This is a genomic window from Bryobacter aggregatus MPL3, assembly GCF_000702445.1.
In the GTDB taxonomy this organism is placed as follows: domain Bacteria; phylum Acidobacteriota; class Terriglobia; order Bryobacterales; family Bryobacteraceae; genus Bryobacter; species Bryobacter aggregatus.
Window position 1 is genome coordinate 1 of the sequence record NZ_JNIF01000002.1, and the last position, 48121, is coordinate 48121.

Here is a 48121-nt window from a genome sequence, read left to right on the forward strand (position 1 = left end):
GCTCCAGGGTTGTCAGAGCTTCTCTTCCCTGATGGATTTGAATGGATATCATGCGTTGCGTACGAGCGAACTCTTTCCATCATAACGGCTGACCGAATCCTAGTGACTCTACACAGTCTCCACAGATTGCTGAGTCTGCGCAGACTGCTTAGACTAAGAAAATCCATGAAAATTGCACTGCTTGCAAAAAAGGGTGGCGTCGGCAAGTCGACGGTCTCTCTGCTTCTCTGGATGGCGCTGCGACAGGCGGGCCGCGATGCCGTTCTCCTCGATTGGGATGCCCAGGGCACCAGCACCAAAGCGCTCGAACTGCTCGGCGGCCAGAACGCCAAGCAAGGCAGTCCCACCCTCTACGACACCCCGCCCAACCTCGAACACGCCGCCACCGGCACCGCCGTCCGGAGCGCCGACCTCTGCCTCATCGTCACCACCCCCTCGCTTGCCGACATCTGGGAAGCCGCCGACGCCGTCCAGTTTGTCGAAAGCCGCAATCCCGGCTCGGCCCGCGTCGTCTTCAATAAGGTCCGCAAGGGCACCGTACTCGGCAAGCTGCTCGACGAATCCGCCCGGCTCATCCCCGCCCCCGCTCTCGGCGTCAACTTGAGCGAACGCGAGTGCTACAAACACGCCATCGCCCAGGGCTGGAAGTCCCTCGACGGCAGCGCCCGCGAGGAAGCCCTCGAACTCGCCCTCGCCGTGCTCAGCCTGGGCAGCCTCAAACAGAAATAGTCTGCATAGACTACATAGACTATTGACACTGTTGAGACTAAGCCGTAGCATCGAGCTATGAAAGACAAGAAGATGGAGGGACTGCTCGCCGCCCTGCGTCGCGAGGGCAACCCGGAGACGGCGCCAGAAACCGAAGTCCCCAGCCTCCCCGCCCCCCCACCCCGTGCAAAAAAACCGGAAGCCCCCGCCAAGACCGAAAAACGTGGCGCCGCAGTGCAGTTCTGGTTGCGCGATGAGGACCGGCAGGTGATTCGCGAACTCTCCGCTTATCTCGCCGCCCAAGGCCGTCGCTCCACCGACAGTCTCGTCATCCGGGCCGCCTTACACCTGGCCAAGGCCGACGCGAATCTGATCCGCGCCTTCGAGCAAGCCCAATCCCTCGACGGCCGCCGGCGCAGCAAGACTCCCTAACCAGGCAGCCTGGAGGCGGATTCGAAACTTCGCGAGCGGAAGCCGGCTAGGGAGAAGCTGGGGCGGCCGTCCTTTTTGACTTCAGCCTGCCCGCAAACGGTGAATCGATCCCCAAAATTCCTGGTTGGTTTTCTACACAGACATTACTGAGACTTCCACTGTCATCGCCTTGGGCGCCCTCGAGCCCCCTCAGTTCAATTTCCTGCAAGGCTTCACGGAAACAGGAACTTTTAGCTCCCTAAACCTAGGGACCATGCTCGCCAGTTATCCCTGGCCGACATTGGTCTGGTGGGCCGCCGCCTGGCGGAAACGCCAACTCTCTCCACAGTCTCACTAGACAATGGAGAGATGAAGAAGCCTGCCCCAAACGAGCTCCTTTACCTTCGGCAAGGACCAATTAATAACATTTATCTTTAATAAGATTAAGATATTTATATAATTCTAGGTGTACTTTTTATTCCGCTCTAGGGCTTGGTACTATACCTATCGGTACTATATAACCCTATGCGTTTCTTCTCGTCCTTCAGCCTTCTCCTCACCCTATCCCTGGGCCTCAGCGCTGTAAAACCAGCTGAAGCTGCGGTCCTCTACGAATTCAGTCTTCCCGCCAACGGCGATATTGGACCAGTTCAGGTTCAGTTCACTTTTGCCAATTTTTCCGCTACTCCCAACTTGGTCATCGTTCCTGCCAACACATCCTCTCTGACCTTTCTTGCCGATCCGCTTGTCTCTGCCGGGAATTCTGTACTCGGTCTCATGATAGAGTCCACCACCACCTATTTCGGCATAGATTTGAAGACATCATCCAATCAATCAGTGTTGTACACTCCGGCCTACCCCACTGACTTCTTCACCTTTACCCGAGGTGTTGCGGAAACAGGAACTTTTACCGCTACAGGCTATGTCACGAGTCACTTCGGCCTCGACATCGCCTTCCCCACCGCAACCCTCACCGTTTCTGAAATCAGCGATGTTCCGGAACCGGCGACTCTGTCCTTGGTCGGTATCTGCCTCGTAGGCGCTGCCGCCTGGCGGAAACGCAAGCACACCACACAGACTCAACAGTCTCGCTAGTCTATGGAGACATCCATGAGGTCTAAGGGGTTCCGCCCCCAGACCTCATGGACGTCCTTCGCACTCCCGACTTTCCTGCTGCATCTCGGAGAAACAGACGCGACAGCCAGCTCGGGCGAATCCATCTCCCTTTTCCCCTCCGCCAACTCCCCTCTGATTTTGCCGCCCAAGCGCCGCGCCCCGATAGTCTTGGCCCGCCGCAAGACCACCTGAATGACTTCGCAGAAGCGCGGCTTCCCTTTTCCAATCAAAATAAGATTGCAAGGTACTGTACTTACTGATATCTATATGAGGTGCGCTTTTCCCACTCTCTCGCCTTTTGGACTGCCCGCATTCTTGGGCTCGGCAATATGCGCAGCCATTCTCTTTGACTCAACTTGCCCACCAACGGCTCCGTCGATGCCGTTCGAATTCAATTCACCTTCGACAGCTTTGCCCGCATTCCCCTGAGCTGACCTTGTTTCAGGGTGCTTCGAGTATCAACTCCTCCGACATGGGAACTGCGATCGGCATCAATCTGTGTGGCGTTGCCAACTAGCGCAAGCGCCGTCTCCCCCCAGATTTCTCTCAACCGACTTCCCTTAGTTTCCAGCAGTAAAAATAGTATCCATTTCTGATCCAAGGACCAACATGAAATTCTTTGCCCTATGCGCCCTCCTGCTCAGCCTGAGCTTCGCCAGACCTGCCGAGGCTGCCATTCTTTACGAGTTCAGTCTGCCCGCCACGGGTTCGTATATCCCTGCCTTCACGATTCAGGTCGAACTCGACTCCTTTGTCACTTCGAGCACGGCACCTTGGCTGAATCTCGAATCCTCCTCCATCACCATGATCGGCAGCATCCCGTTTCTGTCCCTGTCTGACTCCAGGATCAGGATCGTGGCCGATGGCGCCAATACGACAGTCCACTTACAACTCTGCGAGGAGGGCTGCGCCCTCCTGCTCACCACCGGCGCTAACGAAGCCTACCCCTTTGTTTTCACCCGCGGCGAAAGCGAAACCGGAAGCTTTAGCGCGGCAGCCGTCGTATATTCGGACTCCCAACTTTTCACCCCGAACGTAACCGGAACCCTCCAGGTCACCGACACCGCTCCTGTCCCCGAACCGGCCACGCTGTCCCTGGTCGGCGCCGGTCTCGTCGGCGCTGCTGTCTGGCGCAAACGCCAGCGCTAGTCGATCGAGAGATTAAGAGGCCTGCCAGTCGAGAGTTCCAGCGACCCAGGCCTCATTGACATCCTTGGCCCCTCCCAACTGCTCCGCACTCAAAAAGCTCACCTTCCGCCCGCGCAGCCGGAGTTCTCGCGCCAGCACCCCCAGCGCCTTCCGGCCCGCCTCATCATTGTCCAGCGCAAAGACATATTCCTCGGCCAGATTCCAATCGTGACGCCAGCCCTGCACCCCGAAGATCGCGACAGCCGCCGGCGCTCCCGCCGCCAAGAGACTCAGCGCATCAAGCGGCCCCTCGCACACATAGAGCTTCGGCGAGGCAGGGAAGTCGCCCGCTCCAAAATAGCCCTTCGCCCCCGACAAGTGATCGTGCCGGATCTCCTTTGGGGCATGGCCCACCGCCCGGCTGTACAGATTCACCAGTTGCCCGCCGGGCGTTGTGTGCGGTACAACCAGCCGTCCAAAAGGCCAGCTTGACGCCGCCCGGCGCTGCGGCCAGGTCCCGGGCGGGGCAAAGCCGAGCCGGTGGCGTTGGGCCAGCTCGAGCGGAATCCGCCGGTCTTCAAGATACAAAGCGGCCGGAGAAGCAGGGAGCAGGGAAGTCCAGCGATCGAGCAAAGCCTGTACTTCCAATGGTTTCCGGATTTTCTCAACAGACTGTGGAATATATTTAGTCTGTGTAGACTGTGTAGTCTGTTTGGTATGCCGTGCCGAATCAAGATAGCCCCACACCTGGCAGGCAAAGCACTGGAAGCGTCCCGACTCCGTATCGACGCTTAAGCTCCGCTGCGCATCCCCACCATGGAAGGGGCAGAAGGCCCGCACATAGCGGCCCTGGCGGATCGGCCGGCACTCCCCGAGTGCCGCATCGCTCAGACTCTCGCCCCGTTCGGCCATCCCAAAAGCCTCTAGGCTTCCTCGCGGAAGATGCCGTGGTCGGCGCGGAAAATCAGGTTCACTTTGCCCAGCGGCCCAAAGCGATTCTTCAGAATCGACAACTCCATCGGACGCGCCTCGGCACTGGCCAGGCTCGACTCCCGCGGATGCAGCACCAGCACCGAATCGGCTCCGTACTCGAGATCGCCGCTCTCCTTCAGGCTGTCGAGCGACGGCTTGCCTCCGCGCCCGTATTCGCCTTGCGAGCGGTTTTGCGACGAGATCGCAATCAGCGGGCAAACCAGGCGATTGGCCATCTCGCGCATCTCGGCTGACATCGCGCTGACGTTGTGCCGCAGTTGCTCGTAGCCCAGGCCATGGGCGGCCCGCTGCAGGTAATCGAAAATCACCAGCGGCACGCCGTCGCCCTGGTCCATCAGGCCGAAAACGGTCTGCTGGATCGAGGCGAGCGTCGTGCGCCGCGTGCCTTCGAGCAGGTGCAAGCGCCGCAGCGCCACCGACAAGGCGGCCCCGGCGCTCTCGAGCGCCTCGATGTTCGCAAAGCCGCGCTCGATCTGGGTCGGCGACTGCTGCGAGCGGCTGGCCAGCAGCTTCAGCGTCAAGTTCGCCGGCGAATTCTCATAGCTCACATACAAGACCGGATGCCCGTTCTCGGCCGCATGGATTGCCCATTGCAGGCACAGCGTCGTTTTGCCCGCGCCCGGCCCGGCGGCCAGCACATGCAGGCCCGGCGCAAAGCCATTCAGCAGGCTGTCGAACTTGCCCAGCCCCGAGGGCACGCCCTGGATCGACTTGCCCGTCCGCTTGCGTTCCTCAAAACGGCGGATCGCATTGCGAGTGACCTCGACGGCCAGCGAAGCAGCCGAGACGGCGCCTTCGCCTTCAGGAGCCATCACCCGGCGCACATTGTTCAGCCCCGTCTCGAGCGCAGCGAGGATCCTGGCCGGGTCCTTTTCACCGCCAAATAACTGGCTGGCGGCCATCTCCTGGAAGCGGGCGAGAAAGCGCAATTGCGCCAATCGCGACAGCTCGGCAGCAACGGATTCGATGGTTTCGCCAGAAATGCCCGCTGACGCATCGATTGCTTCTTTTAGCCCTGCGACACCATCCAGTGGCTTTCGGGCCAACAGCAGGCCCTCTATGGCCTCAAAAATCGATTCGTAGCGAACGAACTGGTTCAACGCAAAGGGTTCTACCGCACTTCGATTGCCTTCCACCAGGAAGCGCAAAGCCAGCGACTCCAGTTGTGGATTTTGAAATTCATCTTCGAGGTGGTAAGCAGGCATGCGAAAAAGACCTTGGCCGTCAGGCCGGTTTTGGATGGCAGGCCAGCCGTATAGCAAGGAGGCTGGCTTATTTATATATACTTAAAATCCTTAGGATTATAACAACATAGAAAACAAAGGACTTAAGTGGCATTTTAGGAGGAGATAACGTCTACGTAAGGGGTAGATAGCGTCTACTCCCCCCCTAGATAGCGTCTACTTTATAGCAAGATCAGGCCTCGCCATTCTGTCTCCATTGGGACACACCAACGGAATATAGCAAACCCATAAATATATCTGTCCACTGAAAACAAAGGACTTAACTGCCACAAAAAACGGCGATAACGTCTACGGGGTGGGCCAGTTATAGCATGAGGCTCCAAGCCTCCCGCCGGGTCGCTTTGCAAGTGATTGAAAACAGGACAGAAATAAAGATGATTTTCGTGTGACTGGCTTTTTGGGTTCATGCCAGCGATTCGATCCAATCCTCGATGCGGCGCAACAGTTCCTGGCTCGGCACCCGTTTTCCGCTTTCCACCTGCGAATAGTAAGCCTGTGTGATCCCGAGGACGGCGGCGAGCTGCCCCTGGGTCTGTGCGGAGTTCTTTCTTGCCGTCAACAAGCGTTCATGGATCGGGCCGGGCGCCGCACTGAGGAGCGGAATCTGCTTTTGTGCGGCGTGTTCAGAATCGGGAGTTGGCAACAGATTCGAATAGTGGCTGCGAATGAACTCCGGCTGCTCGATTTCGATATTGCCCTGGTGCCAGAACTCATTTAGAAAACGGCGCACGGCATGCGGATTGGTCGGCTGGATCCAGGACCAGCGGGCAATGATGCAGTCGGCCGCCAGGCGATGCAGCGCCTTCTCGAGACGATCCTTGAGCGTCTTGTTTTCCTCCTGCGTCCACTTTTCGCCGACGGCATCGAGCAGGGTCTGGGCGCGGAAGGTGCGGATGGGGCTTTGTACCACCGAGGCCTCAATGCGCCATTGCCAGCTCAGATAGCGGGCCAGGCGTTTTTCCCAGTTCTGGCGATAGGGATCGTATTGCACGGCTTTGCGGCTCAAGAGCGCCGTCTGGCGGCCCACTCCAAACAGGAAGTTCGCAAAGACCATGCCGGGGCGGAACAGAAATTCTTCGATCTCAAGCGGCGCGTCGGAGCCGCGCTGATTGCCGGCAATGTCGGTGATGATGAAGGCGCGGCTGGCGATGTTCTGGATCTTGGTGCGTCGCGTGCGGCGGTCCGATTCGGGGGTCAGCGAATCCATCTCCCACATGCGGACCCAGAGATTGTTCAGATGGTGCAGTGAGCGAAAGAGCCGTTCGCGCTGTTCCTTGCGAAAGCCGCTCGGACGGCCGCCCTCGCCGGTCTTCGGCTTCAGGCCGCGCAGCCGCAACAGATCATCGATGCGGGCCCGGGCCGTCGAATCGGTATTGCGCGCCTGTTCGAGCCAGATGGCGCTCATCATGTCGAGGACGTCGGCGTCGAGGTCGCTCAGCTCGGCGCGCTGCTCCCACATGCGGTCGATGAGGTTCTTCTGGTGCTCGGGGTCCATGTAAGGCTGGAGTTCCGCCTCGATCGGGAAGAGCTGAGCCTGTCCACGGGCGGTGCCGCGCTCAATCGGCGCGGTGGGCCAGGGGGAGTCGGAAGCAGGCTGGAACTTGTTCATCGCCAGGGCCTCGCGCACCGCATGATAGGGCGCATTCGACATGACGCTGAGAAAGTCTTCCTGCCCCACCAGTTCGGTGAGAGAAACGCTATCGCCAAACAGTGTCGGGGCGAGCCCATCGTGCGTATTCTCATAAGGAATATTGAGTTCGCGATACAACAGAAACGCTGCGTAGGCGTGATTCAGATGCAGCAGGGCGCGTAGGAAGACTTTTACCTTCGGGAGATTGCGGAAGAAGGAATCAAGCGACGGGAGCAGGGAGTCGGCGAGGGCGCTGGCGCGGGTGAGCGAAGCGATTTCAAGGGCGAGAGCCTGGCGCACATGGCGGCGGCCGAGCAGTTCCTTGATCGTTTCGAGACCGGCCGAGGCGAGGCGCGGATCCTCTGTCTGGACGGTGAGGGTGAGTGAGGCGCCGAGATCGGAAATGATACGGTCAATCTTCTCGGCAAATTCAAAGTTCTCGCGGGACGGCTGCGAAGCCTGAGCCAGGCAGATGCGGGCGCGGGTGATGGTGTCTTCGCACGAAATGGAAGTATCGCGGACGAGAATGACACGATCGGGCTTGTTGTCGGCAGGGATGGCGACAACAAAGTAGCGGATTTGCTCAGCCATGGGCGGGACGATTGTAACCTTACAAGGAAGTTAGCAAATGACAGTGGGAGAAGAGAAAAAGAAGCTGCGCGTGCTGGTGTTATCGCCGCGCCCCGCCAATCCGCCCAATACAGGAGCCAAGCTGCGCGAATACCATTTGCTGCGGCAGATGTCGCGTTGGGCGGATTTGAAAGTGCTGTCTTTCCGCACCACGGAGGCTTATCGCGATCTGAGCTTTGCCAGTGTTGAGCATTTTGAACGGCCCCAGGGCTATACGCCGCTCAAAGTGCTCAAGGGGCTGCTGGGCGGCCAGGCGCTGAGCATTTTGAACTATCGCAGCGAGGCGATGGCCAAGCGCTTACGGGAACTGTTGCAGACCAACACTTACGATGTCATTCTGCTTGAGGCCTTGCACATGGCGGCCTATGAGAAAGAACTCGACGCCTATGCCGGCGCGGCGCTGCGCCTTTGGGACTGGCACAACATCGAAAGCGAATTGATGGAGCGCTACTCGCAGCGCGCTCCGTCCTTCCTGCACGGTCTTTACGCCCGCGAGACCGCCCGCCGCTTGAAGCAACTCGAGCTGCGGCTGCTGGCGAGCAACAACGTCCATCTGGTGTGCAGCGAGCGGGAAGCGGAGCGGCTCCACGGTTGGGTTGGCGATTCCCGGGTGGCGGTGGTGCCCAATGGGGTCGATTGCCAGGTCTTTGGGGCCGCGCAGGGCCAGCCGCGGAAAGGCGGCTTGTTGTTTGTCGGCTCGCTCGACTACCACCCGAATATCGAAGGTCTGCGCTTTCTCACCCGCGAAGTCTGGCCGGAGCTGCGCCGCCGCCGCAAGACCTTGCACTTGCGCATTGTGGGCTCGCGGCCCACGCCGGAGGTGCGGGAGATGGGCGACCTGGCTGGGGTGGAAGTAGTAGGATCGGTGCCGAAGGTAGAACCTTACTATGCCGAGGCGTCGGCCGCGATTGTGCCGTTATTCAGCGGGGGGGGAACCCGGCTGAAGGTGCTCGAAGCCTTTGCCGCGGGGGTGCCTGTGGTATCGACCGCGCTGGGTGTTGAAGGCATTGAGGCCCAAGCGGGCGAGCACTATCTGGCGGCAGAGACGGCCGGGGAGTGGGTGGAAGCAGTCCTGCAAGCAGTGGAGGGCCGGCCGGAACTGGGGGAGAATGCGCGGCGCCTGGCGGAGCAACGCTACGACTGGGAAGTGGTGGGCCGGGATCTGGGCGAAGCAGTCCGCAACTGGCGGAATTAGGATCGGCCTAGCGGGCGCCGATGCGCAGCAGAACTGCTTTGACCGTATGGAAGAGGGTCAGGATGTCGAGGGCAGGGCTCATGTTCTTGATGTAGTACAGGTCGTACTCGAGCTTGCGCGCCGTGCTGGCGATGGAATCCTCCGGCTCATGGTGGATCTGCGCCCAACCTGTGATGCCGGGCTTGATGCGATGCCGCTGGGTGTAGAGCGGCAGATCGACGAGCAGACGCTTTTCGAGTTCTGGCATTTCCGGACGCGGGCCGACCAGGGTCATTTCTCCCCGTAAAACATTGATCAGTTGCGGCAGTTCGTCGAGGCGCGTGAGGCGGATCCAGCGGCCGACACGCGTGATGCGCGGGTCGTTTTCCTGAGCCCGTACCGGTCCGCTGCGGGCATCGGCATCGACATACATCGAACGGAATTTCAGAAAGGGGAAGGGAATTCCGCCCTGTCCGAGGCGGGTCTGGCGCAGAATGGCCGGGCCCGGGGAATCGAGGCGCACCGCAATCGCGGTGAGGATCATAAAAGGCCAGGCGAGCAGGAGTCCGGCGATGGCAAACACACGGCCATAAATCGCCTGCCAGGCCACCACCCAGAAGCGGGGGCGGAAGGCGGGGGAGAAGATGAGCTGCTTGGTGGAAAGCGTTTCCAGCGAGACGCGGTGGAGGAGGTCTTCGTAGAGGTCGCCGGTGCTCTTGACGGCCATGCCTTTCATGCTGCATTGCAGCAGATCTTGCATGAAGTCCGGGTTGGCTTCAAGATCGGGCGCGACGGCGATTAAGTCGGGAGTGAGTTCCTGGATTTTGCTCAGGAAGCTCTCATCGGGGATCGAAACGGTACAACCGGGAAACTCCGCAACAGGAGTGGGATGAAAGACGGCGGCGATGTGAAAACCGCATTCCGGGCGATCGAGGATGAAGCGGGCCAAGACGCGCACAATGGGCGAGTCGCCAATGAAGATGATGCGCTGGCGGCCGAAGGCCTGGAGGATGAGGGAACTGTAGAACTTGCGCCAGTAGAGAAGCCCAAAGATCGCAACGACACTGCCGCCCAACATCAGATAACGGGACAGGACCAAGGGGATGCGGGCATAACTGATGAAGGCCTGCAGCAAGAAGGTGATGCCAAAAACGAGGGTCAGATCTTCGAGGAGAGGCCGCCGGCTGGAAATACGGACTTTCTCATAACGATCGAGGAAATAGAGTCCGAGTACGACCGAGGTGGTGACGAAAGTAATGCCGGCCAGGCTGTTTTCTTCGGTGAGAAAAAACCAGAAGTCGATGCCCCAGATGCCGCCCCACGCTGTGATTGCCCAGGCAACGAGCAGGTAGGAAGCAAACAAGATGGTGATGTCACCCGCCAGAAGCAGGAGGGTCCGGATGCGAGGCATGGAGAAGGAGGATCGCTAAAATACTAGCTTCTTGAACTTAACATGAGCAGCGGGGATGGGCTTTGGAAGTTTGAAACAGCAACCTTGTTTAGAGAATCCCATCAATCAGGTCTCTGTGTATCCCTGGAGTTCTATGCTTTCTTCACAGCCTTACAACCCTTTAGTCGTTGGTGTTTCTACCTTTCCTCAGCCAGAGAACCTGGCTGAGGTTTACCTGGATCTCATGAAAAAAATTCTGACCCGGGCACTCGTCGCACACGGTATGGAGCGGCATACCATTCACTCGCGCAGTGCCAAGTCAAAGCTGGTGGCGTCGCTCAACCAGCGTCTGGCTCAGGCGCGGCTGGAACTCGTCCGTCTGCTTCCTTCAACTCCCGATGACTACCTCGAGTCTGGACACGAAGCCACAAATCGTGTGGAAGATGCAGAATCAATGCTTGGTACCCGGCAGTTCGATCGGATGCAGCGCTGCATTGTCGATGTGCTGGAAAAGCAGGTACCCGGAGATCTGCTGGAGGCGGGGGTCTGGCGCGGGGGCATGACCATCTTCATGCGTGCCGTGCTCAAGGCCTATGCATGCCGCGATCGCAAGGTCTGGGTGGTGGATTCCTTTGCGGGTCTTCCGCCGATTGATGGACAAAAGGAGTCGTTTGACTGGAAGCTTGGCGATATGGCGGTTTCTCTCGAGACGGTGCGGGGGAATTTTGCCCGTTACTCGCTGCTCGATGAACAGGTGGAGTTCCTAAAAGGCTACTTCAACGAGAGTTTGCCCAAATCCTCGATCGGGCCGCTGGCGATCCTGCGCATTGACGCGGATCTCTATACTTCTACCCTCGACGCTCTGGAGCATCTGTATCCCAGGCTCTCTCCTGGCGGCTATGCCGTCTTTGATGACTATCAGAATCTCCCGGACTGCCAGCGGGCCATTGACGAATATCGCAAGAAGCACGGCATCACCGAAGAGATCCATAAGATCGATACGCGTGCGGTCTACTGGCAGCGAAGCCACTAGTCTAGAAGAAGCTACTTGCTATCATTCTCGAAGGATTGCCGCCCGTAACCCGTGGCGTGCTCTCGTACGCAGTGGCCAAAAAACGAATCCTTTATCTCCACCCGAATCTGGGCCTTCCTCCGAAGAATAAGAAGTTGGACCGGTTCTTCGCTATCTCCACTGATGTAGAGGGTGATGTTCTACATGCGTTGCAGTGGTCGAAACCCGAGGAAGTCGAAGCGGTTCTAGGGCCTGGCAGCTATCCGGTTTACCAGTGCGGGACTTTTCGCTATCACTGGTTCCTCGCCGGACAGTATAGTGGCGTCGCCCGGCGATTGCATGCCTTTCGTTTTTTTATTCGCAAAGGTCTCGAACTGCTCAAGGAGCAGCGTTACGACTGCATTATGGCCTATTCGCACATGACCAACGGCCTGTTGGGCGTGCTGCTCAAGCTATTGACGGCTCGGCCGCTAGTGATCGAAATTGCGACCTCGCCGAACCTGGTCTACATTACCGAGCGGCCCCGGCCGACCTTTGGCGACTACCTGCGAAAGCTGTATTCGGATCTCTGTCTGCACATCTCGGTGCTGAGTGCGAACAACGTTCATTTGCTGTACCCGGCGGCGCTTCAACCCTATCCATTGCTGCACAAGGCAGCAACGACGGTCTTTCATGAGTTTGTACCGGTCAATGAAGTCCCACCTCGTTCCCCCAGTGCCGAGCGCTTTGTGTTGATGGTAGGTGCGCCCTGGTATTTGAAGGGTATCGACTCGCTGATTCTGGCCTTCCATAAGATTGCCGATCAGTTTCCGGATGTCCGGCTGAAGATTCAGGGCTATTATCCCGACCGTACGGAGATAGATGCGCTGGTGGCGAATCATCCGCGGATCGAGATTCTGCCTGCCTTGCCATATCACCAGACTCTTGAGCGCATGAGCCAGGCGGAACTTCTGGTGTTGCCATCCCGCTGCGAGGGAATGGGGCGGGTACTGATTGAGGCGATGGCCTTGGGATTGCCGGTGGTGGGCTCCGATGTGGGCGGCATTCCGCACATGATTCACAATGACGTGAATGGCTTTATTTTTGCGGCGGGAGACAGCGATAGTTTGGCGCAACGGCTGACCCAATTGCTCTCCGATGCGGACCTGCGCCAAAGATTAGGTGAGCGTGGTTTCCAAATGGCGCACCAGCAATGGGATGAGAAGGCCTACCGGGAGGCTTTTCTTTTGATGATCAACCGGGCTATTGGCAAGGCTTGATGTCTACGGAACTGCACGAACGCAAGTCGCGGCTGGATACGGCGTTTATTCATGGCATGGGTTGGACAGCAGGCGCCAAATGGCTGACGCAGGGTTTGACCTGGGTGTCGGTGATCGTTGTGGCGCGACTCCTGTCGCCCTCGGATTTTGGGATTTCCGATATGGCTGGTCTGGTCACGGTGATGATGACTTTTCTGGCGGAATTCGGTATTGGAACAGCCGTTTTGCAGATTCGGGAGATGGACCGGCGTACTCTCGCGCAGCTCAACACCCTTTCGCTGCTCTTAGGATTAGCCGCCATTCTGTTATCCGTATTGGTGGCCCCGTTGGGGGCCTGGTTCTTTCATCTGCCTGCCCTGGCACCCTTGATTGCGTGGAACAGCCTAGGATTTTTACCTACTGCGATCCAAGCCATCCCCTCCGGTCTGCTCCAGAAAGACTTGGATTATCGCCGCCTCTCGATCATTGAGGCGGCCCAGGCAGTCGTCCAAGCCGTGGTGATTATGCTCTGCGCGTTCCTCGGATTTGCCTACTGGTCGTTTGTTATCTCTGCGACAACGGGCCGGTGTGTGGCTGCTGGATTGTCCTATTACTGGAGACCGGTTTCCTTTAGTTGGCCTCGACGAAGCGAGATCGGTGCAGCCATGCGTTTTGGAATCGAGGTTGCAGTGCAACGCATTGCTACGACGATCAGCGCTTCTAGCGACACCATTATTGTGGGGCGCATTCTGGGGAGCGCTCCTCTTGGCGCCTACCGCTTGGCGATTAACCTATCGAGCGCCCCGGTGGACAAACTGGCAATGCTCATCATGAGGGTGACCGGGCCGCTGTTTGCCAGTTTGCAGGATGACAAGCCGTTGATGCGCCGCTACTTTTTGATCTTTAGCGATCTGCTGGCATTGGTGCTCTGCCCTTTGATGTCGGGCTTCATTATTACGGCGCCAGATGTGATTGCGCTGACCTTGGGGCCGAAATGGGATGCTGTTGTGGGTCCGTCACAATGGCTGGCTGCCTATATCGGTATACGCAGTCTGGGAATTCTGATGAACCAGATTCTGACCTCGTTGCACAGGACCGGCTTTTTGATGCGCCTCTCCATTGTCGGTTTTGCCGTCATGCCCGTGGTTTTCTATTTCGCCTCGCCCTATGGAACGTCAGCGGTGGCGGCAGGCTGGGTCTTAACTGCGCCGATCACCTTGTTCCCGATGATTCCTCAGGTACTCCGAGCACTCGATTGCAGCGTGTGGACCTATTTGAGAGTTTTACTCCCGTCCTTTGCCGCAATGTCTGTAATGACGCTGGCAGTATTGGCTGTGCAGATGAAAATTCCGGGCGACTGGCCACCGCTTTGGCGGCTCATCGCGGCAGTGGCTAGCGGTGCTGTTGTTTATGTCAGCGTGATTTTTGCGATCCACCACACTCGAATCTGGCAGTATATTCAGTTCCTGAAGCAATTGCGCTCAAGAAATTCGGCAAGTATAGTGCGGGCTTAGGGATGGGTGCAGCGGGGTAATGGCTGCGCGGCTATGATCAAGGGATGGGAAGAATGCTGTCTCTGAAACAGCCCAACACAGCAACGGGGATTGGAATGCCGTTTCCGGCCATGGCGCAGTCCAAGACTTCCGCTGTGAGTGTGCCACCACCTCAGGCTCTGCCTCCCTTGCCGGAAGAAGCAAATGGTTTTCGGAGATTAGCCTTCTATTTCTGTTTGGCATGTATTTTTATTCGGTTCAGCTTTATCTCAGAAGCACTTGCCTCCGGAATCGGTGTGAACACGTACATGCTGTATTTCACAGCCCCGGTCGCCATTGTTGGAACCTTGGCTACTGGGGGACTCGCTCGTACTTTTCGAAGCAAGGCAGCGGTATTTCTGATGTTGTTCTTTGCTTGTATGGTGGTTGCGACAGTGTTCAGTAGTTGGCGTGGAGGATCTCTTCCTGTTGTAAAAGCTTATGCTCAGACCTCTATCTTTCTGTTGTTTGCGGTTGCAGGCCTAGTTTTAAACTGGCATGAAATCCGTCTGGTATTTCATACGATGGCGTTTAGCGGTCTGGCGGTCCTGGTCATATCCAAATTGTTTCTGAGAGCAGATCAGGGAAGGTTTTCACTCAGCTTTGGTGGCACGATCGCAAATTCAAATGATCTGGCAACGCACGTTCTGTTGATGATCCCGTTCATGCTTTTTGTCTTGATGGACAAAAGGGCGATGTATATCATGCGTCTTCTGTACTTTGCGGCGATTCCTTATTCTCTCTATGTAGTTTTGGGAACGGCATCCCGTGGTTGCTTGGTGGCATTGGTGGCAGGGTGTCTTTTCTGGTTCTTCAAAGCCTCAATGAGGCAGAAAATGTTGGCTTTTCTCCTGCTGCCAGTGCTCATCGCACCTGCGATTGCATTGTTGCCGCAGGAGACCTTCAATCGGCTCAGTACGTTGAGTGGAGAGAAGAACCAGGAAGCCGACGAATCTGCAGATTCTCGCCGTTATCTGTTCTGGAAGGGGGTCGAATTTTCAATCAAGCACCCGCTGTTGGGAGTTGGACCAGAACAGTTTATGAATGTTGAAGGCGCTAGTGCCGTTGCAGCCGGTGGTAGGGGCAACTGGCACCAGACCCATTGCACCTGGGTACAGATCTCGAGTGAATGTGGCATCCCGGCAATGATCTTCTTTATCGCTGCATTGGGTGGAGCATATGTTCTGGTGAACCGTTGTTACAAGCAGGCGCAAAAGTTGAAGCTTGAGGAGATCGCCTCGGCCTGCTTCTGTTATATGCTGGCCTGCGTCTTTTTCTACGTTTCTACTAGCTTTTTGTCGAACGGATACACTTTCCGGCAGCCCTTCCTAGTTGGTTTGGCGATTGCAATGTTCTTTGCTATGCAGCGGACGGTGATGGCAATGCAAGTGGCGAAGGTTCCAGCATAGCTAGCTGCCGGAATCGGTAGAGTGAAGAAGGCCTGGCAAAAAGCTAGGCCTTCTTCATTTCAAGGCGTTTATTCCGATGTCGATGCGTCGCTGAACAACAGTTGAGGCTTATTGCTTAACAGAATTTCATCAGAAGCTGATAGATATTCGATCTTGAGCCAGTGGTCGCCCTGACGGCGGTCGAGATCAACTTGGCAAGGCGAATCCGCACAGGTATAAACAATGGTGCGGCCAGACGGCTCGGTGACTGTGAGACGGGCTTTGGCGGCGCCATTGATCCCGGCTTTATCAAAATTGATGGAAGCTTGTTCGACTTGGACAGGGCGGACCCCGCCAATCCGGACAGCTGGCCACTGGTGAGCCATCCCGATGCCAAACTGGAAGCCATACCATTTGCCATAACTGAGACTCATGTCGGCGGCAAAATCATTGCTAATGCCGCTTTCAGCGAGAGCGAAGCCCTGTTGCGTAAATTGATCTCTACCCCAGAGATTCGCATAGAACTGGTCTCCCAATTCAAGAAAGTGTTGCGAGGGATTGGCTTCATAGGCGATGCGGACTGCGGACTGCGCTTCTGCCAGTAGGGCTCTGGCTGTTGCTTTTGCCCAGGAGGCTGTCCCGTTACTGCAAAAAACATTGCGGTATTCAAAACTAGGCTGACTGGCCTTGAGTACGGGCTCGCAATTTGCGAAGCCTCGACCATAAAACAAGCCCCCGGTATCAGGATCAAATCCATCGGTCAGAACCCATGACGAGATTTTATTCGCCAGATCGGAGTAGTTGGCAGCGAGTGTGCCGTCAGCGCCAAGGCTGGCGTACTTCATCTGGAGCGCCTTGATACCTGCCATGAACGGCTGCATCCCGATCCCAGGTAGTCCGCCACGAGTCATATAAGCATTGCCAGTTGGGCCTGGCCAAGGCCGGATTAAGGTGAGAGATGTAGGGGAATTATAGGTGCAAGTCATGGAGTAAACAGAAGAGTCAAACGACACCTTTGGTGTGCTCGCCATCGCCATCGAGTCCAGATCATTTTCTACCTGCCAAGTCACCGATCCGGTGTCGCCCAGCCAAAGAGCACTCAATGTGGTGCTCGACCCGAGGCCTGAAAACTGGAGTGACGGAGTGTAGGGTTGACCACCCCGAGTCCCTGCTAAAACGATCTTGAGCCCATTGACTAGAGTTCCGGAGGTGATCGTCAGAATTCCGCTTCCTTGTACTACGTTTCCGGTGCCACCTGCTACACGTGGACACAGGTTGGGCCTAAATCCACTGCCGGTGACTTCCGTACTTCCATTTTTCACTCCCATGGTTGGATACTCATTGCCGTAAAAGTAAAATGGGCTCGAGAAGGAGTTATCGGGTCCTTTACAGCTAAGGTCCCGAGCATAGGATTTCGCGAGTTTTGCCTTCCAATAGGACCGCTGATTTGGGGTATCGGGATTGCCTGTATCCACTGGATCGAACATGGCGGCGAAGGCGAGCCACATCATCTCGTAGGCACTCTCACGGGGATCATCAAAGCAACTATTACGTTCCGCAGTCACGACGCCTCTTTCGGCAAGCTTTCGCAGCGCGTACCAACTCTGCACACGGCCATCGAGAACAGCACCAGCAACCACGCCTGCCGCGCTCATATTGCGAGGGGCAGGAAACACCCACCCATCATTGATATCGGGCTGGCTCAGCCAGTAGTCTCCCACGGCGCGTGCGGCATCGAGGGCTGGTTTCAGGCCACTTCTAAAATACTGGGCATAATTTGCGAGAACTTCATCGTAAAAATTGATGCCACCCCCGCCATTGTTGGTGACCCAGCGATGGTCGATGTAGGAGTATGTTTTGTCCTTCTGCACCCCGCGGATGGCCTCATACCCGCCCTCCCAATAGAGACGGGTGTCGCTCAGGCATGCGGTTACGTTCATGGTGCCATAGCCCTCCGTGCCATCGGTACGAGTCCAGGCTGGGGAAAAACCTCGGCTGTCGTTCCGGATGATCTGATAGGACAGCCCAGTGGCGGCATCGGCATCGGCCGGCCAGGGGCGAGTCATCTTAATTGTTGTTGGGGTGTTGCCGACTTCAATGGCTGCAAAAAATACAAATGGCACGCCCCCATGAGTACCTTCGATACGGATGGAATTGAGTTCCAGACTCAACGGCCAGTTCGTTCCGATGCCCACAAGATTGGTGCTATTGGGTTCTACAGTGACCGTACCTGCGGATGCAAGGATCTCACCATCAAGCCCAACACCACCAGGACAGAAATCCCGTAAGAACTTGGTTCCGGCGCCATAGACCTTATTTTGGTAGATCTCTCGTCCAGCCGGCCAACTGAGCGGAGCGCCCGAACCGTTTCTTCCAGTGTTGCCATAACCGCGACCGTCATAGCAGGGAATCAGATTCAGGCCCGAAGCGGAGCAGATCAGGACGAACTCTCCACCATTGCCATGCGTTGCAATCGCGATGATTGTTGGGAACTCGGTCAGATCCAGTTTGGCGACACTCACCACAGGGATGGATGTCGATGAGGCGGTGACGGGCGCGCTCAAATTCGTTGCGACCGAAGTATAGTCGCCGGTTGCGTTGTAGCTGATGGTGCCATCCAAAGGCTTTGTCCATTCGGGGGGGGAACTAAACTTGGTTACGTAATCCTTCGCCCGGATCTGGACTCCTCGCATTGCTGCATCGTCCGCATACGCCCAGGGATTTTTCCCGAAGGCGATCATGGGCCCAAAGATCTTGTCGGCGTCAGGATTGGCATGGATCACCACTCCGTTGTTGTCTGTGGCAACAGCGCCCAGATCGACAGTCTTGCTTCCCCGCACTCCTAACGCGTCAATGACAGTGAGTCTTAGCTTGTAACTCCCGAAAACAGCTCCTCGAATCGTCGGGGTTGGGCTGGTTTCATCATCCCAGATTAGTTGCGATGGGCCTTCCATCTGACGCCAGCGGTAGGAGACGACAGAGCCATTATCAGCCTGCGAATAGCTGCTCAAGCCATTGAGCTTGGCAGGATGGCCAGCGCGGATACTCACGAGATCAGACCAGAATCGAGTGTCGTTATTTTTGATGGTGACAGAGGGGATCGTCTGAATCGGAGTGGTGATGTAGCTGAGTGTTCCACCCGCGAGGTTCTGCGCGGGGAAAGCACCGGCGGAATCCGTTAGATTGCCATCAAACTTCCATTCGAGGATGCGGTTACTGTCGTCTCGAGTGATCGGAGGACGGGAGTTCAGTGGGAGCAATGTACTACAAATTCGGAAAAAACCGATGTAGCGGTCTTTGGCGAGCAGGCCCTCGTTTCCGACCCATACGGTATTATAAATTAGGGCGGTCTCCCCTTTATATGTGACAGCCTTGTTCCCGATCCGGTTCCCGTTCATATCCCAAGCTTCACAGTAGATTTTCTTGGCGCCGGAGTCCTTTTGCAGGCGGAGGTAAACTCGCTTTGCCGACAGGGTCTGCACATCAATGTCGCAATCCCCAGTTGCCCCAGTCAAATTGGACACCTCAGGACGCAAGATCATACGCGACCCTGCCGTGGTGAGCCCAATATCAGCGCCGTAGGCATTGGCCTGAGCCAGCTTGCCTCCAAAATCGTCCCAATCATGGAAGTACATTTCGATGCGCCAAGAGGTGCCGTTTGGTGCAATGGGGACGTTCGTGTTTCCGACTATGCGGCCATTCAGATTCAACGATTGCCCGGCAACGGCGAACTGCGCCAGCAACATCAACAAAGTCATGATCCGGATCATGTAGATATCTCCAAAATTCAATTCCGCTGCGGAGTTCCCGCAAATTGACGCTCAGCCGGGCTAGTAGAGCGTTTGCCAACCATAGGTATCACTACTGTCTTTGGCGCACACCGCAACGGTGTCCTTTTCTCCCGTTCCAGCAAACTGATGCCAGATCTTGCCGCGGTAGGTCACGCTGCAGGCCGGCCGGGCACCTGATCCCGCAAGGACATTGGGGGCAGGCGCCAGGAGCCGAAATACGGTGCCGTCATACCAGACCTGCTGCAGCCGTCCGGCGAGCAGAGTCCCAGGAAGCGGATTCGTGGAACCATCGTTCAACTTGATACTCTTCGCACCCAAACCATCAATTTCCAGCGTGGTTGCTCCCCCACTTCCATCGACATCGGGCCGCAAGTTCACTACCATTCCCGTTGCATAGGCGGTCAAAACTGGACTCATCTCACAGGTATAGCTCACTGCGGATCCGCTTGTGGGGATACAGGCCAGATCGGCGCCTGTCTGGAGGGCGGTCCTGGAAACAATTTTGCTGGTATCGATCAAATATTGCACGGTGAGTTTTGTTGCCGTGTTCGTCAGAGCACTTGTCAGGCCAAATCCCGGCAGAAAGTTCACCACTCCTTTGTTCCCCACCGGTGTTCCGTTGCTCTCGAAGCTAATCGTTCCGGGAGCCCCGTTCAAAGTCTGTGCCTTCCAGCTTGAACCATCCCATTGTAGAATCTGTCCGTTCAGTGGAGCAGTGGCAGACACTGGGTAGGATTGCAACTGCTGGACCTTCAAAGAGCTGGGAGGACCCGTGACATCTCCATTCAGGCTTTGCCACTTCATCGCGCCAGAATTGAGGGTGAGAAATGAGCCTTCCGCGGCTCCCACCGTCGAAAGAATTCCTTGCTGGGTCCAGCTATTGTCCTGCGAACAGACATATACGTTCATTCCGCTGCTGGCACTCGTCAAAAAAAATACTTCACCCATGCCACAAGTTCCCGGAAGTCCAGAACCGCTTTTGAAAGGATATGTATTGCTGGCAGAGCGGAAATCGACATTCTTCCCCTGGCCACGCAAGTCTACCTTTGTCTGCGAAAAGGAAGGTACTGCGAAAACGATCAAAAACCCAGCTAAATATAATCTTATTTTCACTTAAATCACCTCTGTTTAATTGTATATATTCGATATATACAATCGAGCGTTTTCCGTGATTTATTTCGCTCTTGATCGAAATTGAAATGAGCTTGCCTGGCATGCCAAGATTGAGCAGATCCCTTTGCGCACTCTTCTCAAACAGTCTGTTCTTGCAGTGTCGTTGGCGCTTGTTTTCCCCTTTGCTTTGCTTTCGGCCTTTGGACGCCTGGAAGGCATCTACATTCTGTTTGCGCAGATCTTTGCCCAAATGCCTGGTTTGCCTGGGGATTATCTGCGGATTGCCTATTACCACCTCACTCTGACAGAGGCCTCCTTGTCCGCCCGCATTCAATTCGGTTCGTTTTTTGCGCATCCGCAGGCTCGGATGCAAGCGCATGTTTATGTGGGCTCCTACTGCATCCTCGGACACACTGATATTGGAGAACGGACACACATTGCTTCGGGCGTGCAGATCCCGAGTGGGCGACGCCAGCACTCTCGAGGTGAGGATGGACACATTCAGGGCTCTGAGCAAGGTAGTTTTTCGATGGTCACAATCGGCAAGGATTGCTGGATCGGCGCCGGAGCGATTGTGATGGCCGATGTCGGTGCTGCTTCGACTATTGGAGCGGGTTCTGTCGTAACGAAGCCAATTCCAGCCGGGTGTGTCGCGGTGGGGTCTCCGGCGCGGGTTCTCGACCCGGCCTCTTCGAAAACCTGATTCGGGTTTGAACGGCTAAGATGGAAGGCACAGGAGTTCTGCCGATCCACCCTCAAACCGCTCAATCCGGCTGGCCTCCCGTACTGGTTGCCGGGGGATTTTTTACCGGCGTCGTGCTGATGCGCGAGTTGTCCCGGCACGGTCTCGCCGTCTATTGCATTGATCCGAACCCGACGCAGCCCTGCTTTCGCACCCGCTATGGCCAGAGCTTCGTTTGCCCGAATCCGGACCAGCAGCCTCAGGACTGGGTGGATTTCATGCTCGGACTGGAAAGCCGCATCGGTAAAGGTCCGCTGGTGGTCATCGCCAGTTCCGACATGTTTGTGACGGCGCTGGCCGATCACGCCGCTGCGCTCAGCGATCGCTTTCTCTTCGGGAAAACTTCGATCGGCATGCAGGGCTTGCTGGCGACCAAGAAGCGTCAGTACGATATTGCTGCTGAGCATGGATTGCCCACGCCGCTCACTCGATTTGTCACCAACGAAGCCGAAGTGGAAGCCTTTGGGAAGCAGGCTGTTTTTCCGGCGCTGTTGAAGCCGCTGCACTTTCGCGAATGGCGCACCCTTGACCCCGAGCATCCGCTCTTTGAACAGAAGCTGATCACCAGCAACAGCCCGGCCGAACTGCTGGCCAGCTATCGACTGGCGGCCAGGATCAACCCGGAATGCGTTGTCCAGGAAATCATCGAAGGTCCGGATACGGCAAAGCTCTGCTATCTGTCCTGCTACAGCCAGAAGAGCGAGCGTCTGGGCTGGGGGGTGGTGCGGCAGATGCGAACGGACCCGATTGGCTTTGGTTCGGCGAGCATTGTCGAACCGGTACATGACCCCGAAACCGCGGAGGTCTGCGACCGCTTTCTGCGCAGCATCGGCTATACCGGCATCTGCGAGATTGAACTGAAGCGCGACACCCGAGACGGCGTCGTGAAGCTGATCGAAGCGAATCCACGCTACAGCCTCACCTCGGACGCGGCGCCCTACATGGGCGTCGAGATTGGCTGGCTGCATTATCTCGATCTGATCGGCCAGCCGGTGAGGCCGGTGGAACCGCAGCGGAACGATTTCCGCCACATTGCGCTGTTTCGCGACTTCGCCTGTGTTCCCAGCTACTTCCGCGCCGGCTTGCTCGATTGGAAGGGTCTCTTCCACAGCTATCGACAGCCACGCTATTTCTTTGATTTCGATCGCGAAGACCCGAAGCTGAGCTATGCGCACGGCATCCGGCTCTTACGGATTCTGGCCGGGGCGATGGTGCGGCAGGTGTTGCCGAAGAAGAAGCGGCGGAGCTAGCGGCATGGCTTCCATTACTGGCTTTGGCGGCGCGTTTCTCCGGGCGAAGGATCCGGACGCTTTGTATCAATGGTACGAGCGACATCTCGGTCTGATCCGATCAGAAGGCGGTTTCGCGTTTCCCGCCCCGACACAACACCCTCAGATTGTCTTTGCCTTCTTCAGGGAGGAAGAAGAATACTTTCCTCCGGCACAGAAAGCGATGATCAACCTCCAGGTGGATGATCTCGATGGAGTGCTGGACCGCTTGATAGCGGCAGGCGTCACGGTGGACCCCAAACGCGACCGCTATGACTTTGGGATTTTCGGTTGGGTGATCGACCCGGAAGGGAATCGCATTGAGCTCTGGCAGCCTATGGGCTAGAAGCCTCGTCCGCTCAACAGATTGCGAGCTCCGCTGGCCAGAAAGTGGAACTGCGACTGCGGCCAGTGGCCTTGCACGATGATGCGGCTGAGGGCGTAGGGCCGCGCCGTCTTGGGCTTCTGGAACGCTTCGTCGACAGCAAAGGCGGTGCGATAGCCGCAGGACTTCGCCATCTCGACCACCTGGGGTGAATAGTCGGCCGCGCCGCCGTTCGGATAGGCGAGGCTCGTCACCGGACGCCCCAATTCGGCTTCGAGTTTGTCCTTGCTGTTCTGCAGTTCCTGCCGCAATTCGTCCTCGTCCAGGCGCGACAGAATCGGGTGCTCGCAGGTATGCGAGCCGATCTCGAAACCCAGTGCGGCCAGTTGCCGCGCTTCGTCCCAACTGAGGAAGTCGTGGAGTTCGTGGTCGATCTGGCTGGGGTCAAAGTGCGTTGCGGCGCGGAAGCGTTCGAGTGCAGCCAGGCGTTCCGCATTCGGGAGCTTCTTATAGATCTGCCGCAACTCAAAGGCGAGCGCGGCTCGACTGCGCGGCTCGGCCGGGATGCGCCGTTGCTGCTCGCCCACTGGGATGGCAAGACCGGGGGATTGCTCAAGGCGCACATCCATTTCGAGCGGCCAGAGGAGTCGATTGCCGCCGATGTAGTGGGTGCTCAGGAAGAAGATCGCAGGCGCCCCGTAGCGGCGCAGGATCGGCGCGGCGAGAGTCAGGTTGTTGCGATAGCCGTCATCGAAACTGATCAGCACCGGAGGCTTTCCGCCGCTCGGGTTCTCAATCCAGTAGAGCGCCCCGGCCAGATCGACAAAGCGGTAATGGCGACCCAGCCACTCGAGATGTTGGGCAAATTCGTCGCAAGAGACGGTGATCTCATAGCCTTCGCGGGCCGTTGGCCGGGCCTCGGAGACGACGCCGTGGTAGCAGGGGATCAGCAGGCGCGGCTCCCCGAGACGCGGCAGCAGCGAATGGATTCCAAAGGCTTCGAGGCCCCCAATCAGACCGCGTTTGAGGGCTGCCTTCATGTGCGCTCTGTCGTTGCGATGGCGAAGAGTTCTTCGTAGCGCTCGGCAATCTTCTCGCTTGAATAGTTGTCGACAATCCGCTGCCGGCCGGCGACTCCCATCGCGGCGCGCTGCTCCGGATTCTCGATCAGTCGCAGCAGGGCCGCTGCAAGCTCGGGCGCATTGCGCACGCCGCCGCTCCAGCCGTGCACGCCGTCCTCGACCAGTTGCTCATTGGCTGGGATGCGGCTCACCAGCGAGGCAAGGCCCGTCGACATTGCTTCAATCAGGGAACACGGAAAGCCTTCAAGGCGCGAGACCAGCGTAAAGACATCGGCCAGCTGTAAGTATTCGAGAACGCGGTTCATCGGCTGCCGCCCGACAAATTGCACAAACGAAGCCAATTGCAGGCGCTCGCTTGCCGCTTCGAGAGTGGCTCGCTCCGGGCCATCGCCCACCAGAATCAGACGCGCCGCAGGCGCTTGAGCCTGGACCAGGGCAAAGGCTTCGAGCAGACTGCCGAGTTCTTTTTCAGGCGCCAGACGCCCGACATAGACCGCCACCGGGGCGTCTTCCGCAATGCCGGCGGCAGCACGCAGGCGCTTCCGCTCAGCGAGCGAAACAGGTGCGAATTCATCGACATCGACCGGGTTCGGCATCCAGAACAATTGCTGGCGATCGAAGCCAGCGTTGACCGCCTCTTGCGCGATGCCGTCGTTCAAGACCATCACCCGCTTGGCCCAGCGCTGCAGCCAACCGAGTTCGAGACGCCCGAGGAAACTCTTCTGCATGAACTCGACAATGCCGCTACCAGAGATCTTCATCACGATCGGCAGACCCAGCCAGCGGCAGATCGGCAGGCCGGGCACCAGGTGCAGGCCCTGCATCAGAAAGTAGACAACATCCACTTCTTTGCGCAGCCGCCATAACTCTCTGGCCACGCCCACGGCAAAGAGCCGATCGAGCTGGGGACTTTGCGCGCCGTGCCCGATGCTGCGTACAGGGGTTCCGTAGGGGTCCACCCAATCGGTGGCGGCTGGCATTTCCGGATGTCCGGCACATAAGACTAAGACCCTGTGCCCACGCTCCCGCAGCGCCCGGCAAACCCGCTGGGCTTCAATCTCAGAGCCGCCCAGAACTGGCGGATAGCTGAAGCAGATCAGCAGACAAGAGTACTTCTTCGCAGCCAGCATTCTTATCTACTGTCTCAGATCCGATCTCGAGCGAAACGAGATAATAAATGTCATGTGTGGGATTGTCGGCTACTTAACATCGCAGGAAAACGCAGACTCTGTTCTCAACCCGATGTTGGCCGCCATTGCCCGGCGGGGTCCTGATTCGGAAGGCCGCGCCTCCTGGCCGGGGGTGCATCTCGGCCATCGCCGCCTCGCCATTCTCGACCTCAGTCCTGCCGGCCATCAGCCGATGCTCAGCGAAGACGGGCAAGTGGGATTGGTCTTCAACGGCTGTATCTATAACTTCCTCGAACTCCGCGCCGAGCTCGAATCTCGCGGCCATCGCTTCCATTCGCAGTGCGATACCGAAGTCCTGCTGCGCGGCTATCTCGAATGGGGCGCCGAAGCTCTCGCGCCGCGCCTGCACGGCATGTACGCTTTTGCGATCTGGGACCAGCGTAGCCGCCGTCTGTATCTGGTGCGCGATCGCATGGGCGTCAAGCCGCTGCTCTTTGCCAGGCGAGGACGGGACTTTGCTTTCGGCTCGACCCTGGGCGCCCTGCGCGCTGCTGGATTTGGGAATCAGATCGATCCGGTGGCGGTGCTCGAATACCTTGAATACGGCTACATCACCGACAAGCGTTCGATTTATGAGGGGATCGAGAAGCTGCTCCCCGGTCATCTGCTCGAGTGGCACGAAGGAAGGATCACCCAGAAGCGCTACTGGAGCCTGCCGGAGACACAAGAGAACAGCAAGATCAGCTTCGAGGAAGCGGTGGAGGAAACCGAAAGACTGCTGGTGGAATCGGTGCGCCTGCGTCTGCAGGCCGATGTTCCCATCGCGGCGCTGTTGAGCGGCGGCATGGATTCGGCGCTGGTCTGCTGGGCCATGAAAAAGCTGAATGCGAATGTCACCGCCTTTACGGTGGGCTCGCCCGGAAGCCTCGAAGACGAAAGCGCAGACGCCCGCTTTACGGCGCAGACCCTCGGCATTCCCCACGAACTGGTGACTCTATCGGGCCGCGACCGCCTTGATCTTGAGACCTATCTCGACGCCTTTCATGAGCCTTTCAGTTGCCAGTCGGCCTTCGGCATCCTCAGCGTTTCCCGCGCCATCAAGCCGCACGGCACCGTGCTGCTGACCGGAGACGGGGCCGACGATGTCTATCTCGGCTACCCGCATTTTCTGAACGCCTGGCGCGCCCAGAATGCGGCGCAGATGCTGCCTGCCTTTGCCACATCGGCCTGGAAGGGCCTGCGGCAGGCGGTGCCAGCCACTCCGTTGCTGGAGCGCGGAGTGAGCTTTCTCGATTACGCAACCGGCGGCCTGGGCCCCTACGTCCGGCGTCGCAACGGCTTGTCCTATCTGACCGACAATCAGATTCTCGGGCCCCAACTGCGCCACCAGGAAACACCTTGGCGGAATATCCCAGCCTCTGCTGAGGCGGCTCGCCACCTATTCCGCGACGCCTTCCAATACCACTGGGACACGCACTTCACCGCCGAATTCATGCCGAAGGTGGATGGCGGCACCATGCACTATGCGCTCGAGGCGCGGGCCCCTTTCCTCGACCAGAAGCTCTGGGAATTTGCCGCCGCCCTGCCGGTTGGCTTGCGTCTCCAGAACGGGCAACTGAAGGCGATCCTGCGGGCGATTGTCGATCGTCGCATCTCGCCTGAAATCGGGGCCCGGCCCAAGCGCGGCTTCGATGTTCCGATCTCCACCTGGATGGCTCGCGAGATGAAGCAGTTGTGGGAGCCCTTGCGCGGCGACAGCCAAGTGGCGGCCCGTGGCTGGGTGGATCAGGAAGCGCTGCGCCAGACCATCGACCAGGCTCTCCAACGCGAACGCATCGCGCCTTCGCTGTGGAATCTCTTCATGCTGGAGCACTGGCTCTTACGCCACAAGGCTGCGCTCCCTGCGCTCAGCTAGCGCGGCGCTCTCGATCAACTTGCGTCGTCAGCCACATCCGTTGCGGGTCCACAAAGAAGACTTTCAGACTGAGGATCGCCGCGAAGTTCATCACCAGGAAGGTCCGCGCCCAGGACGAGTAACGGCGTAGGGCGGACTTCTCTCCGAGCAGCGGAAAGACAGCGGCTAACAGGAGCAACGCCGCTTCGTTCCAGAGCAGAAAGGTCTTGGGCCAGCCGGCCGGCAAGAGCAGCGTTGTGATCGCGATCCCGAGCAGGCACCAGGGCAGCAGCAGGCGTCCGAACTTGTGCGAAACAAAATGCAGCCACATCGGATGGGGTAGAAACAGCAAGCGTGGATGCCGCGCAAACACTTGCCACATACCGCCGAGAGTCCGCATGCGACGGCTCCATTCGGTACCCTGCGCCGTCGGAAAGTCGTAGGCCAGGCTGGTGGGATCAAAGAGAATCCGGTAGCCGGCCAGATAAGCCTGCAGCGGCAATTCTGCATCATCGATCAGAGTATGCGGCGGCAGAGCTTTCGTCAGCGAGCGGCGCATCGCATAGAGGCAACCCGTCGTATTGAATAGCGAGTACTGTGCCGATTGCTTGCTGCGCGCCCACAATTCATAGCGCCAATACAGATCCATTGCCGCCTGCTCGCCCTCAACGCCGCCCAGTGGTGTGATGCGCAGCTCGCCGGTGACGGCGCCCACTTTGGAGTCTGCAAAATTAGCGACCAATTGGCGCAGGGCCTGCGGGTGCAGCTTCTGGCGGACATCCGTAAAGAAGAAGATGTCGCCGGTTGCGCGGTTCATGCCGTAATTGAGAGCGGCCGCCTTACCGCCTCGCGGCAGGCTGTGCAAGATCACGCCGCGGTCGGCATAGCGCAGGGCGATCGCTTCGGTCTGGTCGCTGGAGGCGTCCGAAAGGACATGAATCTCCAGCTTGTCCGGTGGATAGTCGAGAGCAAGCAGACTATTCAGCTTCTCTTCGAGAAAGTCCGCGCCATTATGCACGGCCATCAGGACACTCACCGAGGGGAGATAAGACAGATCCTTCGCCACAGCAAGGCGAGGGAAGGGCCACTTCCACAACAACAGCGGATAGCCCACCATCAGGTAGAAAGCAAGGGCGAAAAAGAACAACAACAAAGCCCAGGCCCAGCACGGAGAGATCATGCAGGCGAGCTAGCCACGCGGAAGATCATCTCTCAATCATATAAGCTCGCTCTCCGCTTTTCGGGCTTCCACCGGATCGGAAGAGGAAGGAGAAGCGTCACCCCACTTGTCCAACACCTGGGACAACTGCGACAAATCGCCGCTTAATGAAGGAGGAGCTGCAGGCGCAAGCGGTTCTGTGGGCAAAAATTTTCTGTCGCCCACAATCTGCCGCAGAAGGATCACCGAAGCTAAAAACAAAAGGAACACCACCGACCATCTCCTGCTGTTTCTTATCGGTGCCAGGACAGCGGCGAATAGCGCTTTCCTGGAAGGCCTGTGGGAAAATAAAGCCCTAAGGAAAGCTTCTCCCGTCCTGTGACTCTCAATCAGGCCCTTACGGTCATCAACTCCAGAAAAGGCCAAGGTCCCAAGAAGATTCACTTTCTGGCTTGCGGCTTTGAACCGCTCCACCTCTCGAATCTGCTGCGCGCTCATCTCTTCGAACGCCTGTCCGGCACCGATGTCGAACTGCGACACGGAGTCTATGGTGACCTGCGGGGCAATCTCGATCTGGCTACCCAATCGGAAGCCATCGCCGCTGCCGCTGTCCTCGAATGGAGTGATCTCGACCCGCGTCTCGGCCTGCGTGCCAGCGGTGGCTGGTCTGCTGCCGCAAAGGCTGATATTCTCGCTTCCCTCCCGGCCCGCATAGCCCAGCTCGAAGCCGCACTCACCCCGCTCGGAGCCCGTATGCCGGTCGCCATCGCGCCGCCGTCGCTGCCCCTGCCACCACTTGGCAATACGATCGATACCCAGAACAGCGGCTTTGAACTGGAACTCGAAGCACAGCTCGCCACCTTTCTTGCTCGCCTGGCTCAGATTCCTGGTCTGCGCATCGCCCGCTGCACCAGCAGTGAGCCGCGCCTCGATGCGCGCATGGAGCTGATGGCCGGCTTCCCCTATAAGCTGTCCTTTGCCTCGGCTCTTGCCGCGACCCTCGCTCAGGTGCTCTGGCAGACTCCACCGAAGAAGGGCCTCATCACCGATCTTGACCATACCCTCTGGGCCGGCATCGTCGGCGAAGTGGGCGCCGACGGCGTAAGCTGGCAGCAGGATAGCCATACCCAACTGCACGGTTTGTACCAGCAGATGCTGGGTCATTTGGCGAGCATGGGCGTGCTGCTCGCGGTCGCCTCAAAGAATGAGCAGAGTACTGCGGAGGCAGCTCTTGCCCGTCCCGACCTCTTTCTCGATGCGAGATCGCTATACCCGGTGATCGCCAACTGGGGGCCGAAGTCGGCCTCGATCGCCAAGATCCTCAAGACCTGGAATATCGCTCCCGATGCTGTCGTCTTTCTCGATGACAGCCCGATGGAGCTCGAAGAAGTGCAGCAGGCTTTTCCGGAAATCACTTGCCTGCCCTTCCCGGCCAAGGATCCTGACAAGGTGCTGCGTCTTCTCTCCGAGCTGCGCAATCATTTTGGCAAACCGCTCTTGCTCGAAGAAGATCTGTTGCGCCAGAACAGCATCCGGGCTGCGGCTCAACTCCAGAATCTGGGCGATGCGGCCCACGCTCCCGAATTCTTAAGTTCGCTCCAAGGCACCGTGAGTTTTGATTGGCGCCGCGACCCGGGCGGCGGTCGCGCTCTCGAGCTGATCAACAAAACCAATCAGTTCAATCTGAACGGCAAGCGGATCTCAGAAGGCGAATGGCAGCGCTACATGGAAGAGGAGAGTACAGTCTGTACGGTTGTCTCTTATCAGGACAAGTTCGGCTCACTCGGCCGGGTTGCGGTGCTGCTCGGTTCTCGCAATGGAGAAGAGCTTCGCGTTTCGCACTGGGTGATGAGTTGCCGCGCCTTCTCCCGCAAGATCGAACACCACACGTTGCAAGGGCTCTTTGCGCAAAGCGGCATCGAGCGCATTGCCTTTGATCTCGAAGTGACGCCGCGCAATCAGCCATTGCTGGAAACGCTCGCCCCGCTGGGGCTCAGTGCCAACCAAGTCACGCTCACCCGCAACGACTTCCTCGCCCGCTGCGGTGCCCTGCCGCATCAGAATAGTTTAGGCGACTGAGACAAAGGCCGCGTACATCAGCGGCAGCTTCAGCTTCATCGCCACGGCATCCGGCACATCGATCGCAAAGCGCGTGCTCTCTTTCTCGATGCGGAAGCCGCATTCCTCAAGCATCTGGCGAATCTCGTCCGCATTGTGGAAGAGGTAGATGTGATCGGGCATCGGCGCATTGGCTGGCGTCGTGATGTAAGCCTTGCCGCCAGGCCGCAGCAAGAGCCGCAGCTTGTTCAGCAACCGCTTTGGCTCCTCGACATGCTCGAGCACCTCCCCCATCGTGATGAAGTCAAAGGCAGGAACGTCGGAGAAATCGAAGATATCCATCAGGTGGAAGTCGATTTCGTCGCTGGCCGCAAAGCTCTGGGCCATCGCCATCGAGGTCTCGCTGATATCCACCACCTCGATGGAGGCATGGCTGCCGATGCTGCGCTGCGCCTCGCACAGATACAGCGCATGGCCGCCGCCGACCTCCAGATAGGCGCTGGCATGAGCGGCGTATGCGGGCAGATGGTCGGAAAAGAAGGCAAAGCGCTGGTACTGATCGGGCCAGAGGAACTGCGCAAAGACGAGGCCATGCATGTGATGGCGCATCAGTTCCGGATTGGAGTAAAAGCTCTGGTTCACCGCATCGAATGAGGTGTTCGGATAGCGGCCGGTCGCCAGAAACTTCTTCCGCTCGCCTTCGACAATGTGCTGTAAGCGGATGAAGCTCTCTACCCCTTCTGCGAAACTAAGCCCCTGGCTATCGAGAAAGCGGGCATAACGAGACAGGAAGGCCTCACCCCGGCGCCGATACAGCTCGTCTTGCTTCTCAACAAAGGCTTTCGCTCGCAGGCCCATCTTCGGCTCCCGCTGTTCGAGAATTTCAAGAGTTTTCGGAAGGAAGGTCGATGAAGGAGCAAGCTGCATGGGGATAAAAAACAGATTCCCTAGGGAATCTCTCGATAATACAACTATGGGAAGTGACAACGCCGTCGTGCTGCACCACATCGGCTACGCCGTCAAAAGTATTGAAACCGAAGCACCCCGATTTGCCAAACTGCTGGATGCCACCTGGGATGGGGTTATTTATCACGACCCGCTCCAACAGGCTCGCGTCACTTTCCTCAGCGCCAACCAGGCTCTCGCCGGTACGCCGAAGTTTGAGCTGGTGGAAGGCGACGGCGAAGATACTCCGCTCAGCCGCTTTGTCGCCAAGGGCGGCGGATTGCATCATATCTGCTACCAGGTGGATGATCTCGCCGCACACGTGACCGAGATGAAAGCGAATGGGGCGCTACTGATCAAAGCCGCGCAACCGGCCATTGCATTTGCCGGAAAACCGGTGGTCTGGATGTTCGCCCGGCCCCAGTTGCTGCTCGAATACATCGAGAGCTAGCACCGTGGAAACAGCGATTTTGTGCTTCATACTAGAGGGAAAACAATGAACGATCTCAAGCCACGTCTCGCGACCTGTTTCACCAATATCTTTCCCGATCTCAAGCCGGAAGAGATCCCGCAGGCCAGCGCCAATACCCTCGCCACCTGGGATTCTGTCGCTCAAGTGACCTTGCTTGCCTCGATCGCCGAAGAGTTTGGCATCGAACTCGAAATGGCTGATTTCGATGAGCTGGTTTCCTATCCGCTGATTCTCGAGTACCTCGAACAGCGCGTGCAGTAAGACGCTTCTCCGCAAACCGTCACAGGATCCACGCAGCAGAAGGGAACATTCGAATTTATGGCGGAGATGAGAGAATTTCGCCCCGAGGACAGCGCAGAAGTAGCATCGCTGTACTTGAAGGTGATGCGTGGCAGGCCTGCTTCCACCAACTCAAAACTAGCCTCTTACTTTGAGCATATTTTCCTGGAGAACCCGTGGCGAGGCAACGGAATTGAATCTCTTGTTTACATCGAAAATACTCGAATCGTCGGATTCCTAGCTGCGATGAGCAGACCCATGATCTTTAATGGCCGCGAGATCACCGTTTGCGTCGGGTCGCAATTTTTCATTGATCGCGAAGCTCACCGTGGCATGGGCGCTTTTGCTCTCTTGCGAAAACTATTCTCGGGCCCGCAGGATCTCACGCTGACTGATGGTGCCGCCGAGGCTTCCGCCAAGGTCTGGGAACCTGCCGGAGGAGATATTGCACGCCTTTATGCCTTCAACTGGATTCGAGCCCTAAAGCCCTTCGCTACCATTCAGGAACACAGCATTCGCCGCAAGTCGGGGACATCTTGGGACGCTCTCAATGGGGTCATCGGATTTTTCGGCAGCGCCGTTGACGTGCTGGCCCAGCGCGCTTTCCCTGGTGGCTTTTCCCCAAGCAGTCCTTTTCAAACTCTCGATGTCGATGCAAACGGCTTATTCGACACCATCACAGAAATCGGCTGGAAAGAGAAGCTCAAGCCAAAGTATGAGCGCGAGTCTTTCACCTGGCTGCTCCAGGAAGCTGCCGCAGCGCCCTCGGGGGAACTGCGGAAAAAAGTAGTCTACGATCAGACGGGAAAAGCCTGCGGATGGTTTGTCTACTATCTGAATCCAGGCGGTGTCTGCTCGGTTCTTCAGATTTATTCCAGGCGTACCGACCAGTTTCGCGGAGTACTCCGCGCTCTGTTTGCAGATGCAGCCCAAGGCGGTGGCGCCTGTGTCAAAGGCCAGAGCCAACCCAAGCAACTGGTCGATCTGACCGAAGAACATTGCCTCTTTCGCCAGCCTAACTCGTCGGTGCTGGTTCAAAGCCGCGATACGGCCATCACCGCAGCCATCCATCGCGGTGATGCAGCGCTGTCCCGTCTGGACGGAGAATGCTGGCTTCGCTTTGCGCCTGAAAAGTGGTGAAGCGAAGATCGGTCTCTTCTCTCCCCACCCAAGCTACAAAAAATAGACAAGACCAGTACTCTGAGTAGATATGCCAACTCTTCCATTTGAGCGTTTAGCCGTTAGGCTAGATGCCGTGTTGAATCGCAACAAGTACCTCTATCTGGCGGCAATGAGCTTTTTATGTGCGTTGACGAGCATCGGATACTCACACTCAAAAGCGGCCTGGATTGATGAGATCCTGCAGATTCACATTGCACGCCTGCCCACCGCCGCTCAGGTGTGGGAGAACATCCGCGGCGGTTCTGTGCAGATGGACCCGCCTTTGCTACATATGCTCGACCACTTTCTGATCCAGACCTTTGGGGACAGTTTGCTTGCTGTCCGTATGGCCTCTATTGTGGGCTTCATTTTGATGTGCGTTTGCATCTCACTCTTGCTCTGGCGTTATGTACCAGCCATCTATGCAGCAGCAGCTTTCTTTTTGCCTTACGCAACCGTGTTGCGCACACGAGTGCCCGATGTCCGGCCTTACGGAATGATGCTTGGCTTCTCTGCTCTTGCCCTATTGTGCTGGGACTCTCTCAACAATCCTGAAACCACCGGACGACGGCGGGCCTGGTGGCGCATTGGCTTACTTTTGAGCTTGGCCGCAATGTTTTCAACGCACTTCTACAGCATCCTGTTTCTTGCTGGTTTTGGTGTCGCCGAACTTGTCCGCCTGCTGCAACGCAAACGCCCGGACTGGCCTCTGTACGGTACTGTTGCGCTGGCATTCATCCCCTATCTGATCTGGCTTCCGACTCTGCTCGCAGCAAAACGGATTTACATGCAGCACTACTTTTTTCCAGTCAACTTCAATAACTTCTACAGTTTCTATTCCTTTGCAGTACAGAGTCTGCCCTTAGCTGGATTGCTGCTCTTCCTGCTCCTAATTCTCGCCCTGGCCCCTCGGCTGGAGTATCGCGAACCGGTACCGCCTTCTGATTCCCAACGAACTCTGCTGCTGGCTTGTTTGGGATTCCTGATTGTACCCCTGGCTGGGTATCTCGTCGGTTTGCTGGCGACGGGTATTTTTGTGAATTACTACCACATTATTGCCACTTTTGGCTTGATTGTAGGACTCCCATTGGTTCTCTCCTACTTGTCAGGCGGACAGCGTGCCATTGGGCTAGCATTGTTCGCCGCGATTGTCGGACATGGCATGCTTGTCACCGTACGGGGTATTTCTGGGTTCCGACGTACAGATACCTTCTATCCCAGCTTGGCCGCGGTGCGTGCCATTATTCCCGAGCCTCGGCCAGACATCGTTCTTCCTTCTCCCCTGCACTTTCTTTCTTTTCAGGAAGCCAATCGAACAGACCCCGAAAACAATCTGGTCTATCTCTACGACGCCAAGAAGGCTTTGGACGCACTCGGGACAGATACGGCCGATCTTTGCCACTACTATCTGAAGCAGATCACCAATTCGGTTCGTATCGAGGCATTCGATCCATGGCTAGCACAGCATCCGCACTTCTATATCGCTGTCCTCGGCGAAAGTATCGGTGTGCAAGAGTGGCAATATGACTATCTCTTGCGCCAGGCAAGAGCAAAGATGACCTGGCTCGGAAAAGTAGGCAGCTTCCAGATTTATCGCGTTGACCAGAACACAACCGCAACGGTGGCTCCTCAGTGATTCGAGCCATCGTTTTTGATATGGATGGAGTCTTAGTCGATTCGACAACAAGCCATGCCTTGGCATTTCAAGAAGTTCTGCAGGGGATCGGTGTGGGGGGCTTCGACTATAGCCAATACGCCGGAGAGCGCACTCCCGATGTATTTCGGAAAATCCGTGCGGAACGTGGTTTAAAACTCAGCGAAACAGAAATCAACGTGCTGGCGGATACAAAGAGCGCCAGGGCGCGACAGTTGCTCTCCGAAAATGACTGCTTCATGCCGGATTACAAACTCGTTCTAGAAAGATTGGCAGAACACTTTGTGTTGGCGCTGGCCAGTTCCGGGTCGCGCAGCAGCGTTGATGACTTTCTCGATCGCGGTGGGGCCCGCAAGCTGTTTCGCAGTGTTCTTTCCGGTTCCGACGTAGAGAATGCGAAACCTGACCCGGAGATCTATCTCCGCAGCTTTTTGCAATTGGAGTGCCAGCCGGAAGAGTGCGCCGTAGTTGAGGACGCCTTGTCCGGTGTCCTTGCCGCAAAGAGAGCTGGCGCGGGTAGAATCATTGGCTTCCACCCAAAACGGGATGGCGGTAGCGAGTTATTGACGGCTGGGGCAGCACCTGTAATCGGGATGCTGCGAGAATTGCTGGAGCTGTTTGCCGTGCCACCCGGAGGAGTGAAGATATCATGCCAGCCTGGCCTATTTTAAATCGTGAGAACTGGATTGAATCTGCGGCAGCTGATGCAAATCCGGACGACTATAGTGTTGTCATCGCTGCTGCAGGGCGTGGCACGCGCCTTGATTTCAATAAGCCCAAGATCCTTTTCCCTCTGCTAGGGAAGCCCATCCTCGAATGGTTGATCGAGCTGTTTGCCCCACGCGTATCGCGTTTGGTAATCGTACTCTCCCCCGAGGGAATCTCTTTTGTGAAACCAGAGCTCGACCGGCTCATTCCGGGCCGATACGATATTGTGGAACAGCCGATCCCGATCGGAATGGGAGACGCCGTGGCTCGCGGTCTCCAGGCCGTAAAGACGCCTTCGGTCGCCATTGTCTGGGGAGATCAGGCTGCACTCCAAACAACCACCATCGATGCGGTTCTGCGGCTGCACGCAGGTCCGCTCCATCCTTTTGCGACCCTTCCGACCGTAAAAACCAGACCTCCCTACATTCACTTCCTGCGCAACCTGGAAGGTAGAATCGATGGATTGCTGCAGGCCCGAGAAGGCGATTCCATGCCTGAGGAAGGAGAAAGCGATGTCGGTTTCTTTTGTTTTCACACGCAGCCTCTTCTTGCGCTGTTAGACCAGATGCGGCAATCCGGCACAGCAAGAGGTGCAGCCACAGGAGAGTTCAACTTCTTGCCTGTCATTCCTCTTGCGTCCCAACAGGGTAAGATTCTGCTCACCCCTCAAATCACAAATCCGAGTGAGGCCATGGGCATTAACTCCCGCGCCGATGCCAGCCGTCTAGAATCCCTTCTAGGAAGTGAGAAGCAGGATGTCTAACTCTGAGAAAAGCTCCCCCAAGCTGAACATCACCATGTTTTCTGGTGGAAGTGGAACTCATTCGATTACTGCCGCGCTTTGGCGTCACCCGCAAATCTCCCTGAAGATTCTCATCAATGCCTATGACGATGGACACTCCACGGGCCGTCTGCGGCGTTTTTTACCCGGCATGTTGGGCCCCAGCGATGTGCGGAAGAATCTCAACCGGCTCATGCCAGAGCGCGAACAGTGTCACCGGAGTCTTAAGAAAATCTCCGATCATCGCCTCCCTGTCGGAATCCCCGCAGCAGAAGCCTTAGCCCTCATGGATATGATTCTGGCCGGACGCTGTACAAAATTGCCCGCACCCTTAGCTGACAGCTTTGCCCAGCTCAACGTCGCGCAGTATCACCGAATCCAGTCCTTCCTCTCCACTTTTCGGCGCTACTACGATGAACAGTTTGAGAAGAACAATGTCTTCAACTTTACCGATTGCGCCTTAGGCAACCTCTTCTTTGCGGGTTGCTATTTGGAAGAAGGACAGGATTTTAACCGCACCATCGCCGCCTTCAGTGTCTTTCATGATGTTGATCCTTCCATCCTGTTGAACGTGACCCAGGGAGAGAACCTCTTTCTTGCTGCAATGAAGGAGGACGGCCAACTGGTTGCCAACGAGGCCGATATCGTAGCGGCACAAAGCAGCAACGCCAAAATCTCGCACCTCTATCTTTTGTCAGGCGATACCTACCTCGACAAGATGGAGCGCCAGGGCATCCTTCCTGAAGAGGGTTGGGAACACTTTCTCACCGCACAGCACGTCACCCCCGAGATTTCTCCGGCTGCAGCCGCAGCCATCGCCGAAGCTGACGTTATCATTTACGGACCCGGCACACAACACTCCTCCCTTCTCCCTTCTTACCTGACTCGCGGCGTTGGCGAAGCCGTGGCTTCAAACCGGCAGGCAGACAAAATTTTTGTGGCGAATATTCATCGGGACCTCGATATTCCAACCGACGATATCAACGACCTGGCCCGGAAATTTGTGGCGGCCATACAACGCCCTGGCCCCAAGATCAATGTGGAATGGGAAGATGCAGTCACTCATTTCTTTGTTCAGGACGATCACCTGCGGACGGACAGCGCCAAGTACATCCCCTTTGATCCTGCTCAGTTCTGCTACTCCTTGAAAACGGTTCGGGTTCGGGATTGGGAATCCCAGGAAGGACGCCATTCTGGTGGCTTTGTTCTCGATGAAGTGCGGCAGATTGTTCAGGAGCGGATTGATATCCGAATTGAGCGGACCTCGCATATGGTCTCGATCCTCATCCCAATCTTGAATGAAGAACGAACAATCGAAGAAGTTCTCAAAAGCGTCGTAGCGCTCGATTTTCAGGCGCTCGGTTTGAGCAAAGAAGTTTTAGTGATCGATGGGGCGTCAACAGACCGGAGCTACGAATTAGCGCAGAAAGTACGTTCCGTGAAAGTCTTGCGGCTGGATCAACAACAAGGGCGCGGAGCCGCTCTCCGTATGGGCATTGATGCGGCACGGGGTAATCTGATTGTGTTCTTCCCAGGGGATAAGGAATACAGCACGGGCGATCTCTATTCGCTCGTCAGCTCGCTCGTGAATTCGCGTTTCCGCACCGTCTTCGGGAGCCGGGCCGTAAAGTGCATCAACCTAAGTGGGGAACTGCGCTCCATCTACCAGAACAATCTGAGTCTCTATCTGGCCAGCAAATACGGCGGCATGCTACTCAGTATCCTGACTCTTCTGATCTACAACCGCTATGTGACAGATGCACTTTCAAGCGTTAAGGCTTTTGACGCTGAATTCCTGCGCTCTTTGCGCCTGCAATGTGATGGCCGGGATCTGGACACCGAGATTGTCGCCAAACTGGCTCGCCGGGAGGAATATGTTCTCGAACTGCCCGTCGACTATACTCCCCGCAGCCGCTCTGCTGGCAAGAAGATCACTGTCTTTGATGGCTTAGCCTGCATCTGGACCTTGATTCGAGAGCGCTTTTCTTAAGGACTTCTTTGTACCCATGCGTACTCTATCCATCGTGATTCCCGCTTATAACGAAGAAGTGTTTCTAGGCGCTCTGTTAGAGCGGATTCTCAGTGTTCCTGTCGAGCAGCTTGGGTTTCGGAAAGAGCTGCTTGTCATCGATGATGGCTCAAAGGATAAGACTCGTGAAATCGCACTTGCCTATGCTGCCAAACATGATTCCATCCAGGTCTTCACGCAAGTGCCGAATCAAGGCAAGGGGAAGGCAGTGCAGCGCGGAATTCGGGAGTCTACTGGGGAGTTTGTCCTGATTCAGGATGCGGACCTCGAATATGATCCGGATGATTATCCGGCTCTACTGGCTGCCTTATCGCGAGCAGATGTTGTATACGGCAGCCGCACCCTCGGACAGTTCCAGCAGCAGGGCTGGACTCTTTTCCCTGGACGGCATGCCTCTCAGAAGTTCGGTCCCTGGCTAGCTGGGGTACTACTGACACTTTGGACTTTCCTGCTCTATGGCCGCTGGATCACCGATACACTGACTGCCTATAAGTTGTACCCAGGGCCAGTGATCCGTCAAATGCGCATTGAGACCAAAGGATTTGAAACCGATCACGAGATCACCGCAAAACTGATTCGACAAGGATTGCAATTGACCGAAGTCCCGATTGCGTATCATCCGCGAGGCGCCGAAGAAGGCAAGAAAATCAAACCCATTGATGGCTTGATTGCCGTATATACTCTGCTTCGATTCCGCTTTGGACGGTTGTAGCTCAGCCCTACTCAGAACGTCTTGACGTTGTTCCGCAACCAAGGCACGAGTTTGTCAAAGCTGAAAATCCCGAGACGAAGGCGTAAGTATCTTCCGCATCAGCTGTCGCGAACCCCTTGCGCCCCACCATAACGCTCAATCTGATCCTCGTGCATCGCAGGGACTTCCGTCAGCGTGAGGTAGTCGGTCATTTCGCAAGCTTTTGTAGAGCTCGCTGTACTTTTCATGGCTGCCAAAATAGGCGACCATCACATGCGCACGTGGCCGGGTGTTCTTTCGCTTCTCGATCAGGTCAGCCAGCGCCTCATCCATGAGTGCCTGGAGCTGCCGCCCCTCTTGTTGCACAAGATTGCGGACAGGAGTTTTCTATGAATGGTAAAGGACGTTATCATTCATCAAGGACAATCACTCTCTCGCAAACGAAATGGTCAACCCGAATCAGATTACTCTTGACCTTTCGATCATTGAGATTGCAAGAAGCTTGATTCGCTATTTCCTCTTAGCCAGAGCCACCGCATCGGCTCCCGCCGGAAATCGAAGCTGTCCCGTCTGGTCGTTGGCGGCACGCCACACCGTCTCGGCGACATCAGCCTCCGTCGTCACCGCAGCCGGTTTCGCAAAGGCTGCGAAGATCGGCGCCGCAAAAGACGCGTACGCCTCCGGAATCAGCCCTTCCATCCGCTTTCCTCCATTGCTCGCAAAGCGCGTCGTCGGGCCGTAGCCTGGCTCCACCAGCTTCACCTTCACATGGAAAGCCTCGAGTTCAAACGCAAGCGACCCTGTAAATCCTTCGATCGCCGTCTTGCTCGCCGTATAGGCAGCTGCCAGGGGCATCGGCGCCAGCGTCACGCTTGAGGTCACGTTCACCACAACTCCCGATCTCCTCTCCCGAAAATGGGGCAACAGCGCCTGCGTCATCGCCATCACACCAAAGGTGTTGGTCTCGAACACCTCGCGAACCGTGCTCATCGGCGTAGCCTCAAACGCGCCCACCACCCCGATGCCCGCATTGTTGACCAGCACATCGATCGCCCCAAACGCGGCAATCGCTCCGGCAACAGCACTGTCAATACTGTCGGCGCTGGTAACATCGAGCGGCAGCACCTTCAGCCGATCGCTCGCCGCGCTGAAAATCTCCGCATTCGGTTGCCGCATCGTTGCGACTACATTCCAGCCATGCTCGAGAAAGAAGTCTGCTGTCGCCTTGCCATAACCGGACGAGGCGCCCGTGATGAGGACTGTTTGAGGGATTGATTTTTCCATTGTGTGATTCCTGTCTGTTCTCAGAATAGACAGGCTTCTTTGGACTATCTATAATCAGAACACCTACTTTTGTTATCAATCCTCCAGAATGGATCCGCTCACTGACATCATCGCACTGCTTCGTCCGCACGCAGCCTTCTCCAAACCGATCAGCGGCCGAGGACGCTGGGGCGTGCGATATGCCGCCTATGAACAGCCCAGCTTCTGCATCGTGCTCGAGGGGCAATGCTGGCTCACCCTCGAAGGCGACGCGCCTCTGATGCTGGAACGTGGCGACTATCTGCTTCTCCCCGCTACACCTGCCTTTACGATGACCAGTGAAGTAGGCGCCGATTGCACCCTGGGGAACCCTTCCATGACAGGCGTGCGACACGGCGAGCCCGATGGCGAGCCGGACTTTCGCATGATCGGCGGAGCCTTTCAAATCGATCCGGGAAACGCGGCGCTACTCGGAGTGGTGTTCGAGAAGATTCACATTCGCTCTGCGGAAAGCGATACCAGCCGGCTCACACGAGTGATCGATCTGATTCTGGACGAGTACGCAGCCGAGCGACCAGGTCGCGACATGATCCTCCAACGCTTCCTGGAAGTGATGCTCGTCGAATGCCTCCGCTGGCAGAGCCTGCACCAGGAATCCACAACCGCAGGTCTGCTCGCCGGAATGCGCGATACACCGATCGCGGATGCTCTGCGCGCCATGCACTCCGATGTGCGACATGGATGGACCGTAGCCGAACTGGCCCAACATGCCTACATGTCACGTTCAGCTTTTGCCACTCGTTTTACGACGACAATCGGATGTGCCCCGATGGAATATCTGGCGCGGTGGCGAATGAGTTTGGCCCAGGATGCGTTGAGCCGTGGGGGAACCTCGCTCGATCGTCTTGCTGAAGAGATCGGTTATGAATCCGCCAGTGCCTTCAGCACCGCGTTCCGCCGGCGCTTGGGCTGTGCACCGGGAGCCTTTGCACGCTCCCGCCGGGGAAGTTCGAAAGGAAGAGTGTACGCATCATGAGCAAAAGTCTTGTTGTTACAGCACAAGCATCTTCCAGTCCGGTTCTTGCACGCTCCACGCTATTTGCCGCTGACCCGGCCACCGCCAAGCGTGTCTTTGAATTCTTTACCGCGAACATCCACAATCCAAACACCCGCCGCGCCTACGCGAAGGCGACAGCCCTCTTTGCGGCATGGTGCGAGAACTATGCTATCGGCCAGCTCCGGGAAGTACAGCCCATCCACATCGCCGCCTACATCGAGCAGCTTGGAAAGAAGACTTCAAAGCCCACCGTCAAGCAGCACCTTGCCGCGCTGCGCATGCTCTTTGATTGGCTGGTGGTCGGTCAGATCATTTCTGGCAATCCGGCGCACGCCGTCCGCGGCCCGAAGCACAGCGTCAAAAAGGGCAAAACTTCTGTTCTCGCCCCCGAAGAGATGCGGCAGCTTCTCGATTCAATCGACACCACCACGCTGCTCGGGTTGCGCGATCGCGCCCTCATCGCGCTGATGGGTTTCAGCTTTGCCCGGGTCGGCGCGGCGATCACGTTGAAGGTCGAAGACTATTACATCCAGAAGCGACGCGGTTGGCTTCGTTTGCAGGAAAAGGGCGGCAAGCAAACCGAGATCCCCTGCAACCACAATCTCGAGCAGTATCTCGACGAATGGCTCAGCGCCTCCGGACTCACCCAACACCCCAGCGCCCCGCTCTTCCCTTCCCTGCGCCACGGCAGGTTGGGCAAATTGAACGCGCTCTCCCAGCCGAATGTTCATGTCATGATCCAGCGCCGGGCGCTGGCCGCCGGCCTCCGGACCAAGATCAGCGCGCACAGCTTCCGCGCCACCGGCATCACCACTTATCTCCAGAACGGCGGCAAGCTTGAAATCGCGCAGCGCATGGCCGGTCATGAATCGGCCCGCACCACCGGACTCTACGACCGTCGAGATGACACCGTCGCCCTCGATGAGGTGGAGCGGATCCTCTTCTAGCGCGCAGCAGAAAAACAGTCGCCTGCAGGTTGTTGTGATCGCCGCGCCTGCAACAGCACACACCCGATAGCCGCCATTTCGGGCAGGATTCCCAAATACCTGGACGCCGGACAGGTCTTATACACTGGAGGCCCAGGATCCGCCAATGCGCCTCAAGATCACGTTCCTTCTCGGAATTCTCAGCTCAGGACTCCTCCTGACTGGCCAACAAGCCGCCCCATCCGGTATCTTTACATCTGCTCAGGCCGAGGCAGGCCGCGTGGCATACGATCGCACTTGCGGCAAATGCCATACCAACACCTTGTTGGGCCGGAAAGGCGACAACGGCGAGCTTCCGCTCCTCAGCTCCCTGTCCGCCCCTTATCAGAAATTCATCGGCCCGCGTGGCTTGGTTCCTCCCCTGGCCGGCAAGAGCTTCCTCGACCGCTGGGGAGAGAAAACGGCAGCCGACCTGATTGCTCGCTTTCAGATCACCGCGGACGACCCATTCTTTCAGTTCGAGGACATGAAGGACGAAACCACCGTCAATATCACCGCATACGTCTTGCAGGTGAACGGCGCGATCGCCGGCCCCCAGCCCTTGACGAGAAAGACAAGCGCCGTCGTTCGTTCCGTCACTCGCTGATTCCGCCTGTCCCCAGCCGCTTGCGCAGAAAAATAGTCGCCTGCGGATTGTCGTTGTAGCGTTCGCAATCGAGATAGCCGCGCCGGCGATAGAGCGCAATCGCAGCCTGAAGGCCATCGTGACTATCGAGATAGAGCCACTCCAAGCCTTGCTCGCGGGCGAAGTCCTCAAGCGCCTGCATCAGTTGATCGGCAATGCCCCGCCCTCGCGCCGCTTCCTGCACATAGAGCCGCTTGCACTCCCCAGCTCGCAGCACCACACACCCCACAGCCTTGCCATCGAGCAGCGCAACCCAGACCCCATTCCCCGGCTCTCGAAACAGAGCTTCGGTCTGCGCCTCGCTATCGCGCTGTACCACCTGGATGGCGTCGTAATACTCTTCGAGCAGCTCGAGAAAGTCGGCTCCTGGACTCGACAGGCGTTCGATCTTGGTGTCGCTCATGGTAGCGGGAAATATAGACTCCATAGTCTATGCAGACTACACAGTATATGGAGTCTATTTAGAGTCGTCTTAGATACTGCGGACCGCGCCCCGCGCTGCGCTGGTCGTCATGCTGGCGTAGGCGCGTAAGGCTCCGGTGATCTTGCGCGGACGGGGCTCGGCCGGATGCCAGCCTTCTTCATCGTGCTTCTGCCGACGAGCCGCCAGCACCGCATCGTCCACAGCCAGATGGATCTTCCGCTCCGGAATGTTGATCTCGATCACATCGCCCGTCTCGACCAGTCCGATCGCGCCACCTTCTGCCGCCTCAGGCGACACATGACCAATCGACAAGCCCGAAGAGCCGCCACTGAAGCGTCCATCGGTAATCAGCGCACAGGCCTTGCCGAGACCCTTCGACTTCAGGTAGCTGGTCGGGTACAGCATCTCCTGCATGCCCGGTCCGCCACGAGGTCCTTCGTAGCGAATCACCACCACTTCGCCTTCCTTGACGACGCCGTTCAAGATGCCCTCGACAGCTGCATCCTGCGATTCAAAGACACGAGCCGCTCCGGTGAACTTCAGAATGCTTTCGTCCACTCCGGCCGTCTTCACGATGCAGCCATCCTCGGCAATGTTCCCGTACAGCACGGCGATGCCGCCGTCTTGCGAGAAGGCATGTTCGGCGCTGCGGATCACACCCTTTTCCCGATCGAGATCGAGGGCGGTATAGCGCTTGCTCTGCGAGAAGGCGGTCTGTGTCGGCACGCCACCCGGCGCGGCGCGGTACAACTCGTGCGTCTTCTCATCCGCAGTCCGCGACACATCCCAGCGCTCAAGCGCTTCCCCAAGGCTGCCCGCATGAATCGACTTCACATCCGTATGCAGCAGCTTCGCTTTGTCCAACTGCCCCAGAATCGCCATGATGCCACCGGCGCGGTGCACGTCCTCCATGTGAACGTCGCTCTTCGCTGGCGCCACCTTGCAGAGGACAGGAACACGGCGCGACAGACGGTCAATGTCCGCCATTGTAAAGTCGACACCCGCCTCGTGTGCCGCGGCCAGCAGGTGCAGCACGGTGTTGGTGGAGCCACCCATCGCAATGTCCAGCGTCATCGCATTCTCAAACGCTTTGAAGGTCGCGATATTGCGCGGCAGTACGCTTGCGTCGTCTCCCTCGTAATACCTCTTGGCCAGACTCACGATCAGATGACCAGCCTGCTTGAACAGACTTTCGCGATCACTATGCGTCGCCAGGACAGAACCGTTGCCGGGCAGAGACAGGCCCAGCGCTTCGGTCAGACAGTTCATCGAATTCGCGGTAAACATCCCCGAGCAGGAACCGCAAGTGGGGCAAGCCGAACGCTCCACCGCGTTCACTTCCTCGTCGCTCACGGTATCGTTCGCGGCGATCACCATCGCATCCACCAGATCGAGAGAAATCAGCTTGTCCTTGATCTGAATCTTCCCCGCTTCCATCGGTCCGCCGGACACAAAGACGGCAGGAACATTCAGACGCAGCGCGGCCATCAGCATGCCGGGGGTGATCTTGTCGCAGTTGGAAATGCAGACGATCGCGTCGGCGCAATGCGCGTTCACCATGTACTCTACGGAGTCGGCAATCAGCTCGCGGCTGGGCAGCGAGTACAGCATGCCGTCATGCCCCATCGCGATACCGTCATCGACGGCAATCGTATTGAATTCCTTGGCCACACCGCCCGCTGCTTCAATCTCACGAGCCACCAATTGGCCCAGGTCTTTGAGGTGCACGTGACCCGGCACAAACTGAGTGAAGGAATTCACTACCGCAATAATCGGCTTCTGGAAATCCCCTTCCTTCATTCCAGTCGCCCGCCACAGTGCGCGGGCACCCGCCATGTTGCGGCCTTCAGTTGTCGTTCTCGAACGGTAAGTTGGCATGCCTTTCTGATTTTCCCACTGACTCAGTCCCCCGTCCCCAATTCCGCTTCCAGTTCTTCGATTGTCGGCAGCGTACCGCGCAGGTCTTCGGGCAACTGTTCCATGTGTGTGAACCCGGCGATCCCCATCGGCGTCGTCGTCCCACGCAAGGCGTATTCCACCACCAGCTCGGTCTTCGACTTGCACAGGATCAGCCCAATGCTCGGCTGGTCGCTCGGGTGCTTGATCAGATCATCCACCGCCGCCAGATAGAAGTTCATCTTGCCGGCATATTCGGGTTTGAATTCCCCGCCCTTCAACTCAATCACTACATAGCAGCGCAGCTTCAGGTGGTAGAACAGCAGATCGAGGCGATAGTCCTTGTCCGCCACAGCCAGCGGATACTGACGGCCGACAAAGGCGAAGCCCACGCCCAACTCGAGCAGAAACTTCTGGATGTGCTCCATCAGACCCGTCTCGACGTCGCGCTCGCGGGCTTCGGTCGAGAGCATCAGGAAGTCGAAATTGTAGGGGTCCTTCAATAACTGCCGGCCAGATCCGATTGCGGGGCCGGCAGCGTACGCTCAAAGTTCGTGATCGCCTTCCCCTGCCGGTGGAAGAGCCCCTGTTCGATCTGCAGCACCAGGATGTTCCGGCTCCAGCCGTGTTCGATCGCGGCGTGGACATACCAGAGGCGTTCGGCCGGGTCCTTCACCTTGTTGACTAAGGTGCAATTGTGGAACCACGGTAATTGTGCAGCAGCTTGCTGCACAATTGACTCCTCGGGCCAGGCATCGGCGAAAGCCCTCATATATTTGAGGTTCCGGGTGGAAAAACCCTGCATGTCGGGATAGTCGCGCAGCAAGTCTTTCGAGAGTTGCTCGATCACTTTGGCGCCCCAGCCCTGCTGTTCCTGACGCTTTAAGATCTCCCGCCCAATCCCCCAATACAAGAGCACCAGCTCGCGATTGACGGCCAGCGTCGCCCGGATCTGCGCCCCGGAAATGCGTTCCTTGATGCTCGCCAGCAGCGCAGCGTAAGTCTGTGTTTCTGGCTTCTGTTCGGACATCAAAGACTAGGCTCGCAATCGATCCATAAAGGAAATATAGTCGGCCTTGGGCAGCTCAAAGAAGCACTCGGCGTAGCGGCATTCTCCCGGCGGCAATTGGCGCGAGCGGAAGGAGTTCAACCCGATCGTCGAGTTTGTATAATCGAGCGCCTGGTTTGCAAAGACAAAGCGCTCGAGCATCTGCCGCTTGGTCTCGAGCACCTCGTCGATTGGCAGGGCGACATTGGCGATGCACAAGCCCCACACCTCATAAGTCAGCACACGCACCGGCCACGGAATCTGCCGCAGCACCTCGGCCAGCAGCACGGCGGCAATGCGGTGCTCCGGATGCGCATCGAGCGGAAACGGCGACAGGATCGCATCGGCATGTTGTTCACGAATCAGCGCCACCAGCTGGGCAACAATCTGTTCTGAGGCGGCGCTCAAATCGGGATGATTGAGAAAGCGCGGCGGCGCAAGGCCAAGCACCGCTGCACAAGCCGTCGATTCTGCATTGCGCAAGGCCGACATCTGCGACCGGGTCATGCCCAGATCTTCATGCCCACCTGCTCCGTCCTGTAACAAGACAATCCGCGCCTGCTTGCCGGCCCGCACCTGCAAAGCCAGCGCTCCGCCGCAGCCGATCGCCTCATCATCCTGATGCGGCGCCACCACCAATAGCGATTCGCCCAGCGGCGCTCGAATCGGAATCGATCGCACCACGCCCTGGAAGAAATCCGTCGCCGCCAGCAACAAGCGCGCCCGCTCCTCCAGTTGCCCCACCGAGGAATTGAAGATCAACTTCAGATCCTGCCGGCCATAGAGTTTTGGGTAGACAAGCCGGTACAACTGGCGGATGTACTGTCTCATGTCGCTGGGGTTGCCGGAGGTTGGCTAGGAGTCTGATTCTGCCCACTCCGCCACTTCTGCCATTTTGCTTTCATCTTGGCCAGCGAAGGGGCTGCCCGGTCCGAAGCCAGGGCTTTCCGTCGAAAACCAAAAGTAAGCCGGCGACAGCGCAGAAGTGCTCGCGTGAATGGAACCACACGGCGCGTCTTCGGCGCCCATTTGCAGCTTATAACCCTCGGTTCCCAACAGGAAATCAAAGCCCTTCCAGCCCGCGGCATAGCCTTGTTCCATCAACATCGCGATGTGGATCTTTGCTCGGAGAATAGACCTGAAACTCGCGCCGGTAAGACGGACGATACCACTGCATCCACCCATCTGAGAAGAAACCAAAGTCAGATAGCTGACTACGACATCGCCACAGCGCAGCGTCGAAACAATGGAGTCCCTTATCGAAGAGATGCTGCAGATCGAATGGAAAAAAGCCCGGATCTTCGCATCTGAGAATACACCGGGAAACCCCTGGTCCAGCCACTTCTGATCATGCACCGTGAAGAACTCTTCGAGAACCGGCCTAGCCTCTGCCCGCGCTCGCCGGTTGCCAGACCGAAACAGGGCCAATCTCTTCTAAGCGTTTCTTTTGCCTCCGAAAATCCTTACGGTGGCTGGAGGTCCAATTCTGTTCCAGCGCAGCATAGGATTCGCTCGCAAAAGGCAGATAAGGAGCCTCTTCCGCCTCTTCATAGAAGGGCATTCCCTTCTTGTTCAGATATTGATACAGAATCGAAAGCGCAATATCGTCTTCCGGCAAGTTTGGCCACCAATGGACGCCACCCCCCAGGAGCTGAATCTGAGCGTCCCAAAGCGCAGGCAGCGCCTCTGCTGCTGCATCGGCGATCACGACAGGACACTGGTAGTCAGAAATACCGGGAGCGGGGGAGAGGCACGGGAAAAGAAGAAGCCTCGCGCATCCGTCCGCATTCGGATGACCGGAAGCAAACCCACCATTTCCCCATCCCGCCAGGCAGTCAATACGGCGATCTGATTCGGCGGATAAACATCAAGCCAGGCTTGAAACCAAGCGGGCGATGCGAAAACTCGGGAATAAGAAAGCTGCTCCAGGAGCTTGGACCAAGCCG

43 protein-coding genes and 2 pseudogenes are annotated in these 48121 nt (G+C 57.3%); 26 read left to right on the top strand and 19 right to left on the bottom strand.

Annotation, left to right across the window (positions count from 1 at the left end; translation table 11 throughout):
• The first annotated feature begins 165 nt into the window (after positions 1-165).
• The 4 genes from M017_RS0100080 to M017_RS0100100 all read left to right on the top strand — a co-directional run bounded on the left by M017_RS0100080 (position 166) and on the right by M017_RS0100100 (position 3384).
• On the top strand, positions 166-729 hold the full coding sequence (locus tag M017_RS0100080) for a ParA family protein (RefSeq protein WP_031494815.1): 564 nt from the start codon (positions 166-168) through the stop codon (positions 727-729).
• A gap of 57 nt (positions 730-786) precedes the next feature.
• Complete coding sequence (locus M017_RS0100085; protein WP_031494816.1) at positions 787-1140, top strand: hypothetical protein; 354 nt, start codon at positions 787-789, stop codon at positions 1138-1140.
• A gap of 504 nt (positions 1141-1644) precedes the next feature.
• Positions 1645-2214, top strand: coding sequence for a PEP-CTERM sorting domain-containing protein (locus M017_RS0100090; RefSeq protein WP_031494817.1), 570 nt, complete (start codon positions 1645-1647; stop codon positions 2212-2214).
• Between the two features lie 630 nt (positions 2215-2844).
• Positions 2845-3384, top strand: coding sequence for a PEP-CTERM sorting domain-containing protein (locus tag M017_RS0100100; protein ID WP_031494820.1), 540 nt, complete (start codon positions 2845-2847; stop codon positions 3382-3384).
• Positions 3385-3396: 12 nt separating this feature from the next.
• Here M017_RS0100100 and M017_RS0100105 read toward each other — a convergent pair whose 3' ends face one another.
• The 3 genes from M017_RS0100105 to M017_RS0100115 form a co-directional block, all read right to left on the bottom strand.
• Positions 3397-4275, bottom strand: a complete 879-nt coding sequence (locus M017_RS0100105; RefSeq protein ID WP_031494821.1) for a toprim domain-containing protein — start codon at positions 4273-4275, stop codon at positions 3397-3399.
• A gap of 11 nt (positions 4276-4286) precedes the next feature.
• Positions 4287-5561 (bottom strand): DnaB-like helicase C-terminal domain-containing protein, encoded by a 1275-nt coding sequence (locus tag M017_RS0100110; RefSeq protein WP_155121131.1) that lies wholly within the window; start codon positions 5559-5561, stop codon positions 4287-4289.
• A 442-nt stretch (positions 5562-6003) separates the two neighbouring features.
• Positions 6004-7821, bottom strand: coding sequence for a helix-turn-helix domain-containing protein (locus tag M017_RS0100115; protein ID WP_051669373.1), 1818 nt, complete (start codon positions 7819-7821; stop codon positions 6004-6006).
• Positions 7822-7858: 37 nt separating this feature from the next.
• Here M017_RS0100115 and M017_RS0100120 point away from each other — a divergent pair, with 37 nt between their 5' ends.
• A complete protein-coding gene (locus M017_RS0100120) occupies positions 7859-9055 on the top strand; it encodes a glycosyltransferase family 4 protein (protein WP_035957531.1) in 1197 nt (398 codons plus the stop codon).
• A gap of 7 nt (positions 9056-9062) precedes the next feature.
• Here the strand turns inward: M017_RS0100120 and M017_RS27200 are convergent, their stop codons facing one another.
• Positions 9063-10445, bottom strand: coding sequence for a sugar transferase (locus tag M017_RS27200; protein ID WP_051669374.1), 1383 nt, complete (start codon positions 10443-10445; stop codon positions 9063-9065).
• A gap of 133 nt (positions 10446-10578) precedes the next feature.
• Between M017_RS27200 and M017_RS0100130 the strand changes: the two genes are divergently transcribed.
• From M017_RS0100130 to M017_RS0100145, 4 genes are all read left to right on the top strand, one after another.
• Entirely contained in the window at positions 10579-11457 is an 879-nt protein-coding gene (locus M017_RS0100130; RefSeq protein ID WP_272945381.1) for a TylF/MycF/NovP-related O-methyltransferase, read from the top strand.
• A gap of 71 nt (positions 11458-11528) precedes the next feature.
• Entirely contained in the window at positions 11529-12695 is a 1167-nt protein-coding gene (locus M017_RS27205) for a glycosyltransferase family 4 protein (RefSeq protein WP_162179786.1), read from the top strand.
• Positions 12695-14188, top strand: a complete 1494-nt coding sequence (locus M017_RS0100140; RefSeq protein WP_031494831.1) for a lipopolysaccharide biosynthesis protein — start codon at positions 12695-12697, stop codon at positions 14186-14188. Before M017_RS27205 ends, M017_RS0100140 begins: the two co-directional genes overlap by 1 nt.
• A 53-nt stretch (positions 14189-14241) precedes the next feature.
• Positions 14242-15615 (top strand): O-antigen ligase family protein, encoded by a 1374-nt coding sequence (locus M017_RS0100145; RefSeq protein ID WP_162179787.1) that lies wholly within the window; start codon positions 14242-14244, stop codon positions 15613-15615.
• Between the two features lie 68 nt (positions 15616-15683).
• Here the strand turns inward: M017_RS0100145 and M017_RS0100150 are convergent, their stop codons facing one another.
• A complete protein-coding gene (locus tag M017_RS0100150; RefSeq protein WP_031494835.1) occupies positions 15684-19364 on the bottom strand; it encodes a PKD domain-containing protein in 3681 nt (1226 codons plus the stop codon).
• 60 nt (positions 19365-19424) lie between these two features.
• Positions 19425-20333 carry a hypothetical protein gene (locus tag M017_RS0100155; RefSeq protein ID WP_155121133.1) on the bottom strand — a complete coding sequence of 303 codons (909 nt, stop codon included), beginning with the start codon at positions 20331-20333 and terminating at the stop codon, positions 19425-19427.
• 289 nt (positions 20334-20622) lie between these two features.
• Here M017_RS0100155 and M017_RS30370 point away from each other — a divergent pair, with 289 nt between their 5' ends.
• From M017_RS30370 to M017_RS0100170, 3 genes are read left to right on the top strand one after another with little or no spacing between them, the layout of a single operon-like run.
• Positions 20623-21201, top strand: coding sequence for an acyltransferase (locus tag M017_RS30370; protein ID WP_051669376.1), 579 nt, complete (start codon positions 20623-20625; stop codon positions 21199-21201).
• Between the two features lie 20 nt (positions 21202-21221).
• Positions 21222-22490 carry a carboxylate--amine ligase gene (locus M017_RS0100165; protein ID WP_031494839.1) on the top strand — a complete coding sequence of 423 codons (1269 nt, stop codon included), beginning with the start codon at positions 21222-21224 and terminating at the stop codon, positions 22488-22490.
• 4 nt (positions 22491-22494) lie between these two features.
• Positions 22495-22854 (top strand): VOC family protein, encoded by a 360-nt coding sequence (locus tag M017_RS0100170; protein ID WP_031494841.1) that lies wholly within the window; start codon positions 22495-22497, stop codon positions 22852-22854.
• Here the strand turns inward: M017_RS0100170 and M017_RS0100175 are convergent.
• Positions 22851-23873: a polysaccharide deacetylase family protein gene (locus M017_RS0100175; protein ID WP_031494842.1), complete on the bottom strand. Its 1023-nt coding sequence runs from the start codon at positions 23871-23873 to the stop codon at positions 22851-22853. The genes M017_RS0100170 and M017_RS0100175 overlap by 4 nt on opposite strands.
• Entirely contained in the window at positions 23870-25045 is a 1176-nt protein-coding gene (locus M017_RS0100180) for a glycosyltransferase family 4 protein (protein ID WP_031494843.1), read from the bottom strand. Before M017_RS0100180 ends, M017_RS0100175 begins: the two co-directional genes overlap by 4 nt.
• Before the next feature lie 52 nt (positions 25046-25097).
• Between M017_RS0100180 and asnB the strand changes: the two genes are divergently transcribed.
• Entirely contained in the window at positions 25098-26960 is a 1863-nt protein-coding gene (asnB, locus tag M017_RS0100185) for an asparagine synthase (glutamine-hydrolyzing) (protein WP_080507414.1), read from the top strand.
• On the opposite strand, the gene M017_RS0100190 is transcribed toward asnB, so the two are convergent.
• Positions 26953-28119, bottom strand: a complete 1167-nt coding sequence (locus M017_RS0100190) for a glycosyltransferase family 2 protein (protein WP_051669377.1) — start codon at positions 28117-28119, stop codon at positions 26953-26955. The genes asnB and M017_RS0100190 overlap by 8 nt on opposite strands.
• Positions 28120-28225: 106 nt before the next feature.
• Between M017_RS0100190 and M017_RS30035 the strand changes: the two genes are divergently transcribed.
• Together M017_RS30035 and M017_RS0100200 are read left to right on the top strand one after the other, a co-directional pair.
• Positions 28226-28480 carry a hypothetical protein gene (locus M017_RS30035; RefSeq protein WP_031494847.1) on the top strand — a complete coding sequence of 85 codons (255 nt, stop codon included), beginning with the start codon at positions 28226-28228 and terminating at the stop codon, positions 28478-28480.
• A complete protein-coding gene (locus tag M017_RS0100200; protein ID WP_031494849.1) occupies positions 28477-30177 on the top strand; it encodes an HAD-IIIC family phosphatase in 1701 nt (566 codons plus the stop codon). The genes M017_RS30035 and M017_RS0100200 overlap by 4 nt, the downstream gene beginning before the upstream one ends.
• Here the strand turns inward: M017_RS0100200 and M017_RS0100205 are convergent.
• Positions 30166-31083: a class I SAM-dependent methyltransferase gene (locus M017_RS0100205; protein ID WP_031494850.1), complete on the bottom strand. Its 918-nt coding sequence runs from the start codon at positions 31081-31083 to the stop codon at positions 30166-30168. The genes M017_RS0100200 and M017_RS0100205 overlap by 12 nt on opposite strands.
• Positions 31084-31129: 46 nt before the next feature.
• On the opposite strand from M017_RS0100205, the gene M017_RS0100210 reads away from it, so the two are divergent.
• From M017_RS0100210 to M017_RS0100245, 8 genes are all read left to right on the top strand, one after another.
• Entirely contained in the window at positions 31130-31552 is a 423-nt protein-coding gene (locus M017_RS0100210; RefSeq protein ID WP_031494851.1) for a VOC family protein, read from the top strand.
• A 45-nt stretch (positions 31553-31597) separates the two neighbouring features.
• Positions 31598-31834, top strand: coding sequence for a phosphopantetheine-binding protein (locus tag M017_RS0100215; RefSeq protein WP_031494852.1), 237 nt, complete (start codon positions 31598-31600; stop codon positions 31832-31834).
• Positions 31835-32098: 264 nt separating this feature from the next.
• A complete protein-coding gene (locus M017_RS0100220) occupies positions 32099-32992 on the top strand; it encodes a hypothetical protein (protein ID WP_155121134.1) in 894 nt (297 codons plus the stop codon).
• A gap of 115 nt (positions 32993-33107) precedes the next feature.
• On the top strand, positions 33108-34649 hold the full coding sequence (locus M017_RS0100225; RefSeq protein ID WP_031494856.1) for a hypothetical protein: 1542 nt from the start codon (positions 33108-33110) through the stop codon (positions 34647-34649).
• Positions 34646-35338, top strand: coding sequence for an HAD family hydrolase (locus M017_RS27210; RefSeq protein ID WP_031494858.1), 693 nt, complete (start codon positions 34646-34648; stop codon positions 35336-35338). The genes M017_RS0100225 and M017_RS27210 overlap by 4 nt, the downstream gene beginning before the upstream one ends.
• The gene (locus M017_RS0100235) at positions 35317-36138 is read left to right on the top strand and encodes an NTP transferase domain-containing protein (protein ID WP_031494859.1); all 822 of its coding nucleotides are present in this window, start codon (positions 35317-35319) and stop codon (positions 36136-36138) included. Before M017_RS27210 ends, M017_RS0100235 begins: the two co-directional genes overlap by 22 nt.
• Complete coding sequence (locus tag M017_RS0100240) at positions 36131-38146, top strand: 2-phospho-L-lactate transferase CofD family protein (protein WP_031494861.1); 2016 nt, start codon at positions 36131-36133, stop codon at positions 38144-38146. The genes M017_RS0100235 and M017_RS0100240 overlap by 8 nt, the downstream gene beginning before the upstream one ends.
• Before the next feature lie 16 nt (positions 38147-38162).
• Entirely contained in the window at positions 38163-38897 is a 735-nt protein-coding gene (locus M017_RS0100245) for a glycosyltransferase family 2 protein (protein WP_031494862.1), read from the top strand.
• A gap of 98 nt (positions 38898-38995) precedes the next feature.
• Here the strand turns inward: M017_RS0100245 and M017_RS30040 are convergent, their stop codons facing one another.
• Both M017_RS30040 and M017_RS0100260 read right to left on the bottom strand, forming a co-directional pair.
• On the bottom strand, positions 38996-39088 hold the full coding sequence (locus M017_RS30040) for a Fic family protein (RefSeq protein ID WP_238325766.1): 93 nt from the start codon (positions 39086-39088) through the stop codon (positions 38996-38998).
• A gap of 298 nt (positions 39089-39386) precedes the next feature.
• Entirely contained in the window at positions 39387-40160 is a 774-nt protein-coding gene (locus tag M017_RS0100260; protein ID WP_031494863.1) for an SDR family NAD(P)-dependent oxidoreductase, read from the bottom strand.
• 88 nt (positions 40161-40248) lie between these two features.
• Between M017_RS0100260 and M017_RS0100265 the strand changes: the two genes are divergently transcribed.
• The 3 genes from M017_RS0100265 to M017_RS0100275 all read left to right on the top strand — a co-directional run bounded on the left by M017_RS0100265 (position 40249) and on the right by M017_RS0100275 (position 42768).
• On the top strand, positions 40249-41175 hold the full coding sequence (locus tag M017_RS0100265; RefSeq protein ID WP_031494865.1) for an AraC family transcriptional regulator: 927 nt from the start codon (positions 40249-40251) through the stop codon (positions 41173-41175).
• Positions 41172-42143, top strand: a complete 972-nt coding sequence (locus M017_RS0100270) for a tyrosine-type recombinase/integrase (RefSeq protein ID WP_031494867.1) — start codon at positions 41172-41174, stop codon at positions 42141-42143. Before M017_RS0100265 ends, M017_RS0100270 begins: the two co-directional genes overlap by 4 nt.
• Before the next feature lie 145 nt (positions 42144-42288).
• Positions 42289-42768: a cytochrome c family protein gene (locus tag M017_RS0100275; protein WP_031494869.1), complete on the top strand. Its 480-nt coding sequence runs from the start codon at positions 42289-42291 to the stop codon at positions 42766-42768.
• Here the strand turns inward: M017_RS0100275 and M017_RS0100280 are convergent.
• The 7 genes and pseudogenes from M017_RS0100280 to M017_RS30045 form a co-directional block, all read right to left on the bottom strand.
• Positions 42758-43210 carry a GNAT family N-acetyltransferase gene (locus M017_RS0100280; RefSeq protein WP_031494870.1) on the bottom strand — a complete coding sequence of 151 codons (453 nt, stop codon included), beginning with the start codon at positions 43208-43210 and terminating at the stop codon, positions 42758-42760. The genes M017_RS0100275 and M017_RS0100280 overlap by 11 nt on opposite strands.
• A 69-nt stretch (positions 43211-43279) precedes the next feature.
• Positions 43280-45109, bottom strand: a complete 1830-nt coding sequence (gene ilvD, locus M017_RS0100285; protein WP_031494871.1) for a dihydroxy-acid dehydratase — start codon at positions 45107-45109, stop codon at positions 43280-43282.
• A gap of 23 nt (positions 45110-45132) precedes the next feature.
• A pseudogene (locus tag M017_RS30510) lies at positions 45133-46157 on the bottom strand (PDDEXK nuclease domain-containing protein).
• Positions 46158-46163: 6 nt separating this feature from the next.
• The gene (locus M017_RS27215; RefSeq protein ID WP_031494872.1) at positions 46164-47006 is read right to left on the bottom strand and encodes a PIG-L deacetylase family protein; all 843 of its coding nucleotides are present in this window, start codon (positions 47004-47006) and stop codon (positions 46164-46166) included.
• Positions 47007-47030: 24 nt separating this feature from the next.
• A complete protein-coding gene (locus M017_RS0100300; RefSeq protein WP_031494874.1) occupies positions 47031-47531 on the bottom strand; it encodes a GNAT family N-acetyltransferase in 501 nt (166 codons plus the stop codon).
• 25 nt (positions 47532-47556) lie between these two features.
• Entirely contained in the window at positions 47557-47883 is a 327-nt protein-coding gene (locus M017_RS0100305; RefSeq protein ID WP_031494875.1) for a GNAT family N-acetyltransferase, read from the bottom strand.
• Positions 47880-48121: pseudogene (locus M017_RS30045) on the bottom strand (hypothetical protein); the annotation flags it as partial. The gene M017_RS0100305 and the pseudogene M017_RS30045, both read right to left, overlap by 4 nt.

What these genes read in the sequence shown, in the direction of transcription:
- M017_RS0100215 (WP_031494852.1), top strand. Translation starts at nt 31,598, where the DNA reads ATGAACGATCTCAAGCCACGTCTCGCGACCTGTTTCACCAATATCTTT.
- M017_RS0100150 (WP_031494835.1), bottom strand. Translation starts at nt 19,364, where the DNA reads ATGATCCGGATCATGACTTTGTTGATGTTGCTGGCGCAGTTCGCCGTT.
- M017_RS0100280 (WP_031494870.1), bottom strand. Translation starts at nt 43,210, where the DNA reads ATGAGCGACACCAAGATCGAACGCCTGTCGAGTCCAGGAGCCGACTTT.
- M017_RS0100245 (WP_031494862.1), top strand. Translation starts at nt 38,163, where the DNA reads ATGCGTACTCTATCCATCGTGATTCCCGCTTATAACGAAGAAGTGTTT.
- M017_RS0100210 (WP_031494851.1), top strand. Translation starts at nt 31,130, where the DNA reads ATGGGAAGTGACAACGCCGTCGTGCTGCACCACATCGGCTACGCCGTC.
- M017_RS0100235 (WP_031494859.1), top strand. Translation starts at nt 35,317, where the DNA reads ATGCCAGCCTGGCCTATTTTAAATCGTGAGAACTGGATTGAATCTGCG.
- M017_RS0100110 (WP_155121131.1), bottom strand. Translation starts at nt 5,561, where the DNA reads ATGCCTGCTTACCACCTCGAAGATGAATTTCAAAATCCACAACTGGAG.
- M017_RS0100145 (WP_162179787.1), top strand. Translation starts at nt 14,242, where the DNA reads ATGCTGTCTCTGAAACAGCCCAACACAGCAACGGGGATTGGAATGCCG.
- M017_RS0100085 (WP_031494816.1), top strand. Translation starts at nt 787, where the DNA reads ATGAAAGACAAGAAGATGGAGGGACTGCTCGCCGCCCTGCGTCGCGAG.
- M017_RS0100120 (WP_035957531.1), top strand. Translation starts at nt 7,859, where the DNA reads ATGACAGTGGGAGAAGAGAAAAAGAAGCTGCGCGTGCTGGTGTTATCG.
- M017_RS0100130 (WP_272945381.1), top strand. Translation starts at nt 10,579, where the DNA reads ATGCTTTCTTCACAGCCTTACAACCCTTTAGTCGTTGGTGTTTCTACC.
- M017_RS0100180 (WP_031494843.1), bottom strand. Translation starts at nt 25,045, where the DNA reads ATGCTGGCTGCGAAGAAGTACTCTTGTCTGCTGATCTGCTTCAGCTAT.
- M017_RS0100205 (WP_031494850.1), bottom strand. Translation starts at nt 31,083, where the DNA reads ATGCAGCTTGCTCCTTCATCGACCTTCCTTCCGAAAACTCTTGAAATT.
- M017_RS0100175 (WP_031494842.1), bottom strand. Translation starts at nt 23,873, where the DNA reads ATGAAGGCAGCCCTCAAACGCGGTCTGATTGGGGGCCTCGAAGCCTTT.
- M017_RS0100105 (WP_031494821.1), bottom strand. Translation starts at nt 4,275, where the DNA reads ATGGCCGAACGGGGCGAGAGTCTGAGCGATGCGGCACTCGGGGAGTGC.
- M017_RS0100265 (WP_031494865.1), top strand. Translation starts at nt 40,249, where the DNA reads ATGGATCCGCTCACTGACATCATCGCACTGCTTCGTCCGCACGCAGCC.
- M017_RS0100165 (WP_031494839.1), top strand. Translation starts at nt 21,222, where the DNA reads ATGGAAGGCACAGGAGTTCTGCCGATCCACCCTCAAACCGCTCAATCC.
- M017_RS0100240 (WP_031494861.1), top strand. Translation starts at nt 36,131, where the DNA reads ATGTCTAACTCTGAGAAAAGCTCCCCCAAGCTGAACATCACCATGTTT.
- M017_RS27200 (WP_051669374.1), bottom strand. Translation starts at nt 10,445, where the DNA reads ATGCCTCGCATCCGGACCCTCCTGCTTCTGGCGGGTGACATCACCATC.
- M017_RS27215 (WP_031494872.1), bottom strand. Translation starts at nt 47,006, where the DNA reads ATGAGACAGTACATCCGCCAGTTGTACCGGCTTGTCTACCCAAAACTC.
- M017_RS0100275 (WP_031494869.1), top strand. Translation starts at nt 42,289, where the DNA reads ATGCGCCTCAAGATCACGTTCCTTCTCGGAATTCTCAGCTCAGGACTC.
- ilvD (WP_031494871.1), bottom strand. Translation starts at nt 45,109, where the DNA reads ATGCCAACTTACCGTTCGAGAACGACAACTGAAGGCCGCAACATGGCG.
- M017_RS0100220 (WP_155121134.1), top strand. Translation starts at nt 32,099, where the DNA reads ATGAGCAGACCCATGATCTTTAATGGCCGCGAGATCACCGTTTGCGTC.
- M017_RS0100100 (WP_031494820.1), top strand. Translation starts at nt 2,845, where the DNA reads ATGAAATTCTTTGCCCTATGCGCCCTCCTGCTCAGCCTGAGCTTCGCC.
- M017_RS0100260 (WP_031494863.1), bottom strand. Translation starts at nt 40,160, where the DNA reads ATGGAAAAATCAATCCCTCAAACAGTCCTCATCACGGGCGCCTCGTCC.
- M017_RS0100155 (WP_155121133.1), bottom strand. Translation starts at nt 20,333, where the DNA reads ATGGGTGAAGTATTTTTTTTGACGAGTGCCAGCAGCGGAATGAACGTA.
- asnB (WP_080507414.1), top strand. Translation starts at nt 25,098, where the DNA reads ATGTGTGGGATTGTCGGCTACTTAACATCGCAGGAAAACGCAGACTCT.
- M017_RS0100080 (WP_031494815.1), top strand. Translation starts at nt 166, where the DNA reads ATGAAAATTGCACTGCTTGCAAAAAAGGGTGGCGTCGGCAAGTCGACG.
- M017_RS0100190 (WP_051669377.1), bottom strand. Translation starts at nt 28,119, where the DNA reads ATGATCTCTCCGTGCTGGGCCTGGGCTTTGTTGTTGTTCTTTTTCGCC.
- M017_RS0100170 (WP_031494841.1), top strand. Translation starts at nt 22,495, where the DNA reads ATGGCTTCCATTACTGGCTTTGGCGGCGCGTTTCTCCGGGCGAAGGAT.
- M017_RS0100140 (WP_031494831.1), top strand. Translation starts at nt 12,695, where the DNA reads ATGTCTACGGAACTGCACGAACGCAAGTCGCGGCTGGATACGGCGTTT.
- M017_RS0100115 (WP_051669373.1), bottom strand. Translation starts at nt 7,821, where the DNA reads ATGGCTGAGCAAATCCGCTACTTTGTTGTCGCCATCCCTGCCGACAAC.
- M017_RS0100270 (WP_031494867.1), top strand. Translation starts at nt 41,172, where the DNA reads ATGAGCAAAAGTCTTGTTGTTACAGCACAAGCATCTTCCAGTCCGGTT.
- M017_RS0100090 (WP_031494817.1), top strand. Translation starts at nt 1,645, where the DNA reads ATGCGTTTCTTCTCGTCCTTCAGCCTTCTCCTCACCCTATCCCTGGGC.
- M017_RS30040 (WP_238325766.1), bottom strand. Translation starts at nt 39,088, where the DNA reads ATGACCGACTACCTCACGCTGACGGAAGTCCCTGCGATGCACGAGGAT.